The 55,580-nt window shown below is 62.8% G+C and carries 54 protein-coding genes, 2 tRNA genes and 1 pseudogene (2 of these 57 running past the window's edge); 27 read left to right on the top strand and 30 right to left on the bottom strand.

Translation table 11 applies throughout. From position 1 onward, the window contains the following. The 4 genes in view from AC5P57_RS00845 to AC5P57_RS00830 are tightly spaced (at most 2 nt apart) and all read left to right on the top strand, a layout consistent with a single transcriptional unit that may run on beyond the window. Positions 1 to 2,158 carry the 3' portion of a phage tail tape measure protein gene (locus AC5P57_RS00845; RefSeq protein ID WP_430542882.1) on the top strand. Its footprint begins 290 nt before the window's first position, so 2,158 of the gene's 2,448 nt are visible here — the last part of the coding sequence; its start codon lies off the left edge, out of view; the stop codon is at positions 2,156 to 2,158. A gap of 2 nt (positions 2,159 to 2,160) precedes the next feature. Next, entirely contained in the window at positions 2,161 to 2,628 is a 468-nt protein-coding gene (locus AC5P57_RS00840; protein ID WP_049430173.1) for a phage tail protein, read from the top strand. Further along, positions 2,612 to 2,827, top strand: a complete 216-nt coding sequence (locus AC5P57_RS00835) for a tail protein X (protein WP_049430174.1) — start codon at positions 2,612 to 2,614, stop codon at positions 2,825 to 2,827. The genes AC5P57_RS00840 and AC5P57_RS00835 overlap by 17 nt, the downstream gene beginning before the upstream one ends. Then, entirely contained in the window at positions 2,818 to 3,891 is a 1,074-nt protein-coding gene (locus AC5P57_RS00830; RefSeq protein WP_099497689.1) for a phage late control D family protein, read from the top strand. Before AC5P57_RS00835 ends, AC5P57_RS00830 begins: the two co-directional genes overlap by 10 nt. Before the next feature lie 31 nt (positions 3,892 to 3,922). On the opposite strand, the gene AC5P57_RS00825 is transcribed toward AC5P57_RS00830, so the two are convergent. The 15 genes from AC5P57_RS00825 to AC5P57_RS00755 all read right to left on the bottom strand — a co-directional run bounded on the left by AC5P57_RS00825 (position 3,923) and on the right by AC5P57_RS00755 (position 15,948). Then, positions 3,923 to 4,303, bottom strand: a complete 381-nt coding sequence (locus AC5P57_RS00825; protein ID WP_099553860.1) for a tautomerase family protein — start codon at positions 4,301 to 4,303, stop codon at positions 3,923 to 3,925. A gap of 245 nt (positions 4,304 to 4,548) precedes the next feature. Further along, positions 4,549 to 4,623 (bottom strand) — tRNA-Val (locus tag AC5P57_RS00820). 136 nt (positions 4,624 to 4,759) lie between these two features. Then, positions 4,760 to 5,113, bottom strand: a complete 354-nt coding sequence (locus tag AC5P57_RS00815; RefSeq protein ID WP_004146965.1) for a PilZ domain-containing protein — start codon at positions 5,111 to 5,113, stop codon at positions 4,760 to 4,762. Beyond that, positions 5,110 to 6,066 (bottom strand): DNA polymerase III subunit delta', encoded by a 957-nt coding sequence (locus AC5P57_RS00810; RefSeq protein WP_262236005.1) that lies wholly within the window; start codon positions 6,064 to 6,066, stop codon positions 5,110 to 5,112. The genes AC5P57_RS00815 and AC5P57_RS00810 overlap by 4 nt, the downstream gene beginning before the upstream one ends. After that, the gene (tmk, locus tag AC5P57_RS00805; protein ID WP_043033676.1) at positions 6,063 to 6,728 is read right to left on the bottom strand and encodes a dTMP kinase; all 666 of its coding nucleotides are present in this window, start codon (positions 6,726 to 6,728) and stop codon (positions 6,063 to 6,065) included. The genes AC5P57_RS00810 and tmk overlap by 4 nt, the downstream gene beginning before the upstream one ends. After that, positions 6,725 to 7,786 carry an endolytic transglycosylase MltG gene (gene mltG, locus AC5P57_RS00800; protein ID WP_043033677.1) on the bottom strand — a complete coding sequence of 354 codons (1,062 nt, stop codon included), beginning with the start codon at positions 7,784 to 7,786 and terminating at the stop codon, positions 6,725 to 6,727. Before mltG ends, tmk begins: the two co-directional genes overlap by 4 nt. Positions 7,787 to 8,001: 215 nt before the next feature. Then, positions 8,002 to 9,366, bottom strand: a complete 1,365-nt coding sequence (locus AC5P57_RS00795) for an aminodeoxychorismate synthase component I (RefSeq protein ID WP_262236004.1) — start codon at positions 9,364 to 9,366, stop codon at positions 8,002 to 8,004. 112 nt (positions 9,367 to 9,478) lie between these two features. Next, positions 9,479 to 10,741, bottom strand: a complete 1,263-nt coding sequence (gene fabF, locus AC5P57_RS00790) for a beta-ketoacyl-ACP synthase II (protein ID WP_099553849.1) — start codon at positions 10,739 to 10,741, stop codon at positions 9,479 to 9,481. Positions 10,742 to 10,883: 142 nt separating this feature from the next. Further along, a complete protein-coding gene (gene acpP, locus AC5P57_RS00785) occupies positions 10,884 to 11,123 on the bottom strand; it encodes an acyl carrier protein (protein WP_005408313.1) in 240 nt (79 codons plus the stop codon). 152 nt (positions 11,124 to 11,275) lie between these two features. Next, entirely contained in the window at positions 11,276 to 12,019 is a 744-nt protein-coding gene (gene fabG / locus AC5P57_RS00780; protein ID WP_005408312.1) for a 3-oxoacyl-ACP reductase FabG, read from the bottom strand. Positions 12,020 to 12,101: 82 nt separating this feature from the next. After that, positions 12,102 to 13,046 (bottom strand): ACP S-malonyltransferase, encoded by a 945-nt coding sequence (gene fabD / locus AC5P57_RS00775; RefSeq protein ID WP_262236002.1) that lies wholly within the window; start codon positions 13,044 to 13,046, stop codon positions 12,102 to 12,104. Positions 13,047 to 13,206: 160 nt separating this feature from the next. After that, on the bottom strand, positions 13,207 to 13,989 hold the full coding sequence (locus AC5P57_RS00770) for a BUD32 family EKC/KEOPS complex subunit (RefSeq protein WP_099553842.1): 783 nt from the start codon (positions 13,987 to 13,989) through the stop codon (positions 13,207 to 13,209). A gap of 78 nt (positions 13,990 to 14,067) precedes the next feature. Then, positions 14,068 to 15,045 carry a beta-ketoacyl-ACP synthase III gene (locus AC5P57_RS00765; RefSeq protein WP_099553840.1) on the bottom strand — a complete coding sequence of 326 codons (978 nt, stop codon included), beginning with the start codon at positions 15,043 to 15,045 and terminating at the stop codon, positions 14,068 to 14,070. A gap of 91 nt (positions 15,046 to 15,136) precedes the next feature. Beyond that, positions 15,137 to 15,331: a 50S ribosomal protein L32 gene (gene rpmF / locus AC5P57_RS00760; RefSeq protein ID WP_004154640.1), complete on the bottom strand. Its 195-nt coding sequence runs from the start codon at positions 15,329 to 15,331 to the stop codon at positions 15,137 to 15,139. A 107-nt stretch (positions 15,332 to 15,438) separates the two neighbouring features. Beyond that, the gene (locus tag AC5P57_RS00755) at positions 15,439 to 15,948 is read right to left on the bottom strand and encodes a YceD family protein (protein WP_012479287.1); all 510 of its coding nucleotides are present in this window, start codon (positions 15,946 to 15,948) and stop codon (positions 15,439 to 15,441) included. Positions 15,949 to 16,061: 113 nt separating this feature from the next. On the opposite strand from AC5P57_RS00755, the gene AC5P57_RS00750 reads away from it, so the two are divergent. Then, positions 16,062 to 16,631 carry a Maf family protein gene (locus tag AC5P57_RS00750; RefSeq protein WP_142807360.1) on the top strand — a complete coding sequence of 190 codons (570 nt, stop codon included), beginning with the start codon at positions 16,062 to 16,064 and terminating at the stop codon, positions 16,629 to 16,631. A 97-nt stretch (positions 16,632 to 16,728) separates the two neighbouring features. Here AC5P57_RS00750 and AC5P57_RS00745 read toward each other — a convergent pair whose 3' ends face one another. Then, positions 16,729 to 18,564: a glycosyltransferase family 39 protein gene (locus AC5P57_RS00745; RefSeq protein WP_099553834.1), complete on the bottom strand. Its 1,836-nt coding sequence runs from the start codon at positions 18,562 to 18,564 to the stop codon at positions 16,729 to 16,731. A 42-nt stretch (positions 18,565 to 18,606) separates the two neighbouring features. Between AC5P57_RS00745 and AC5P57_RS00740 the strand changes: the two genes are divergently transcribed. From AC5P57_RS00740 to AC5P57_RS00725, 4 genes are read left to right on the top strand one after another with little or no spacing between them, the layout of a single operon-like run. After that, the gene (locus tag AC5P57_RS00740; RefSeq protein ID WP_099553832.1) at positions 18,607 to 19,560 is read left to right on the top strand and encodes an AAA family ATPase; all 954 of its coding nucleotides are present in this window, start codon (positions 18,607 to 18,609) and stop codon (positions 19,558 to 19,560) included. 2 nt (positions 19,561 to 19,562) lie between these two features. Continuing rightward, positions 19,563 to 20,507, top strand: a complete 945-nt coding sequence (locus AC5P57_RS00735; protein WP_262236001.1) for a DUF58 domain-containing protein — start codon at positions 19,563 to 19,565, stop codon at positions 20,505 to 20,507. Further along, on the top strand, positions 20,500 to 22,449 hold the full coding sequence (locus AC5P57_RS00730) for a transglutaminase TgpA family protein (protein ID WP_262236000.1): 1,950 nt from the start codon (positions 20,500 to 20,502) through the stop codon (positions 22,447 to 22,449). The genes AC5P57_RS00735 and AC5P57_RS00730 overlap by 8 nt, the downstream gene beginning before the upstream one ends. Further along, complete coding sequence (locus AC5P57_RS00725; RefSeq protein ID WP_008265847.1) at positions 22,446 to 22,973, top strand: Slp family lipoprotein; 528 nt, start codon at positions 22,446 to 22,448, stop codon at positions 22,971 to 22,973. The genes AC5P57_RS00730 and AC5P57_RS00725 overlap by 4 nt, the downstream gene beginning before the upstream one ends. A 99-nt stretch (positions 22,974 to 23,072) precedes the next feature. On the opposite strand, the gene AC5P57_RS00720 is transcribed toward AC5P57_RS00725, so the two are convergent. The 4 genes from AC5P57_RS00720 to dnaX form a co-directional block, all read right to left on the bottom strand. Then, complete coding sequence (locus tag AC5P57_RS00720; protein ID WP_014646179.1) at positions 23,073 to 23,432, bottom strand: histidine triad nucleotide-binding protein; 360 nt, start codon at positions 23,430 to 23,432, stop codon at positions 23,073 to 23,075. Between the two features lie 66 nt (positions 23,433 to 23,498). Further along, the gene (gene recR, locus AC5P57_RS00715) at positions 23,499 to 24,098 is read right to left on the bottom strand and encodes a recombination mediator RecR (protein ID WP_262235999.1); all 600 of its coding nucleotides are present in this window, start codon (positions 24,096 to 24,098) and stop codon (positions 23,499 to 23,501) included. A gap of 82 nt (positions 24,099 to 24,180) precedes the next feature. Next, the gene (locus AC5P57_RS00710) at positions 24,181 to 24,501 is read right to left on the bottom strand and encodes a YbaB/EbfC family nucleoid-associated protein (RefSeq protein ID WP_004154630.1); all 321 of its coding nucleotides are present in this window, start codon (positions 24,499 to 24,501) and stop codon (positions 24,181 to 24,183) included. 6 nt (positions 24,502 to 24,507) lie between these two features. Then, the gene (gene dnaX, locus AC5P57_RS00705; protein WP_262235998.1) at positions 24,508 to 26,535 is read right to left on the bottom strand and encodes a DNA polymerase III subunit gamma/tau; all 2,028 of its coding nucleotides are present in this window, start codon (positions 26,533 to 26,535) and stop codon (positions 24,508 to 24,510) included. A gap of 162 nt (positions 26,536 to 26,697) precedes the next feature. Here dnaX and AC5P57_RS00700 point away from each other — a divergent pair. From AC5P57_RS00700 to AC5P57_RS00685, 4 genes are all read left to right on the top strand, one after another. Then, a tRNA-Ser gene (locus AC5P57_RS00700) sits at positions 26,698 to 26,790 on the top strand. Positions 26,791 to 26,874: 84 nt separating this feature from the next. Then, positions 26,875 to 28,377 (top strand): site-specific integrase, encoded by a 1,503-nt coding sequence (locus AC5P57_RS00695; protein ID WP_262235996.1) that lies wholly within the window; start codon positions 26,875 to 26,877, stop codon positions 28,375 to 28,377. Between the two features lie 161 nt (positions 28,378 to 28,538). Then, positions 28,539 to 30,035 carry a restriction endonuclease gene (locus tag AC5P57_RS00690; RefSeq protein WP_220387714.1) on the top strand — a complete coding sequence of 499 codons (1,497 nt, stop codon included), beginning with the start codon at positions 28,539 to 28,541 and terminating at the stop codon, positions 30,033 to 30,035. A 10-nt stretch (positions 30,036 to 30,045) separates the two neighbouring features. Then, positions 30,046 to 30,837: an NYN domain-containing protein gene (locus AC5P57_RS00685; RefSeq protein ID WP_070490115.1), complete on the top strand. Its 792-nt coding sequence runs from the start codon at positions 30,046 to 30,048 to the stop codon at positions 30,835 to 30,837. Positions 30,838 to 31,348: 511 nt separating this feature from the next. Here AC5P57_RS00685 and mobQ read toward each other — a convergent pair. Continuing rightward, the gene (gene mobQ / locus AC5P57_RS00680; RefSeq protein WP_262235994.1) at positions 31,349 to 32,890 is read right to left on the bottom strand and encodes a MobQ family relaxase; all 1,542 of its coding nucleotides are present in this window, start codon (positions 32,888 to 32,890) and stop codon (positions 31,349 to 31,351) included. A 217-nt stretch (positions 32,891 to 33,107) separates the two neighbouring features. Between mobQ and AC5P57_RS00675 the strand changes: the two genes are divergently transcribed. Next, entirely contained in the window at positions 33,108 to 33,467 is a 360-nt protein-coding gene (locus tag AC5P57_RS00675) for a hypothetical protein (RefSeq protein ID WP_262235993.1), read from the top strand. A 59-nt stretch (positions 33,468 to 33,526) separates the two neighbouring features. On the opposite strand, the gene AC5P57_RS00670 is transcribed toward AC5P57_RS00675, so the two are convergent. Continuing rightward, positions 33,527 to 33,820, bottom strand: a complete 294-nt coding sequence (locus tag AC5P57_RS00670; RefSeq protein WP_262235992.1) for a hypothetical protein — start codon at positions 33,818 to 33,820, stop codon at positions 33,527 to 33,529. A gap of 81 nt (positions 33,821 to 33,901) precedes the next feature. On the opposite strand from AC5P57_RS00670, the gene AC5P57_RS00665 reads away from it, so the two are divergent. The 4 genes from AC5P57_RS00665 to AC5P57_RS00650 all read left to right on the top strand — a co-directional run bounded on the left by AC5P57_RS00665 (position 33,902) and on the right by AC5P57_RS00650 (position 38,612). Further along, on the top strand, positions 33,902 to 34,714 hold the full coding sequence (locus AC5P57_RS00665; protein WP_262235991.1) for an AbiJ-NTD4 domain-containing protein: 813 nt from the start codon (positions 33,902 to 33,904) through the stop codon (positions 34,712 to 34,714). A gap of 28 nt (positions 34,715 to 34,742) precedes the next feature. Beyond that, positions 34,743 to 35,273 carry a hypothetical protein gene (locus AC5P57_RS00660; RefSeq protein ID WP_262235990.1) on the top strand — a complete coding sequence of 177 codons (531 nt, stop codon included), beginning with the start codon at positions 34,743 to 34,745 and terminating at the stop codon, positions 35,271 to 35,273. Positions 35,274 to 35,460: 187 nt separating this feature from the next. Next, on the top strand, positions 35,461 to 36,960 hold the full coding sequence (locus AC5P57_RS00655) for a hypothetical protein (RefSeq protein WP_495219412.1): 1,500 nt from the start codon (positions 35,461 to 35,463) through the stop codon (positions 36,958 to 36,960). A gap of 716 nt (positions 36,961 to 37,676) precedes the next feature. After that, on the top strand, positions 37,677 to 38,612 hold the full coding sequence (locus AC5P57_RS00650) for a hypothetical protein (protein ID WP_262235988.1): 936 nt from the start codon (positions 37,677 to 37,679) through the stop codon (positions 38,610 to 38,612). On the opposite strand, the gene AC5P57_RS00645 is transcribed toward AC5P57_RS00650, so the two are convergent. Continuing rightward, positions 38,599 to 39,081 carry a hypothetical protein gene (locus tag AC5P57_RS00645; protein ID WP_495219411.1) on the bottom strand — a complete coding sequence of 161 codons (483 nt, stop codon included), beginning with the start codon at positions 39,079 to 39,081 and terminating at the stop codon, positions 38,599 to 38,601. The two genes, AC5P57_RS00650 and AC5P57_RS00645, sit on opposite strands and share 14 nt — an antisense overlap. Positions 39,082 to 39,269: 188 nt before the next feature. Further along, positions 39,270 to 39,758 carry a hypothetical protein gene (locus AC5P57_RS00640; RefSeq protein ID WP_262235986.1) on the bottom strand — a complete coding sequence of 163 codons (489 nt, stop codon included), beginning with the start codon at positions 39,756 to 39,758 and terminating at the stop codon, positions 39,270 to 39,272. A 92-nt stretch (positions 39,759 to 39,850) separates the two neighbouring features. Here AC5P57_RS00640 and AC5P57_RS00635 point away from each other — a divergent pair, with 92 nt between their 5' ends. Beyond that, positions 39,851 to 40,342: a hypothetical protein gene (locus tag AC5P57_RS00635; RefSeq protein ID WP_262235985.1), complete on the top strand. Its 492-nt coding sequence runs from the start codon at positions 39,851 to 39,853 to the stop codon at positions 40,340 to 40,342. Positions 40,343 to 40,701: 359 nt separating this feature from the next. Further along, entirely contained in the window at positions 40,702 to 42,093 is a 1,392-nt protein-coding gene (locus tag AC5P57_RS00630) for a site-specific integrase (RefSeq protein WP_495219410.1), read from the top strand. Between the two features lie 49 nt (positions 42,094 to 42,142). On the opposite strand, the gene AC5P57_RS00625 is transcribed toward AC5P57_RS00630, so the two are convergent. From AC5P57_RS00625 to AC5P57_RS00615, 3 genes are all read right to left on the bottom strand, one after another. Beyond that, on the bottom strand, positions 42,143 to 43,996 hold the full coding sequence (locus AC5P57_RS00625) for an ATP-dependent helicase (protein WP_080150774.1): 1,854 nt from the start codon (positions 43,994 to 43,996) through the stop codon (positions 42,143 to 42,145). Next, positions 43,993 to 45,846 carry an ATP-dependent nuclease gene (locus AC5P57_RS00620; RefSeq protein WP_262235983.1) on the bottom strand — a complete coding sequence of 618 codons (1,854 nt, stop codon included), beginning with the start codon at positions 45,844 to 45,846 and terminating at the stop codon, positions 43,993 to 43,995. The genes AC5P57_RS00625 and AC5P57_RS00620 overlap by 4 nt, the downstream gene beginning before the upstream one ends. Before the next feature lie 130 nt (positions 45,847 to 45,976). Continuing rightward, a complete protein-coding gene (locus tag AC5P57_RS00615) occupies positions 45,977 to 46,333 on the bottom strand; it encodes a helix-turn-helix domain-containing protein (RefSeq protein ID WP_262235982.1) in 357 nt (118 codons plus the stop codon). 112 nt (positions 46,334 to 46,445) lie between these two features. On the opposite strand from AC5P57_RS00615, the gene AC5P57_RS00610 reads away from it, so the two are divergent. From AC5P57_RS00610 to AC5P57_RS00590, 5 genes and pseudogenes are all read left to right on the top strand, one after another. After that, a complete protein-coding gene (locus tag AC5P57_RS00610) occupies positions 46,446 to 47,195 on the top strand; it encodes a hypothetical protein (RefSeq protein WP_262235981.1) in 750 nt (249 codons plus the stop codon). A 29-nt stretch (positions 47,196 to 47,224) separates the two neighbouring features. After that, a complete protein-coding gene (locus tag AC5P57_RS00605) occupies positions 47,225 to 47,545 on the top strand; it encodes a hypothetical protein (RefSeq protein WP_262235980.1) in 321 nt (106 codons plus the stop codon). A gap of 7 nt (positions 47,546 to 47,552) precedes the next feature. Next, positions 47,553 to 48,014: a hypothetical protein gene (locus AC5P57_RS00600; RefSeq protein ID WP_080150768.1), complete on the top strand. Its 462-nt coding sequence runs from the start codon at positions 47,553 to 47,555 to the stop codon at positions 48,012 to 48,014. Between the two features lie 12 nt (positions 48,015 to 48,026). After that, a pseudogene (locus AC5P57_RS00595) lies at positions 48,027 to 48,288 on the top strand (hypothetical protein). A gap of 167 nt (positions 48,289 to 48,455) precedes the next feature. Then, a complete protein-coding gene (locus AC5P57_RS00590) occupies positions 48,456 to 48,920 on the top strand; it encodes a DUF8426 domain-containing protein (RefSeq protein ID WP_080150767.1) in 465 nt (154 codons plus the stop codon). Between the two features lie 86 nt (positions 48,921 to 49,006). On the opposite strand, the gene AC5P57_RS00585 is transcribed toward AC5P57_RS00590, so the two are convergent. Then, positions 49,007 to 49,990, bottom strand: a complete 984-nt coding sequence (locus AC5P57_RS00585; RefSeq protein WP_262235979.1) for a hypothetical protein — start codon at positions 49,988 to 49,990, stop codon at positions 49,007 to 49,009. Continuing rightward, positions 49,987 to 50,196 carry a hypothetical protein gene (locus AC5P57_RS00580; RefSeq protein ID WP_080150763.1) on the bottom strand — a complete coding sequence of 70 codons (210 nt, stop codon included), beginning with the start codon at positions 50,194 to 50,196 and terminating at the stop codon, positions 49,987 to 49,989. The genes AC5P57_RS00585 and AC5P57_RS00580 overlap by 4 nt, the downstream gene beginning before the upstream one ends. Before the next feature lie 1,206 nt (positions 50,197 to 51,402). On the opposite strand from AC5P57_RS00580, the gene AC5P57_RS00575 reads away from it, so the two are divergent. Then, positions 51,403 to 52,512, top strand: a complete 1,110-nt coding sequence (locus AC5P57_RS00575) for a DUF3667 domain-containing protein (RefSeq protein WP_495219409.1) — start codon at positions 51,403 to 51,405, stop codon at positions 52,510 to 52,512. A gap of 75 nt (positions 52,513 to 52,587) precedes the next feature. Beyond that, complete coding sequence (locus tag AC5P57_RS00570) at positions 52,588 to 53,031, top strand: GNAT family N-acetyltransferase (RefSeq protein WP_262235974.1); 444 nt, start codon at positions 52,588 to 52,590, stop codon at positions 53,029 to 53,031. A gap of 57 nt (positions 53,032 to 53,088) precedes the next feature. Here AC5P57_RS00570 and AC5P57_RS00565 read toward each other — a convergent pair whose 3' ends face one another. Beyond that, a protein-coding gene (locus AC5P57_RS00565) for an autotransporter-associated beta strand repeat-containing protein (RefSeq protein ID WP_495219408.1) crosses the window boundary here: on the bottom strand, positions 53,089 to 55,580 show its end. 8,401 nt of this gene lie beyond the right edge of the window; the window shows 2,492 of its 10,893 coding nt (coding positions 8,402-10,893); the start codon falls outside the window, past its right edge — the gene reads right to left on this strand; it ends in the stop codon at positions 53,089 to 53,091.

Raw genomic sequence — 55,580 nt, 5'->3', positions numbered from 1 at the left:
TGGTGCGCTTGGCATGGCCGTTACCGCGCTGGCCAAGCCGGTGGAGAACGCCTCCGGCTTCGCCCGCCAGAACCAGCAGATCGGCGTGGCCGCCAACCTCAGCCGGGCCCAGGTGAGTGCCTTGGGGCAGGCCATCCTGGAACAGTCGCGTGCGACCAACCAGGGCGCCGACGCGCTGCAGCGCTCGATCAGGCTGATGATCGACGCCGGCATGGATGCGCAATCGGCCCAGGCCAGCCTGGGCGCGGTCGGGCGGACCACCACCGTCACCGGCGCCAGCATCGATGATGTGGCCCAGGCCGCAGCCGCCCTGCAGCAGTCGTTCGATATCGATCCGTCGCGCATGCAGAACGCGCTGGATGTTCTGGTCGTCAACAGCCGGCAGGGCGGCCTGGGCCTGAAGGACATGGCTGAAGTGCTGCCTACCCTGGGCTCGTCGTTCGAAGCGATGAAGCTGCGGGGCACCTCGGCGGCCGCGACCCTCGGCGCCGCCCTGCAGGCCACGCTGGACTCGGCCGGCGGCGCCGACAAGGCCGCCAGCAACATGAAGAACTTCATGTCGTCCGTCCTGTCGCCGGAGCTGCAGAACAAGGCAAAGAAGAGCCTCAATCTGGACCTGCGCAGGATCATCGCTGACGCACAGACCGACGGCGGCAATCCCTTCGATGCTGCAATGCAGGGAATCATCCAGGCCACCGCGGGCGACCAGAAGAAGATCGGCGCACTGTTCGGCGATGCGCAGGCGAAGAACTTCGTCCAGCCGATGGTCGAGAACTGGGACACCTACGTTCGAGTCCGCGACAAGGCGCTGAATGGATCGGCAGGCACCACCGATGCAGCCTATGCCGATGCGATGCAGACCGACCCGCAGAAGATCGAGGGCGCCAAAATCGCCGTGGACAACCTGTCCAAGGCCTTCGGTGCCGCGCTGCTGCCGGCGGTGGGCGAGGCCGCGGTCAAGCTCACCGAACTGCTGAACGGGGTCGCCTCGTTTGTGAAGGAAAACCCGAAGCTGATCGCCAACACCACGCAGATCGTGGTCGGCATGCTGGGCGTGCGCACGGCGGTGCTCGGCGCCCGCTACGCCTGGACGTTCCTGCAGGGCCCGATCCTGGCCGTGCAGAAGGCCTTCGAGCTGTTCCGTGGCGGCAGCCTGCTGGCCCAATTGGGACGCTTCGGGCCGATGGCCATGCGCCTGGCATCTGGCTTCCGCATCGTCGCTACCGCCGTCGGTGCCATCGGTGGTGGCCCCATCGCTCTTGCGGTCGCCGCCATCACCGCCGGCGCCCTGCTGGTGCGCAAGTACTGGGAGCCGATCAAGGCGTTCCTGGGCGGCGTCTGGGAAGGTCTCAGCGGTGCAGGCACCGCGGCGATGGGGGAGCTGATGCGCGCGGTCGAACCGCTGCGCCCTGCCTGGGAAGTCATGAGCGGGCTGATCGGGCAGGCCTGGGATTGGCTGTCGAAGATGCTGGAACCGGCGCAGTACACCGGCAACGAACTGTCACGCGTCGGCCAGATCGGCTCACTGGTAGGCGAGGCGCTGCTGACCAACTTCCGGCTGGTCATCCAGGTCATCGGCGGCGTGGTGGGGACAGTGGTGTGGCTGGGCGAGATGCTCGGCACCGTCGCCGGTTTCATCAGCGAGACGCTCGGCAGCATCTGGGAGTCGATCAGCGAGAAGGCAACGGCTGCGTTCGACCGCATCCTGGAGAAGCTCAAGCCGGTCATTGAAGGCGTTGGCTGGTTCATGGACAAGCTTGGTGGTGGCGTGGGCGCGGCCAAGGACAAGGCACTGGGCGTTGCCGAGGACGGGCTGCAGACCGCAGTGGGCGCCGCCAACATCTACAGCAGCATGAAGGCGCGCGGTGGTGGTGGCATTGGTGACATGGCACGGGTCGCATATGCCGTCGGCACCGACAGCAACGATGGCTTGAACCGGCGCATGGCTGAGCTGAGCGGTGCGCAGGGACGCACTGCACCGGCCATGCCCTCGCCCACCACACGTGCACCCACCACCGTGCAGCAACAACAGACCAACAACATCACCATCCACCAGCAACCAGGTGAATCCAGCGAATCCGTAGCACGTCGCACCGCCGACGAACTGCAGCGTCGCAACGCGGTTGCCGCCCGTGGTGGCCTTGCAGACAGGAATTGAGCATGAAGCGCGAGTTCGTAACCGGCACAGTGGACAAGCTGCTGTCGCAGTTCAAAGCAAACGATTCCGGCAACGCTCCGGTGCTGCTGATGCTGGGCGGCTTCAAGTTCAGCCTCAACACCGCCGTGTTCCAGGACATCCAGCAGAGCAACGAGTATGGCTGGGCAGCGCAGGAACGCATCGGCCAGATGGCTGCGCTGCAGTACACCGGGCCTGGCAAGGCCAGCATGACGCTGCCTGGCGTCATCCACTATGCGTTCCGCGGTGCCGGCAATGAGCTCTCGCAGCTGCGCAAGCTGGCCGCGCAGGGCAAGCCACAGCGGTTGCTGACCGGCAAGGGCGGGAACCTGGGGCTGTGGGTCATCGACAAGATCGACGCCACCGCCTCCGGTTTCACTGCCGATGCCGGAATCCAACGGCACGAATTCACCCTCTCCCTGCGGAAGCACAGCGATGGCACGAACGTATAACACCCGCGACGGCGACGTCGTCGACCGCATCGCGTACACGCACTATGGCGAACAATCACCGGCCATCCTGCGCGCGGTATTCGACGCCAACCCGGGTCTTGCCGCACGCGGCGCGGTACTGCCCGCGGGCATGGCGATCACCCTGCCGGATGTGCAGCGCCCGGCAAACGAGCGCAAGGGAGTGGCCCTGTGGGACTGAACATCACACCGGCATTCCGCGTGGTGGCCAACAACCAGGACATCACCGACACCATCAGGTCGCGCTTCAAGTCGCTACGGATCACCGACGAGACCGACAACAACTCGGACATGCTGGAACTGCAGCTGGCCGACCATGATCCTTCCGATCCGATCCAGCTGCCGCCGGCGGGCGCGGAGCTGGAAGCCTTCATCGGCTACGACGGTGACGTGCGGCGCATGGGCCTGTACATCTGCGACGAGGTGGAGATTTCCGGCTACCCGGGCAGCATGACCCTGCGTGCCCGCGCGGCGCCGTTCGAGGCCAGCAAGGGCGGCAAGAACGATCTGCAGACGCAGAAGACGCGCACCTGGAAGAAGGGCACGACCATCGGCGGCATGGTGCAGCGCATGGCCGGCGAACACGGAATGGAGGCTGCCGTGAGCGGGTCGCTTGCATCGATCGCGCTGCCGCTGACGGTGCAGTCGCAGGAGTCGGACATGAACCTGCTGCTGCGCCTGGCCAAGCAGCATGACGCCATCGCCAAGCCGGGCGGCGGCCGCCTGATGTTCATCAAGCGGGGTGAATCCACCAGTGCCAGCGGTGAGCGCATTGCCGACGTCACCCTGACCCCGGCCGATGGCAGTGGCTACAAGGTGAGCATCGTCTCGCGCGAGAAGACCGGCACCACCATCGCCTACTATCGCGATGTACGCGGTGCCACGCGCCAGGAAGTGAAGCTGGGCAGCGGTGAACCGATCGTGCGCCTGCGCATGGCCTACGCCGACCGCGAAACCGCCGAAGCTGCAGCCCGTGCCAAGCACCAGGAACAGGCCAGGCAGACGCGTACGCTGAGCTATACGTTGCCCGGCCGCGAGACGTTGATGGCCGAAGCCACGGTGGTGATGCAGGGCTTCCGCGATGGCGTGGACGGGCAGTGGCTGGTCAAGCGTGCCGAGCACAACATCAGCCACGACGGCTACGTGACCAGCATCGAGTGCGAACAACCCAACAGTGCCGACACAGTGAAGGCGGCCCGCAGTGCCGCGGTCACCGAAGGCGAGCAGGTCGGCAGCGAGGTGTAGATCCAGGCCATGCGTGGATGCGCTTCCCGCATCAACTCACGTACTGCGCAACCCCGTTCCCAAACGACCAGTTCTCCTTCTTCACCTCCACCAGGTTGATGAACACATCCTCGCGACGGATGCCCACTGCCGCGTGCAGGCCCTCGGCAATGCCCGCATACAACGCCTTCTTCTGCTCCAGCGTACGCCCTTCGTTCCAGGTGATCTGGATGCAGATGAAGTCGTCGGTGCGGTCCACGCCCAGGTAGCCGGGGTCGTAGATCAGCGTGCCGGGCTCGTGTTCCTGGAAGATCTGGAAGCGGTCGTTTTCCGGCACACCCACCGCGCGCATGGCCTGGTAGATGGTTTCGCCGACGCGTTGCAGGTAGTCGGCGGATTTACCTTTGCGAACATCGATGCGGGCGAGCGGCATGGTGACACTCCAGGGAATGGGGGCATGGCAGTGCCTCGAGAGTACGCCGGCCGGGAACCACGGAACAGCACATGGATGGAATCCTCTGCCCGCATCGGTGAAGTGCGTCCGCGAGCGCTTCGCGCGGCTGCGGGAGCCGGTGAGTCGCGCTGTCAACGATGCCGCTGCACGATGCCGGAAAGCCGCGCTGATGGCCAGGCAACAAAAAAGCCCCCATTGCTGGAGGCTTCTTTCGTTCTGCAACATGGTGGGCGGTACAGGGATCGAACCTGTGACCCTTGCCGTGTGAAGGCAATGCTCTACCGCTGAGCTAACCGCCCGGTGTGTTGCTGAGCCGCTCATTATAGGGGCTTTTCAGAGGCCGTCAACAGTTTTTCACATTCGTGTTCACGGGTGTATCGAGGGGTGCCGCCGGGCATGGCCCGGCGCTACCGGGGGGCGGCAATCCGCGCCCTGTTACATCGTATGGGTCGGCTTGTCAGAACTGGTCAGGCCAGCCAGCAGGGTCTCGATCTTGTGGCGTACGCCCTCGCCTTCTGCACCGTCGGCCAGCTGCACGCCGATGCCGGCGGTGCGGTTACCCTGCGCGCCGGCCGGGGTCACCCAGATCACCTTGCCGGCCACCGGCAGGCGCTCGCTGGAATCGGGCAGGGTCAGCAGCAGGAACACTTCGTCGCCCAGGAAGTAACGCTTGGGTGTGGGCACGAAGATGCCGCCGTTCTTCACGAACGGCATGTACGCGCTGTACAGCGCGGCCTTGTCCTTCACGGCCAGGGACAGGATGCCCTGGCGGGCGTTGCTGGCACTCATCGATTTCCCCTTGCGGCAGGCCGCTCGTTCACCTTGTTCCAGGCCAGCAGCAACTCAACCACCGCAAGGTCTGCACGCACCGTGGTGCGCAGCAGGTCGCGGGTGCGGTTGGCCGCATCGAACCAGGCTGCAAGCTTGTGCAATCGCTCCGGCGTGGTCAAGGCATCGGTGCTGGCCTGGGCCAGCGCCAGGTCGGCGGCAAAGCGCAGGCGCAGCGCCGCGTTGTCATCGCCGCACCACTTCTGCGCCAGCTCCACCGCGCCGGTCTTGCCGGCGGCCAGCTGCTCCAGCTCACGGCCTACTTCACGGCGCAGGCTCAGGCCGTCTTCGCGCAGCCAGTTGTCGGCCTGGCCGGGGTGGCCGCGCGCGGCGTCCAGCGCTTCGCGCGCCGATGCTTCACTGTGGCCCTGCTGCTGCAGCCACGCCATCGCTTCGTGCTGCGGCGGCAACTTGAATTCCAGGCGCTGGCAGCGGCTGCGGATGGTCTGCGGCAGGCGCGCCGGGTCGCTGCTGATCAGCCACAGGTAGCGGCCTGGCTGCGGCTCTTCCAGGGTCTTCAGCAGCGCGTTGGCGGCCGAGCGGTTGATGGCATCGGCCGGGTCGACGATCACCACCTGTGCCACGCCGTACTGCGGGGTCAGCGCCAGCTTGTCGGTGATCTCACGCACCTGCTCGATGACGATCTCGGTGCGAAGCTTGTCGCCGCTCTTGTTCGGTATGAAGCTGACCAGCTGCAGGTCCGGATGGGTACCCGCAGCGATCAGCTGGCGCGTGCGCGTGGCATGCGCGGCATCGCCGCGGGCCAGCACGTGGTCGGCCAATGCCAGCGCCACCTCACGCTTGCCCAGCCCGGCCGGCCCGCAGATCAGCAGGCCATGGCCGAGGCGACCGGCATCGAGCGCGGCCACGGTCTGGTCGAACGCGCGCTGCTGCCATGGCGAGAACGTGCTCATGCGCCCTCCCCGTCCTGCAGCCAGCGCTCGACATGCGCGACCACATCAGCGGCCACGCGCGCCTGCTCCTGGCCCGCATCAATCAACGCAAAACGCTGCGGGTCCTGCTGCGCACGGCCGCGGAATACTTCGCGCACGCGCTGGAAGAAATCGTCCTGCTCGCTTTCGATGCGGTCCGGCCACAGGTCACGGCCGTTGGCGCGCGCGCGGCCCACCGCCACGTCCACATCCAGCAGCAAGGTCAGGCCCGGCAACAGGCCCACCGCGCGGCGCTCCAGATCGGCAATCCACTGCGGATCGAGCCCGCGGCCACCGCCCTGGTAGGCGTAACTGGAATCGGTGAAGCGATCACTCAGCACGTAGGCGCCGCGCTGCAGGGCCGGCTGGATCACCTGGCGCACATGCTGCGCGCGCGCAGCGAACACCAGCAGCAGTTCGGCCTCGGCACTGAGCGGTTCGGCGGCGATCTCGGCATCAGGCTTCAGCACCAGGCCGCGGATGCGCTCGGCCAGCGGCGTACCGCCTGGCTCGCGGGTCAGTACCACCTCATGACCGTGGCTGCGCAGGCAGTCACGGATGGCGTTGATGGCGGTGGTCTTGCCCGCGCCCTCGCCGCCTTCCAGGCTGACGAAACGCGGGTGGCGAAGCAGCGCGGGACTCATTGCGCCGGGGTCTCCTTGGTACGTTGCTGGCGCAGCTGCTGCAGGTAGCGGGCGACTGCGGCGTTGTGCTGGTCCAGGCTGGGCGAGAACACGTGCGCGCCACTGCCATCGCCCACGGCGACGAAATACAGTGCGTCGCCCGGTGCCGGCTGCGCGGCGGCCATCAGCGCATCGCGGCTGGGCATGGCGATTGGCGTCGGGGTCAGGCCCGCACGGGTGTAGGTGTTGTAGGGCGTATCGGTGGTCAGGTCGCGGCGGCGGATGTTGCCGTCATACGCGGCACCGATGCCGTAAATCACGGTCGGGTCGGTCTGCAGGCGCATGCCGATCTTCAGGCGGCGCATGAATACGCCGGCAATCTGCGGGCGCTCGCTGGCCAGCGCGGTTTCCTTCTCGATGATCGAGGCCATCGTCAGCAGTTCGTAGGGCGTGTTGATCGGCAGGTCCGGCGCACGGCTTTCCCAGGCCTCGTCCAGCGCCTTTTCCATCGCGCCATGGGCCCGCTTGAGCACGTCCAGGTCGCTGTCGCCGCGCTGGTAGACGTAGGTTTCCGGCAGGAAGCGGCCTTCCGGATGCTGGCCACCGAAGCCGAGGCGCTGCATCAGCGCGGCGTCATCGAGCGTGTCGGTGGTGTGCAGCAGCGGCTCGGCGCGCTTGAGCGCGGCACGCAGCTGGCGGATGTTCCAACCCTCCACGATGGTGACGCGGTGCTGCAGCACCTTGCCGGCACGCATGCGCAGCAGCAGCTCGCGCGGGGTCAGGTCGCCACTGAGCGCGTACTCGCCCACCTTCAGCTTGCCGGCGGCATCAAGCTGGCGCGCCAGCAGCTGCCACTGGGTGTCCTGGCCCTCGTCCACGCCCGCATCGCGCAGCTTGCGCAGCACGCTGTTCATGCCATCGCCACTGGCGATGACCACGCTCTCGGCGGACGGGGTGATCGGGGCATCGGCGAACCGGGTCTGCTGGTAGAAGAACCACGCGCCCGCGCCGGCCACGACGGCGGCCAGCACCACCACCAGCGTTACCACGAACAGACACCCGCGCTTGGCTCCCGCCATGGACTACCTCTGAACTCGATTCCGTCGTGCAGGATACCGTGCCGGTGGATTGGGGTCATGACCGGGGCCGCACACCCGTGCCGACCAACGGTCGGCACCCACCACAATCCATGCCTGGCGCGGCGATCAGTAGATCCACGCCATGCGTGGATGAACGGCCATGGCGGCATCCGTGCCGACCAAGGTCGGCACCCACCGAAGCCGAACCGGCCGCGTCACCCCTGCTGGCCCAGCGCGCGCAGCAGGCCGCGCGCCTTGGCGCGGGTCTCGTCCAGTTCCTTGTCCGGGTCCGAGTCCACCACGATGCCTGCGCCGGTGCGGAAGCTGACCTCGTGGCCATCCACTTCGGCGGTGCGGATCAGGATGTTCAGGTCCAGGTCGCCATCGCGGTTCAGCCAGCCGAAGGCGCCGGTATAGGCACCGCGCGGCACCTGCTCCAGCTCGCTGATGATCTGCATGCAGCGCACCTTCGGGCAGCCGGTGATGGTGCCGCCCGGGAACGTGGCGGCGATCACCTCACCGGGCGTGACCTCCGGGCGCAGGTGGCCGCTGACATTGCTGACGATGTGGTGCACGTGGGCGTAGCTCTCCACGGTCATCAGCTCATCGACCACCACGGTGCCCGGCAGGCAGATGCGACCCAGGTCATTGCGCTCCAGGTCGATCAGCATCACGTGCTCGGCACGCTCCTTCGGGTGACCGACCAGCTCCTGGATACGCGCGGCATCGTCATCACCTTCAAACCGCGGACGCGTACCTGCGATCGGACGCGTCTGCGCATGACCGGCATGCACCGACACCAGCCGCTCCGGTGAGGAACTGACCACATGGCGGCCCTGCGCGCTGAACAGGCCGGCAAACGGCGCCGGGTTGGCACGACGCAGCTGTGCATACAGTGCCTGCGGGCTGACCGGCGCAGCGAACTGCGCGCTCCAGCGCCGCGACAGGTTCACCTGGAACACGTCGCCGGCACGCAGGTACTCGATCACCCGGCGCACGCCGTCGGTGAAGCGCTGCGGCGCGTCCTCGCCCACCGACTGCGGCGGCTGCCAGCCCTGCCCGGCCTCGGGCAACGCCGCCGAGGCCAGTGCGACCAAAGCATCCAGCAATACCTGCTCACCTGCTTCGGCGATGACGAAGCTGGCGTCGTTCTGATGGTCATGCAGCACCGCTGCGGGGCAGCGCAGCGCCAGCGCGGTCGGGCGGCCGTCCTCGCGAGCACGCGCTGGCAGCACCGGTTCGATCTGGCTGGCCATTTCATAATCCAGCATCAACGCCCAGCCGCCGCGGAACGGCAGGCTGTGGCTGCCGTCATGTGGCAGGCGTTCGCGCTGCCAGGCGCGGTCCAGCACCTGCAGGAATCCGCCAGCGTGCACCACGTCGTGCTGGTCGCGCACCTGGCCATCGGCATCCAGCCGCAGGCAATCGCCCTGCGCGGCCAGCAGCAGGCTCCAGCGGCCCTGGGCGGTGCCCGAGGCAGTGGATTCCATCAGCAGCGGGAAGCGCACCGGGTCGTGCTGCTGCAGGGCCAGCAGATCGATCGGGTGCGGCAGCGGGTGGATCAGCGGTGCGTGGGTCATGGCGGCCAGTTCAGGGGTTCAGATGCACGGAAGCCGCCTTGCGGCGGCTCCGTGGTGCACGGCATTGTTCCGTTTGTCGGATTGCCGATGGGTCGCGTCGCGACGATGCCGGTCAGACGCGCTTGAAGATCAGCGTGCCGTTGGTGCCGCCGAAGCCGAAGCCATTGGACATCACCACGTCCACCTTGGCCTGGCGTGCTTCGTTGGGCACGTAGTCCAGGTCGCAACCTTCGCCCGGCTGCTGCAGGTTGATGGTCGGCGGAATGATGTTGTCCTGAAGCGCCATCACCGAGAAGATCGCTTCCACGCCGCCCGCGGCACCCAGCAGGTGGCCGGTCATCGACTTGGTGGAGCTGACCATCATCTTGTAGGCGTGGTCGCCGAAGGCGGTCTTCATCGCCATGGTCTCGCCCAGGTCGCCCAGCGGCGTGGAGGTGCCGTGCGCGTTGAGGTAGCCCACCTGTTCCGGGGTCACGCCGGCGTCCTTCATGGCCATGACCATGCAGCGCGCGGCGCCTTCGCCGTTCTCGCTCGGGGCGGTCATGTGGTACGCGTCGGAGCTGGCACCGAAGCCGGCCAGTTCGCAGTAGATCTTCGCGCCGCGTGCCTTGGCGTGCTCGTACTCTTCCAGGATCAGGATGCCGGCGCCGTCGCCCAGCACGAAGCCATCACGGTCCTTGTCCCACGGGCGCGAGGCCTGTTCCGGGGCGTCGTTGCGGGTGCTCATGGCCTTCATCGCGCAGAAGCCGCCCAGCGCGGTCGGCGACGAGCCACGCTCGGCACCACCGACCACCATCACGTCGGCATCGCCGTACTGGATCATGCGCATCGCGGTACCGATCGAATGGTTCGAGGTCGCGCACGCCGACACCGCCGAGAACGACGGGCCCTTCAGGCCGGTGATGATGCTCAGCTGGCCCGGCAGCATGTTGATGATGGTCTTGGGCACGTAGAAGGGCGAGATCTTCTTGCCCTCGTGGAACTCGATGGTCTGCTCTTCGATGCCGAGCAGGCCGCCGATGCCGGCGCCGACGATGGCGCCGATGCGCTCGGCATTGGCGTCGGTGATCTCCAGGCCCGAATCGTGCAGGGCCATGAACGAGGCACCGAGGCCGTAATGGATGAACGGGTCCATCTTCTTGGCATCCTTGCCGCTGACCCGGAACCTGCCGAACAGTTCATTGTCGGCGGTGATGTCAAATCCCTTGACCTCACCTGCAATCTTGGTGGTGAACCGATCCACGTAGGCATCAGCAACGTTGGTCAGCGGACCGATGCCCGAACGACCGTGGGTGATGCCTTCCCAGCTGCTGGCCAGATCATTGCCCAACGGCGAGACGATACCCAGGCCGGTTACGACGACGCGACGCTTCATTGCTGTTTCTCCTGACCCGGATGGTTTCTACGGGCAACTCGGTTTGCTTCGATGTGATGCTCAAACACACGGGGCCGCAACAGCGGCCCCATGGGGTGCGGTGCGCGGCGAGGATGACCCGCACGCGCACTGCCGTCTGACATCAGGCCTTGACGTGGGCCTTGACGTAGTCGATGGCGGCCTGCACGGTGCTGATCTTCTCGGCTTCTTCGTCCGGGATCTCGCACTCGAATTCTTCTTCCAGGGCCATCACCAGCTCGACGGTGTCCAGCGAGTCAGCGCCCAGGTCATCGACGAACGATGCGCTGTTGGTGACTTCTTCTTCCTTGACGCCAAGCTGTTCGACGACGATTTTCTTGACGCGTTCTTCGATGGTGCTCATGGGATCTCGCTCCAGATGGAGTTGTGGTTCAAAAGTGGTCGCCATCAAAGGCGATGGCCGTGGGATAGTGTAGTGGAAACCGGCGCGGCCTTGCATCGCAGCAAAAACCTCAGCAGATCAACCACTTGCGGCGCAATCCCTGCGCCCCTTGCTTACGGCATGTACATGCCACCGTTCACATGGAGGGTTTCGCCGGTGATGTAACCGGCAGCCGGGCTGGCCAGGAAGGCCACCGCATGGGCGATGTCCTCCGGCGAACCCAGGCGTTCGAGGGCGATGTCGTTGATCAGCGCGGTGCGCGCTTCTTCCGGCAACGCCTTGGTCATGTCGGTGTCGATGAAGCCGGGAGCGACCACATTGACGGTGACACCGCGCGAACCGATTTCCTTGGCCAGCGACTTGCTGAAGCCGATGATGCCGGCCTTGGCGGCCGCGTAGTTGGCCTGGCCGGCATTGCCGGTCACGCCCACCACCGATGCGATGTTGATGATGCGGCCCTTGCGCGCCTTCATCATGCCGCGCATCACCGCCTTGCTGGTGCGGAACACGCTGGTCAGGTTGGTGTCGATGATCGACGCCCAGTCCTCGTCCTTCATGCGCATCAGCAGGTTGTCGCGGGTGATGCCTGCATTGTTGACCAGGATCGAGATCGGGCCGAACTCCTTGGCGATGCCGTCCAGCACGCTGTCCAGCGCGGCAGCGTCGGTCACGTTCAGTGCACGGCCGTGACCGCCGTGGGCGGCCAGGCGCTCGCCGATCGCGGCAGCACCGGATTCGGTGGTGGCGGTGCCGATGACGGTGGCGCCCTGGGCGGCCAGCAGATCGGCGATGGCGGCACCAATGCCACGGCTGGCACCGGTGACCAGTGCGATTTCACCCTGCAGGGGCTTGCTCATGATGTTTTCCTCAGGCTGGGGCGGCCGCCGCACCCGTGCCGCGTGCAGCGGCCACCGGTACGGTCGGCAGGAACAGGGGGAGTCAGACCGACCATGCCTCGCGGGCGCCTTCGAAGTCGCCCGGGGTGGCCAGCGAACGGCCGTCGATGGCCTTGTCGATGCGCTTGACCAGACCGGTCAGAACCTTGCCCGGGCCGCACTCGGCGATCTGGGTGATGCCACGGCCGGCCAGCGCCTGCACGCAACCGGTCCACTGCACCGGCTGGTACAGCTGCTGCACCAGCGCGGTACGGATCGCGTCGATACCGTCATGCACCTTGGCATCGACGTTCTGCACCACCGGCAGCTGCGGCGCCTGCCAGGACAGGCCAGCCATCACTTCGGCGAGGCGGTTGGCGGCTTCGCGCATCAGCGGGGTGTGCGAGGGCACGCTCACGGCCAGCTTGACGGCCTTGCGCACGCCCTTCTCGGCCAGCAGCGCCAGCGCACGGTCGACGGCGTCGGCGTCGCCACCGATCACGATCTGGCCCGGCGAATTGAAGTTGGCCGGCACCACCACCTGGCTGCCTGCGGCTTCGGCGCAGACGTCCAGCACCAGCTGGTCTTCGGCACCGAGCACGGCGGCCATGGCGCCGACACCGGCCGGTGCGGCTTCCTGCATCAGCTGGCCGCGCAGGCGCACCAGGTGCGCGCCGTCATGCAGGCTCAGCGCGTCAGCGGCAACCAGCGCGGTGTATTCGCCCAGGCTGTGGCCGGCCAGCACCGACGGGCGCGGACCGCCCACGGCGTTCCAGGCGCGCCACACGCCGATGCTCGCGGCCAGCAGGGCCGGCTGGGTGTATTCGGTACGGTTGAGCATTTCCTCCGGGCCACCCTGGGACAGCGCCCACAGGTCGACGCCGGCACCATCGGATGCCTCGGTGAAGGCTTCACGCACCTGCGGGTGCAGTTCGGCCAGCTCGGCCACCATGCCCACAGACTGCGAGCCCTGGCCGGGGAAGACAAAAGCGAGGGTGGATACGGTCACGCGGTCATCCGCTTGTTGCAATCGAAGCGGGCCATGATAAGGGCGAATCCGCTGTGTCGTCTGTACGTGCGCGTATGCAGGCGTATGGAGCGCGGCCGGGCAAGCGCGACGGGGTCAGATCCCTTTTCCGCAGGAAAAGGGATCTGACCCCTGCCAGCCATCAGCAGAACAGCTGCAGCACGTCCAGGTCGCCGTCGGCGAGGAAATCCACGCACAGGCCCACCAGCATCAGCACGCCCGCCGTGCTGGCGCCATGGGCGATGAAGATCGAATGGGCCAGCGCGCGCGCTGAACGGCCCAGTTTCATGCACACCCGGGCCAGGCTGCGCAGGCGGCCGCTGACCGCATGCACATGCTCGCGCACCGGCGCCTGGGCATCGCCCATCGCCTCGGCCATCATCGTCTGCAGCTGCTCGGGGCGGTCGGCGTAGTACTTGGCCACGCCGTAACCGAACATCAGCCAGTCGCGGGCCTGCGCTTCGGACAGCTCCATCACTTCCAGCGGATCTTCCTCGAAGTCGATGAAGCCCACCTTCTGCCCATCCCAGGTGAGGTTGCGCGGCAACGGCTGGCCGAAATAGGCGCCGCGCGCATGCGCCTCTGCGATGGCCTGCATCGCCGCCATCACCAGCCGGTCGCGGCCTGCCTCATCGGCCTGGCGCAGGCAGGTATTGAACGAGCTGCCGTTGTCGCCGATCACCAGTGCAGCATGGCCGCTGCCCAGCACGTCGGGCACGTTCACGCCCTGCGCCTGCAGTTCCCCAAGGCGACGGGCTTCGGTCTCGCGCGCGGCGTCACCACCACGGTGCGGCGGTGGGCGCAGGGCATCGAGATGGAAACGGCGGGCAACGAAATTGAGCAGGCCCAGGGCCAGTGCGCGGCTTCCCTTGCCGTACTGCTTCAGCCAGGCGCGCTGCCCTTCGATGACGATGGGCTCAACCATGACAGGTACTCCTATAAACGCGTTACGGCCCCAGAGGGGCCGTAACGACAAAGCTTCACATTGTCGTAACTTGCACTATCAATAGCGCAGCAGGGCCGAACCCCACGTGAAGCCGCCGCCGAAGGCTTCCAGCAGCAGCAGCTGGCCGCGCTCGACGCGGCCTGAACGCACCGCGGCATCCAGCGCCAGCGGCACCGAACCGGACGAGGTGTTGCCATGCTTGTCGACAGTCACCACCACCTGGTCCATCGACATGTCCAGGCGCTTGGCGGTGGCTTCGATGATGCGCAGGTTGGCCTGGTGCGGAATCAGCCAATCCAGGTCGGACTTGTCCAGGCCATTGGCGGCCAGGGTCTCGTCCACGACCGAGTCCAGCGCCTTGACGGCGTACTTGAACACGTCGTTGCCCTTCATGTTGATGGTGCCACCACCGTTGGCGCCGTCCTTGAAGCCGGTCGAGACGCCCACCGGGTTCCACAGCAGTTCCTTCTTGCTGCCGTCGGCATGCAGGTGGGTGCTGAGGATGCCGGTTTCTTCGTCGGCCTTGAGCACGACGGCGCCGGCGCCATCGCCGAACAGCACGCAGGTGGTGCGATCGTTCCAGTCGACCATGCGGGTCAGCGTTTCGGTGCCGATCACCAGCACATGCTTGCAGTCGCCGGAACGGATGAACTTGTCGGCCACGCCCAACGCGAACACGAAGCCCGAGCAGGCGGCGTTGACGTCAAAGGCAGGGCACCCCGCAACACCGAGCTTGGCCTGGATCAGGCAGGCGGTGGAGGGGAAAATGAGGTCAGGCGTGGTCGTACCAACCACGATCATGTCGAGCTGCGAAGCGTCGATACCGGCCGCTTCAAGTGCGCGCAACGCGGCCTGGTAGCCGAGGTCGCTGGTGGTTTCGCCTTCGGCCGCGATGTGCCGTTCACGAATTCCGGTGCGCGACTGGATCCACTCATCCGAGGTTTCGACCATTTTTTCCAGGTCGGCGTTGGTCAGGACTTTTTCCGGCAAATAGCTACCGGTGCCCGCGATCCTCGAATAGATCCGCTTGCTCATCATGTTTCCTGTTGCGCGGGCCGCCGATCACCGGCACGCCCGGGAAAGAAGGCAAAGGCCGCTGCCCGGGGGCAGCGGCCTTCCCGGCACATCAATCTTCTTCGACGGCCGAGGTCTTGGTCTGGATGACCTTCTTGCCGCGGTAGAAACCGTCGGCAGTGATGTGGTGACGCAGGTGCACTTCGCCGGTGGTCGGGTCGGTCGACAGCTGCTTGGCGCTCAGGGCGTCATGGGCACGACGCATGCCGCGGCGGGACGGGGTGACACGGGATTTCTGCACAGCCATGGGATTGCTCCAAACTCGGTTCGATTTGCTTCGTCGTATCGTCGCGCAGGACGCCAGCGCCCAGCACACTTTCGCTTTCGCCGCAGCCGCCGACGACAATCCGGCTGCTATTGTTTCTTCAATGCCGCCAACGCCGCGAACGGGTTGGCCTTCTTCGTTTCTTCTTCGCTCGGCGCCCAGTCCTTGTCGACTGCTTCGCCGTCGGGTGACAGCGGTACCACCGGCACCGCCAGCACCAACTCGTCTTCAACCAGGTCCAGCGGACGCAGCTGGCCGTCTTCCGGCACCAGCAACGCCTCGTATTCCTCCGGCAGGGACGATTCCTCGTCCTCGTCGCGGATCAGGCCAAGCCTCTGGGTCACCTTCACCGGCAACAGGAATCGCTGCATGCTGCGCTGACAGGTCAGCGGCAACGCGGTGTCGATGGTCAGTTCCACATAGGATACCCGCAGGACTTCGTCGCGACCGAATTCAAGCGAGTAGGAACACTCGCCGTCGGTATCTGCGACCAGCCCCTGCAGGCGGGTCAATTCAGCCAGGGAGACCTGGCCGTCGAAGCGCCTTCGCGCTACGACCATCCGCCAAGCATCCAGCGATTCGGGCACGTTCGCGGACATAAGCCGCTGAATACTAAGGATCGGGGGGGCTGCTGTCAAATGCCCGCCATACAGGACTTGCTGCTGGCGCTGCGCACAGGCCAGACTGCCGTGCCCTGCCCCGGAATTGTCGCATGTCACTGGTCCTGGCCTCTACCTCCCGCTACCGCCGCGAGTTGCTGCAGCGGCTGGGCCTGCCCTTCGACTGCGCCCGCCCGGACGTGGATGAAACCCCGTTGAACGCTGAGACGCCGCTGGCCCTGGCGACGCGCCTGGCCTCGGCCAAGGCGGCCGAGGTCGCCGCCCGCTACCCCGGCATCTGGGTGATCGGCTCGGACCAGGTGGCGGACCTGAACGGGCGGCCGCTGGGCAAGCCGGGCACGGCCAAGGCGGCCTGCGCGCAGTTGGCGGCGATGTCCGGGCAGACGGTACGCTTCCACACTGCCATCAGTCTCACGCAGGGCGGAGAATCATTCAGCGCCGTGGATCTGACCGAAGTCCGTTTCCGCACGCTGGGGCAGGAGGAGATCGCCCGCTACGTGGCCGCCGAACAGCCGCTGGATTGTGCCGGCAGCTTCAAGTGCGAGGGCCTGGGCATCAGCCTGTTCGAAGCGATCGACAACCGCGACCCGACCGCGCTGATCGGCCTGCCGCTGATCGCGCTGTGCGGGTTGCTGCGCCAGGCAGGGTTCGCGGTGCCCTGAACTGTAGAGTCGAGCCATGCTCGACTGCTTTTCCCGCCCCCCTGCCACCTGGTACAGAAGCAGTCGAGCATGGCTCGACTCTACAAAAGCAGAAGCCTCAACGAACCTCGAACGGCTGCTCCTGCCATTCCTCCACGCTGCCATCGCGGCCGTGCAGGCGCAGGCCCAGCCAATGCCGTCCCGGCGCCAGCGTGCTGGTGTCCAATGAAGCATCGAAGCCCACCGCCGGATGCTGCGGATCGGTGCTGTCCGGCCAGGTCTGGCGCACGTCGAATGCGCGGCCATAGCGCGCATCCCCCATCGAGCGGCCATCGACCAGCACTTCAACCCGTGACAGGCCGACGCCATCCTTGAATGCCCATCCCTTGATGGCCAGCGTGCCAGACACCTTTTCGCCGTTGGAAGGTGTATCCAGCCACGCCATTGCCGGAGTCACGCACGCCCCCGGTGCGCGCTGCGCCGGCAGCCGGAACAGCAGGAAACGCTGGAACCCATGGTCACTGCTGACCACCCGCGGCGCCGGCAACGGCCCCACCTGCTCGCAGATGGCGTGATAGCGCGCCAGCAGATCGCGGTAACGCTGATCGCTGGGTGAAAGCACCAGCAGCATCGGCGCCGAACGCTTGCCCTCATGCAGCAGTTCCCACTGCGCCAGCTGCGCGGTGCGCCCATGCTTGTCGTTGAGCGGATGCGGCAGCACCTCGATATCGCCGTTGCCGAGCTGGAAGCCCAGTTCGGCCCCCACCTTGAAGTTCCCCGCCAGCACCCGCGTGCCCGCGGGCATCTGCTGCAACTCTTCGCGCACCGCCATCGCCAACGGCTGCCAGCCAGCGAAATTGCGCGGGTAGTACTTGCTGCCCGCCAGCTGCTCGCGCAACGCAGGCGTGGAGGCCATCAGGTAATAACCGAACGCCAGCACCATGCCTGCGCCGGCCAGCCACCAGCCGGTGCGCCGCAGCCAGCGTGGCCAGCCGTTGAGCACCACCGGCACCGCCACCAGCAGGGCCAGGTAGCCCGGCAGCGGCCAATGGAAACTGATCCGCTCGACGTCGGTGAAGAAGCCCAGCAGGAAGATGCCCAGCGTGGATACGCCCCCGACCAGGCCGAAGTAGCGCCACTGCACGCGCGTGCCGCCGCCCCTGCGGGTACCGGCCAGCGCCACCTTCCACATCGCCATGCACAGGATCGGGGTGACCAGCATCGGCTGGATCACCAGGAACCACAGTCCGTTCCATTCAAACGTCCAGGGATGGCGCTCGACCACCTGGAACTTCAGGCCGGCGTCGTGGTTGTCCGCGTTCCATGCCAGCAACGGCAGCCACGCCAGCACGCCCACCGCCAGTGCGACCCATACGCGCGGATCGGCCAGCATGCGCCGCCCCTGCGGCAGCGCCAGCAGCGCGATGAAGCCAACGCCGATGACACCGATGAAACGATAGTGACTGAGCGCACCGATCGACAGACCCAGCGCAAGCTTCATCGCCGACGATGCATCAACGTTGTGCAGCAGCCGTGCACCGGCGTGCAGGCAGATCACCGCGGCCAGCGCCATGGGCACATCCGGCACCGCCAGCAGGCCCAGCGTCGCCGACAACGGCATCAACAGCGTGAGGCTGCCCGCCTGCCAACCAGCCACATTGCCGAACCAGCGCGTGGCCGTGCGCACCACCAGCAACGGCAGCAGCGCGCCGATGGCCAGGAACGGGAGGCGCAACGCGAGCACATGGTGGCCACCGATCTCCACACCCAGGCGCGCCAGCCATGCGGTCAGTCCGGGGAGATCCGAATACGCAGCGGCCAGGTGCTGGCCTTCCTGCCAGTAGAACGCCTCGTCAACGAACAGTGGCAGGCGCGCAGCCACCACCAGCTTGGCCGCTGTGACCAGCGTCCATAACCAGAGAAATATTGTCCGCGCGCGCTGTTCGCCTTGCATTGCTCTATGGATAATCGAATGGATTCCAGACCTGAGACGATCATGACAGCCTCGTCCCCCAATCCCAGCATGCTAACCGATCAACTGCGCCAGGCCCTGCGGGAGGCACAGGATCAGGTAAACGCACTGGTGCTGGGCAAGGTGCCGGAAGTCAGGCTGGCCTTTGTCGCCCTGCTTTCCGGCGGTCATCTGCTGATCGAGGATCTACCCGGCCTGGGCAAGACCACGCTGGCGCATGCGTTGGCCAGCAGCCTGGGCCTCAGCTTCCAGCGCGTGCAGTTCACCTCCGACCTGCTGCCCGCCGATGTACTGGGCGTCTCGGTATACGAAGCCGGCAGCCGCCAGTTCCAGTTCCATCCGGGACCGGTGTTCACGCACGTGCTGCTGGCCGATGAGATCAACCGTGCGCCGCCGCGCACGCAGAGCGCGCTGCTGGAAGCGATGGCCGAACAGCAGGTCACCCTGGATGGCCAGACCCACCCCCTGCCCGATCCGTTCTTCGTGATCGCCACGCAGAACCCGGTGGACCTGTCCGGTACCTTCCCGCTGCCGGATTCGCAGCTGGACCGTTTCCTGCTGCGGCTGGCGATGGGCTACCCCAGTGCGCAGGCCGAACGCGAACTGCTGCGCGGTACAGACCGCCGCGACCTGATCGCACGTGCCGTGCCGAAGCTGGATGACACCCAGGTACGCGCGCTGCGTGAAGCCGTCGGCCAGGTCCATGCCAGCGATGCACTGGTCGACTACGTGCAGGCCCTGCTGACCCGCAGCCGCCAGCACGCCGGCGTGCGCGTGGGCCTGTCACCGCGTGCAGGCCTTGCGCTGCTGCGCGCGGCCAGGGCGCATGCACTGCTGCTGGGCCGCAGCCACGTGGCGCCCGAGGACGTGCAGGCCCTGTTCGTGGCAGTGGCCGGTCATCGCCTGGTGGCCGAAGCCGAGTCCAGCTCGGGGCCGGCACTGGCACGGGCCATCCTGCAGACCGTTGCGGTGGATTGAGGGTGACCACACGCTGGGCACGATTGCAACTGCTGGCACGCCCGCGCAGGCCTGAAGTACTGCCGCAGCGCCTGGACCGCCATCGCATCTACGTGCTGCCCACCCGCTTCGGCCTGTTCGTCGCCACGCTGCTGGCGGCCATGCTGCTGGGCGCACTGAACTACAACAACAACCCGGCGTTGCTGCTGGCCCTGCTGCTGGCGGCAGCGGCGATCGCCAGCGCCATCGCCGCGCACCTTCAGCTGTCGGGCGTACAGATCGACGCGATCTCCGCCGAACCGGTTCCGGCTGGACAACCACTGCGTCTGCGCGTGGACGTGTCACTGCGCGATCCGCGCGCACGTCACGGCCTGCACCTGCAGCTGGGTGACAGCGAAGCCTGGACCTCGCTGCCTGCACACGGCCGCGGTGAAGTGGAACTGCAGGTTCGCAGCGAACGCCGCGGCTGGCTGGAACTGCCACGCATCCGCCTGTCCACCACCCAGCCACTGGGCCTGGTGCGGGCATGGTCGTGGGTGTGGCCGGAACAAGCGCTGCTGGTCTATCCGCAACCCGAGGCGCTGGCTCCTCCACTGCCGGAAAGCGGCAACGATCCGCTGCACACCCGCGCCCATGCCAGCGGCGAGGAACTGCATCAGCTGCGGCCCTATCGTGCGGGCGATGCACCACGCAGCATTTCATGGAAGCACTCGGCACGCCGCGACAGCCTGCTGGTGCGCGAGTACGAAAAGCCTGTCGGCATCGAAGTCATCCTCGACTGGCGCACGCTGGCCCCCCTGGGCCATGAAGCACGCATCGCACGATTGGCACGATGGGTCGACATGGCCGAGCGCGAAGGCCGCCGCTACACCCTGCTGCTGCCTGCACACCCGCCGTTCGGGCCAGGCCAGGGTGCCAGCCACCACCACCTGTGCCTGCGTGCACTGGCATTGATGCCGCATGACTGAGACCACGCCCTCGCTCGACCGCAATGCCCGCAACTGGACCCTGGCCAGCGCGGCGTTGGCGCTGTTGCCGCTGCTGCTGCAGTTGCCGCCCCTGCTGGCCGGCGTGATCGCGGCCGCGGCGGTCGTGACTGCGGTTCTGTCGTGGCGGAAGGTCCTGTCCATGCCGCTGCGCCTGCTGCTGGTGCTGGCCATGCTCGGTGCCATCGTCTGGCAGATGGGGATGGTTCGACCCGGGCGCGATACCGGTTGCGCCCTGCTGGCAGCGATGCTGGCGATCAAGTCCAGCGAACTGCGCAGCCGGCGCGATGCCCGCAGCCTGCTCGGCTTCGCGCTGTTTTCCCCGTTTGCGGCGTTCCTGCTCGACCAGGGACCACTGACCACCGGATTGGCCGCATTGGCGGGGATCAGCTCGTTGCTCGCCCTGCAGCGCCTGGCCGGGGATGAAGGCCACGCCGGCCACCTGCCACTGCGAGGGCAGCTGCGCGGCGTTGGCCGCCTGCTGGCGATCGGCCTGCCACTGGCATTGGCCTGCTTCTGGCTGTTCCCGCGGCTGGCAACGCCGCTGTGGGGCGTTCCCGAGCGTGCCGTCGGCACGCCTGGGCTGTCCGACAGCATGGAGCCCGGCCAGTGGCTGGACCTGATGGCTGACGATGCCCCGGCGTTGCGCGTGCAGTTCTTCGGTGCGGCACCCGAGCCGATGCAACGCTACTGGCGGGGACCGGTACTGACCGCCTTCGATGGCCGGCGCTGGACACGCGACCGCGCCAGCGATCGACGGCCGGCGGCCATGGTCGAGGCCGGCACGCAGGGCTGGGACTATCAGATCGACTACGAACCCACCGACCGGCGCCAGCTGGTGGCACTGGACCTGCCCAGCCGCGCCCCTGCGGGCAGCACGCTGGATGCGGACATGAGCCTGAGCAGCGAGCGGTCACTGGCGTCGCTGAGCCGTTGGCGACTGCATTCAGCGCCCCCACAACGCTTCGACAGCACGCTGTCGCCCTATCTGCGACGGGCCGCGCTGCAGTTGCCCAGTGGCTTCAACCCGCGCACGGCCACACTGGCGCAGCAATGGCGGCAGGATGCCGGCGGTGATGACGAAGCCATCGTTCGCCGCGCGCTGCAATGGATCACCACCGATTTCTCCTACACGCTGCAGACGCCGCCGGCGGGACGCGATCCGGTCGACGAGTTCCTGTTCGGCTACAAGGCCGGCTTCTGCGAACACTTCAGTTCCGCCTTCGTGGTACTGATGCGCAATGCCGGCATTCCGGCGCGGGTGGTGACCGGCTTTGCCGGTGGCACCTACAACCGCCTTGGCGACTACTGGATCGTGCGGCGGATGGACGCCCATGCCTGGGCCGAGGTATGGCTGCCGCAGCGCGGCTGGGTAAGGGTCGACCCTACCGCTGCGGTCGCACCGGAACGCATCCTTGATACCCTCGACGACCGCCTGCAGGCAGGCACCGACAGCCCGCTGCAGCAACGCTGGCAGCAGCTGGGGCAGATGGGCGACTGGCTGCGCCGCGGCTGGAACGACCTGGTGCTCTCCTTCGATGCACGCCGCCAGCAGCAACTGCTCAAGCCGTTGGGGCTGGATGATCTTGGCCCTGCGCAACTTGTCGCTGGCTTCGTGGTGGCAACGATGCTGGCCCTGGCGTGGATGGCCTGGCTGCTGGCCCGGGGCGAGCGCGAACGTGACCCGCTGCTGCGTGCCTGGCGCGGGCTGGGCCGGCGCTATGCCCGCCTCGGGCTGGGACGGCACCCCCACGAAACCGCGCAGGACTGGGCACAGCGGGTTCATGCCCAACGTTCCGATCCCGCCCTGCTCGCACTCAGCCAGCGTTTCGCCGACGCGCGTTACGCTGGAACTTGCACCGACCTCGCTTCATTATTGCGGGACCTGCGCAGGCATCGCCCGACTTCCGGAGCCTCCCCATGAACACCAAGTTCCTCCTCACCGCTGTGGCCACGCTGGCCCTGTCGGCCTGCGCCACGGCCCCCAAGCCGCTGCAGGGACAGTTCAGCCTGGTCTCCCCGCGCGACTCGGTCGCCACCCAGCAGGTCGGCACGCCGGTCCGTTGGGGCGGTCGCATCATCGAAACCAAGCCCGGCCAGGGCGAGACCTGCTTCCAGATGATCTCGCGCCCGCTCAACGCCAGTGGCCGCCCGAACACCACCTCGTCCGACGCCAGCGACGGCCGCTTCATCGCCTGCCGCGCCGGCTTCTACGACCCGGCCGTGTTTGAGGCGGGCCGTGACGTGACCTTCATCGGCAAGATCGATGGCTACCAGAACACCCGCATCGGGGACTACGACTACCGCCTGCCGAAGCTGTCGGCCGATGTGATCTACCTGTGGCCGGAACAGCGCCAGGTCGACGTGGTGCCCTACCCCTATGGCCCCTGGGGCCCTGGCCCGTATGGCCCGTACTGGGGTGGCTACGGCCGCTGGGGCTGGTGGTGATCGCCAACCGGCACGCGTGACGGAAAAGGCCGCCCTCGGGCGGCCTTTTTTCATCCAGCAGCTGCCACTGTAGATCCACGCCATGCGTGGATAGGGGCTTCAACGCCCCGGCGTACCGAAATGCCCCAGCGGCGCACCGGCCAGCAGGTGCATGTGGATATGGAACACGGTCTGCCCGGCATCCTCGCGGCAGTTCATCACGATGCGGTAGCCGTCCTGTGCGAAGCCCTCGCGGCGCGCGTACTCGGCGGCAGCCAGCGCCAGCTTCCCGATCAGGTGCGCCTGCGACGGCTGCAGGTCATCCAGGGTCGGAATGATCTCGTTCTTCGGAATGAACAGCACGTGCACCGGCGCCTGCGGTGCGATGTCCTTGAAGCCCAGCACCTCGTCATCCTCGTAGACGATGGTGGCCGGGATCTCGCGACGGATGATCTTGCTGAAGAGGGTTTCGTTGCTCATGGTCGGCCTCGGCGGGGATGTCTCCCGCATTGTAGGCCGCTCACGCCCGGCCATGCCGGCCGTTGCTCAATCGCGGAATTCGCTGCGCGTCCCGAACGCATGCGACAGCGTGCCACGATCGACGTACTCCAGTTCGCCGCCCAGCGGCAGGCCCTGCGCCAGGCGGCTGGGCCGCACCTTGCCTGCGCGCGCCAGCTGCGCCAGGTAATGCGCGGTGGCCTCGCCCTCGACAGTGGCGCTGGTGGCGATGATCAACTCCTGCACCTCGCCTTCGGCCAGCCGTCGCTCCAACTGCTCCAGGCCCAGCTCGCGCGGGCCGATGCCATCCAGCGGCGACAGCCGCCCCTGCAGCACGAAGTAGACACCGCGGAAACCGGTGGCGTTTTCGATGGCCAGGCGGTCGGCCGGCGATTCGACCACGCACAGCTGGCTGCGCTCGCGACTGCTGTTGACACAGGTCGGGCACAGCTCGGTTTCGCTGAAATCGCGGCACTGCGCGCAGTGGCCGATGCGCTCCACCGCCAATGCCAGTGTCTCGGCCAGACGCTGGCCACCTTCGCGCTCGCGCTCGAGCAGGTGGTAGGCCATGCGCTGCGCCGTCTTCTGGCCGACGCCAGGCAGCACCCGCAACGCGTCGATCAATTGTTCAAGCAGGGGTGCGGACACGGCGGCATGCTTTCATGGCGTCGAGCAGGCTCGACGGCTACAGGTTCTGTGGCACCCGCTTGCACGGGTGCCACGCCGAAAATCAGAACGGCAGCTTCATGCCCGGCGGCAGCTGCATGCCGGCGGTGGCCGAACCCATCTTCGACTTCGACTCGGCATCGATCTTGTTCGAGGCGTCATTGAAAGCGGCGGCGATCAGGTCTTCCAGCATCTCCGGGTCGCTGGCCAGCGACGGGTCGATGCGCACCTTGCGGCATTCCTTGGCGCCGGTCAGGGTCACGCTGACCATGCCGCCACCGGCGCTGCCGGTCACTTCGATCTTGGCGATCTCTTCCTGGGCCTTCTGCAGGTTTTCCTGCATCTTCTGGGCCTGCTGCATCAGTTGGGCGATGTTTCCGCGCATGGTGTCTTACTCGTCAAAAGAACGGATGGAATCGGAAACAACCCGGGCGCCGTGCTGTTGGATCAGCACCTGCACTTCCGGGTCATCCATGAAAACGGCCTCTGCTTCCTGCTGCCGCTCGCCACGCTGGCGGTCGGCGCGCTGGTGCAGGGTCTCGGCCGGAACGTGTTCGGTTTCCACGGTCTCGACCACGATCTTCGGCGCCTGGCCAAGGGCCTTCTCCAGCATCTCGCCCAGGGCGGCCAGCGCGCGCTCCGAGCGCAGGTATTCAAATCCGGGCGAAAGGCCCAGTTTCAAGGTCCCGTGCTGGCAACTGATGAAGGCAGCGTTGGCCGCCAGCTGCCGCGACGGGCCGCTCAGGCCGCTGTTGGCGACCAGATCCAGCCAGTCCTCGGCCGTGGCCAGCTCGCTGACACCTTCCTGCGGCGCGGTATCACGCGCCGGGACCGGCGCGGCCGGCGCGATGGCGATGCCTTCAGTGCGGAACGGGCGCTCGGGCGGCGCAGGCTCGCTGGGAGCCGCGACGGAAGCCGGCGACTCATGCCAGGGCGCCACCATGGCGGCGTCCGGCCCAGCCATCTCGGCCGCCAGTGCCTCGTCACGCGCCTCGGCTTCATCGGTCGCCCACGGCGGCAGGTCGTCGCTCGCTTCTGCTTCAGCGGCCGGCGGCGGCGTCTCTGCTTCGGCCTTTACCGGCGGCGGCGACACGGGCTCTTCCACCGGAACCGGCTCGGGTTCCGGCGTTGGGTCAGGTTCGGGCTGCGGGGCCGGCTCGGGTTCGGGGTCAGGTTCCCGCGGCGCAGCCTGGGACGGCGCGGCCACCTGCGTCGCCGGGGCCGGGCCCGCCGGAGCGGCGGCAGCGGCCGGCGTCGCTTCGTGGGTACCCGCGCCGCTGTTTCCACCGGCAACGTTGCCGCCTGCGGCGCCTTCAACCGACTTCGGCACCGGCGGTACCGCAGCAGCCGGACGGAACGCCAGCATGCGCAGCACAGCCATTTCAAAGCCCGCACGCGGGCTCGGTGCCAGTGGCAGATCGCGACGGCCATTCAAGGCCATCTGGTACCAGAGCTGCACCACTTCCGGGCGCAGGCGCTCGGCAAACGCGGTGGCATCCAGGCCTTCGGCAACGGCCGCACCCGGTACCAGCTGCTGCACCTGGATGCGGTGCAGACCTTCGGCCAGCGCCTCCAGCACACCACTCCAGTCCGGTGAGAACTCGGCCAGGGCAGCCACCACCTGCAGCAGGCGCGGGCCATCGCCCTCGGCCAGCGCATCGAGCATCGCCGCCACCTGGGTGCGGTCGACGGTGCCCAGCATCGTGCGCACCACGTCCTCGCGCAGTGCACCACCAGCGTAGGCGATCGCCTGGTCCAGCAGCGACAGGCCGTCACGCAGGCTGCCATCGGCGGCCTTGGCCAGCTGCACGATGGCGCTGCCGTCAGCCTCGATCTCTTCTGCTGCCAGGATGCGGGTCATCTGGCCCTGGATCTGATCCTCATCCAGTCGCTTGAGGTTGAACTGCAGGCAGCGGCTGAGCACGGTGACCGGCAGCTTCTGCGGGTCGGTGGTGGCCAGCAGGAACTTCACGTGCTCCGGCGGCTCTTCCAGCGTCTTCAGCAGCGCGTTGAACGCCGCCTTGGACAGCATGTGCACTTCGTCGATCAGGTAGACCTTGTACTTGCCACGCGAGGGCATGTACTGCGCGTTCTCGATCACCTCGCGCACGTCGTCCACGCCGGTGTTGGACGCGGCGTCGATTTCCAGCAGATCGATGTAGCGGCCGGCGTCGATGTCCAGGCAGGCCGCGCACTGGCCGCACGGGTCGGCGCTGATGCCCTGCTCGCAGTTGAGCGACTTGGCGAAGATGCGCGCAATGGTGGTCTTGCCCACGCCGCGGGTACCGGTGAACAGGAACGCATGGTGGACCCGGCCGCTGTCCAGCGCGTTGCTGAGCGCACGGACCACGTGTTCCTGGCCCACCAGCTCGGCAAAACGCTTCGGACGCCACTTGCGGGCAAGGACGAGATAGGACATCAGGCCACCGTTTTCCATCGGATGTTCCATTGTGCCATGCCTGTCCAGCCCCCTCGCCCCCGGCACGCCCTTCGCAGGTTCCTGGCCGGGGTGCTTGTGAAGTGTCGCGCAGCCCGCTAGAATCTGCGCCCCTGCTGAGGCGTTTGCCGATGGCAGGGATCCGGAGAGGTGTCCGAGTGGTTGAAGGAGCACGCCTGGAAAGTGTGTAAGCGTCTAAACCGCGCTTCGGGGGTTCGAATCCCCCTCTCTCCGCCAGATAATGCAAACCCCTGTTTACGCAGGGGTTTTTGCTTTTCTGGCGTGACCTTCGGCGGGACACAAATCGGGACACATCTCTCGATGCGCATCCCCCATCACCTCACCCGCTCTCCTACTGGCCTTTGGGCCTTCCGGCAACGCGTCCCTACCGACCTTCAAGGCGTGGTTGGCCGACGCGTCTTCAAGCGCACGTTGCGCACCCGCGACCTGCCCACGGCCAGGCTGCGCGCACTGGCCCTGGCTGCGGGCTATGCTCAGGCCTTCGATGTGTTGAGGGACCAACGCGTGGACAAGCTGAGCAAGCGCGAGGCCGATGAACTGATCGCCCGCCTGACCCAATCCGACAACCTGAAGGAATTGATCCTTCACCGGTCCCGCGCCGCCAATGGCACGGTCACCGAGCGCTGGCAGATCGACAACGAGGAAGACCTGCGGCTTTTCCAGAAGATGCAACGCCAGGGCGCAGACCCGTTGCTGGACGCCGTCAACGGCGCCCCCTCCCCCGCCCTGGCGCCAGTCCCGAAGTCCAAACTGCCCCCCATCACCCTCGAAGACGCCTGCGATGCTTGGCTGGCCACGCTCAAGGGCAACACGCTGCCCAAGACCTGGACGATCAAGCGCACGGCCATCGTTTCCTTGGTCGGCTTCCTCGGGAACAAGACCAAGCTCCACACGCTGACGCGCACGGACTTGGCCCGCTGGTATCAGCACATGCGCGAAGAGGGCTCGTCCACCCCCACCCTGACCAACAAGCAGTCTTACATTGGGGGCAAAGGCGGCTTCTTCGAATGGGCCATGGCCTCGGGCTACTACCCCAGGGGCGACAATGTTGCCGCTGGGCACGTCAGCTACTCCATCCGGGAGAAGCGAGCCCGGCGAAAGTTCGGCTTCAAGCCTTACGACACCCACCAAGTCCAAGCCCTCTTTGCGCCAGCCGCCTTCGAGCGACTGGCGCTTTCGGCCCGCTGGGCGGCGGTTATCGGTCTTTACACCGGCGCTCGTGCCGCCGAGGTGGGCCAACTGCTTCCCAGCGATGTCACCGAGGAGGCGGGATTGCTCTGCATCCACATGTCCGACGAAGGGGAGCATCAGAAGCTCAAATCCGATGCCAGCATCCGAACCGTCCCTGTTCACCCTGATCTGCTGACCCTCGGGTTTAAGGAATGGGTTGAGGGGTTAAGGGCGGCAGAGGCAAAGCGGCTGTTCCCGGCCGCCAAACCGGATGCCAAGAACGGCGCCGGAAATTGGATCACCAAGGCGTTCGGCCGCCACCTGGAAGCCGTAGGCAAGAACTGGACGCCCGGCAAGCGCGGCTTCCATTCGCTCCGGAAAACCGTCATTCAGTCGCTCCAAGGGGCGGGCGTACCGTCAGAGCTGCGGGCCCAGGTGGTGGGGCACGAGTTGGACGACGAGCACCACGCGACGTATAGCCGCGAGTTCACTGCCCACGAGAAGCTGCATGGGCCTGGAAAGAACACCCCGGGCCTGGCGGTGCTGGATTTTGGCTTGAACCTGCCTGCGCTGCGCGCCCTTTTGAACGACCAAACGCCCAGAAAGCGCGTTAGAAGGACGTCGACAGGTTAGTCTTTAGATATTCGACATCAGGGGGATGTATGGGACGACGGAGCGGCCTAGAAGGGTTTCTGCGGGCAGCCGGCCGGGCAGCGGCGGCAGCGCAACGCGAAAGCAAGCGCCAGCAGCGGATGCAAGCGACGCAACTGAGGCAGTTGGAGCGCCATGAACGCATGGCCGCTGCACAGCAGATGCGCGAGCTGCGCGCCCTGGAGAAGCAGGAGAAGGAAGCTGCGCGCTTGGCCAAAGCCGAATACCTCCAAGACCGCCAAGCTGAGGCAGACGACCTCAACGCCGAGCTCAAAGACCGGCTGGAGGAACTGGAGGGCCTGCTCCTTCACACCCTGTCGGTGAACGACACCATCAGCTTCGACAGCCTGCGTCACACCGATCCCTATCCCGGCTTCAAGGTGCCCAAGGACTTGGTTCCGGGGTTGGCGCCGGTCGAGGTCGAGGTTCCGGGCCCCACCGGCTTCTCACGCTTTTGGCCCGGCGCCGCAAAGCGGCACTTGGCAGCCCAGGCGGCGGCCCATCATGCCCACCAGCAGGCTCTCGAACAGTTCCATCGCGCAGAAGCGCAAAAGAAGCAACGGCTGGCCGATCTACGGGCCCAACACGAGACCGAACGCGCGCTCTATGAGGCTGACGTTGGTCGCCGAAACGCTGAAGTGGATGAGTTTCAGAGCGCCTACCTGGCTCACGAGCCTGATGCCGTCGTGGCCTACAACGACATGGTGCTCACGCGCTCCGAATACCCCTCCGAGGGCTTCCCTCAGGCGTTCAAGCTGGCCTATGCCGAGGCATCCAAGGAGTTGGTCATTGAGTATGACCTGCCCGAGGTGGGCGTCGTCCCCACCGAAGCCGATTATCGCTACGTCAAAACACGCGATGCGATCGACTCCAAGGCGCGCAAGGCCAGTGACATCAAATCGCTCTACCAGGACATCATTGCCTCAATCGCGCTGAGGACCTTGCACGAAGCCTTTGAGGCCGATCAAGCAAACGCATTGGCGCTGGTGACCTTCAATGGCGTGGTGGACACCCACGATCCCACCACCGGCCAAGAGGTTCGGGTGCCGGTGGTGTCCGTCCGCGCAACAAAGGCCGCCTTCCTTCAGCTGCGGCTTGAACGCGTGGAAAAGGTTGCATGCCTGCGCAGCCTGGGTGCTCAGGTCTCAAACAGGCCCGATGAACTGCAGGCCATCAAACCAATCGTCGAATTCAACATGGTCGACAAGCGCTTCATCGCGCAATCGGACGTGCTCTCAGGCCTTGAATCGCGCCCCAACCTTCTGGATCTGACCCCCAGCGAGTTCGAAGCACTCGTCTCCAACCTGTTCAGTCGGATGGGGCTGGACACGAAACTGACCCGGAGCTCCCGCGATGGCGGAGTCGATGCGGTGGCCTTTGACACCCGGCCCGTCTTGGGCGGGAAGGTCGTCATACAGGCCAAGCGCTATCGGGACACCGTAGGGGTCAGCGCGGTTCGCGATCTTTACGGGACCATGCTCAACGAAGGTGCCAGCAAGGGCATCTTGGTTTGCACCAGCGGCTACGGCACCGAAGCCTTCAACTTTGCCAAAGACAAGCCCATTGAGCTGATCGACGGGGGTGGTCTGCTCTATTTGCTGAGGGAACACGCCGGCTTGGATGCACGCATCGCAGCTTAAGGACAAGAACATGGCTAACGGATCAGTCCCTCACGACACCAAAGTGGCCGTTTTGGTCGATTGCGACAACGTCAGTCCCGAGATCGTAGAGCACGCCCTGCTGATGGTGGCTCAGTTCGGGCGCGTGGTGCTGCGGCGCGGGTATGGAAACCACGCCACGTTGGCGAACCGCTGGCAGGAAGTGCTCGTCCAACAGGCGTTTACCCCTTGCCTCCAATACCAATACGCCTCTGGAAAAAACACTTCCGACATCGCCCTGGCTCTCGATGCTCAAGAGGCGTTGTTCGATCATCGCGCCGACACCTTCTGCCTGGTGACCAGTGACTCCGACTTCGCTTACCTGTGCCGGAAGCTGCGGGAGCGCGGAGCGACTGTCTGTATCGTCGGCGAGCCCAAGACGCCGGCGGCCCTGCGAAACGCTTGCGATCAGTTCTTCGAATGGGAGCGCAAAGCAGTCGCCGAGCCCTGCGAAGACCGACCCAATGCATCACCGGCCAAAGCGGAGGGCAACAAAGTTGAGCCCGCGGCAGTCGACACCAAGCCGCTTCCCAAGCGCCGTCCCAAGTTCGTGGTGGAAGCGGTCACGCTGCTGGCTGGAGACACCTCAGAAGGCGAGGTAGGACTGGGGCCGTTGGGCCAATACCTCAAACGAACAGACCCGTCCTTCTCTCCCAATGCCTATGGGCATTCGGGCCTACTCAGCATGCTGAAGACCTATGACCTGCTGACCCTACGCCGGCAGGAAGGAGGCCAGTGGACCGTCAGTCTCGCGCCGGAAAGCAGCCCAGCAAGACAAGACTGAAACGCAGCAACTCTCGACGCTTAAGGCAAGGCATACAAACAGCAAATGTGTGACGCGGTGCGTCATCATCCGCTTGCGCATTTCCGTCTGGGTGCTTCGATGTGAAGAACCTTCAACAGATGAATTACAAATGCCAGCAAACGTCGAACTTCGTATCGCCAGCCAGGTTCTTCAAGCCTTGTTGCCTGAAAACAACACCCGCAACGCTGCTGAGCGTGAGTTGGATGTTCAACATGCGCTGGATGTCGCAAGATTACTGTTGCGTCGATTCGCCGAATCGCAGGGAGGCCATGGAGGTCAGCCCCTTGCCTACGCTCCTACGAGAAGCACTGTATCGCAAGCGGCGAGCGTGGACCGCAGCCAAGTGCCGATGAGCTTCCCTTCACCCGATGCTTGGCGTGCGTCTCGCGGCCTTCCGCCAGCGAAACCACTGCCGGCTCGAAAACCATCGGTGGGCACCGGCCCCCATTGAACAATAGCCCCGCATTCGCGGGGCTTGTTTTTTACAGGGTCAGTGGAACGTTGGCCCTCGGGGGACCGACGGGACGGAACCCAAGACGCTCGAGGCCACCTGCTTCGGCTCAGCGAGCGTAGGAGCGACAGCCTGTGAGGGATGGGGCAACGATGCAAGCAGTTCAGCCTTGGTAAGGATCTCAGCATCGATGGCATTCAGCTCTCCCTCCGATGCCCGCTCCTGAGCCGCCTTCAGCTCGGCTGTATGTTTCTCGAGAACCGAAAGCCGCCGCCCTCGGCGCAGGGTCCACTCCGACCTCGAGTATCTGGTCGACCCCGGCGGACAATCGGCGTTGAACCGTTCCCACTCCTGCTCGGCCATGTGACGCAGCCTGGTTGCACTCTTCACGTTAAGCAGCCTGCGAGCCCGGCTGATGATGAGGGACTTAAGGGCACGAACCTGGAGCGAAGCTCTGGTGACCCACTGCCGAAGCTCGCTGGATTCTCCTTGAGAGGAAAGCTGCCGCTGAGCCCACCTCAAGGCATCGCGAACCTTCTCCATGGCCAAGTCTGCCCTAGCCCGGGAAATCTCGTCCACGTCGCGCAGTGCATCGAGAATCTTTTCGGCAAGGCTGATGGGCGTCGGTTCCGGCGTATGCCCGTGAGACGAAAGGAGCAGGTTCTGCAGCCGGATCCCGGATACGCCTCGCATCTCCAGCCCCCCAGGTAGCCCCGCGGTTTCTGCATTGAGCACTCGCCCACTTTGCTTCGCGGCCTCTTGGCCAGGCACTGGGGCGGGCTTTCCTTCCAGCCCGGCTTTGCGCACCAAGTATTCGAAGTGCTCCTGGTTGTCCTGAGCAATTTCTTCGTTTGTGCTCACCCTGTCGGTGGCTACGCCCTTCCCGGCCAACGCGGCTGCCCGCTTGCCCAGGTGCTGGGTCGGTTCGCGAGAAAGCGCCGCAGCTGCCAGATCATCCCCCCGCTCTATCGCCGACCGAGCTTGTTCGGCCAGGCTGCGATGGTCGATCGTGTCGGTAAGCCCAGCCGCCTCCAAGTGCGCGTTGGTTGCCGCTGCGACCATTTCCCGAATCCATTGCACTTGCACCTTACCTGAGGGCCCCACGTCCAGCTCCCTGGTCTTCTCACCGAATCCCTCAGGTCCGAGGCGGCGCGTGGTGGCCAGGATATGGACATGGTGATTGAGCCCATCAGGCGTCCCAGGAGAATGGATGCTGGCCTGGACAGCGAACCCATAACGATCGACCAGCGCGTCGGCGATGACAAACGCCAAGTGCGCCCGCTGCTCTTCGGATAGTTCATGGGGTAAGGAGACTTCAAACTCCCTCGCTACAGTCGAGTCTTTCCGCCGCTCCGCAGCCTCTGCGACTGCCCATAGCTCCCGGGGGTCCAAGGCCCATTGGGGAGCGTCTGGCGGAGCAAGACAGAAGCTCTCAACGACACCACTACGGCGGCGGTAGTCGTGCTGCTGACCAGTGACAAAATCGGACAACAGCAGACCGCCACGATAAGCGGCTGCGGCGACGGCGGATTGTCCTTTGCCTCGGCTGAAGGTTTTGATTGAGGTGTGGAAGATGGCCATAAAGACTCCTGTGAAGACAGGTTCTTTATGAACCAGCTTTTGCCGTTGGCAAGCCTCGCAGAGGCTTGGGGTCCCAGGGGCGGAGCCCTTGGCGCACGCATCCGTCAGGATGCCTAAGTGCGCTCTTGCTCCGAAAAAAAGATGTACCAAAATATTGAATCGACTTGAAAATTCAGTAAATTCCTAGGCTTCTACAACAAGAGCAAGGACAGATAACGTGGCCAGCAACAAAAGTGCCGATGAAAGGACACGCCAGGATCACATTGAAACGCTTGACCGAGCGGTTGAGGCAGCCGCGGAAAAGGATCTCAGGAAGCTCCCTCCCCTCGACGACATTCACGAAGCATGCGAATCGCTCAGGGAGCCGGGCACCCCCAATCCTGTTGACAAGGTCAAGAGCTCAGGGAATGTCAAAGAGATGACCGATCCTGTCCTCAAGGAACTGGGGAAAGATTGCGAAGTAATCCGCGATGCTGCCAAACAGCAAGACGCGAACAACGCACAAAACAAGACGATTGGCGCTGAAGTTTCCGAGGAGAGTGCACACTCTAAAGAGGGAACGCCCCGCGTAATCTGAAGTCTACCCTCCGAGGAAAGGCGGCGGCATTGGCCGCCGCTTCACGTATCTGCCATTGTTTAAGCAACAGATCTCAGCCAGAGCTTTGGATCGACGAGGAGCCCGATCTCGATGTTGTAGATCTCGTGACCAGGCCGAATGACGTAGTTCTGGTGCACAGCCTCGCCAGCTTGATAGTGACGCGCCCGGTCTAGAAACCCATTGCGATCAATCCCACCCAACAGCCACATCTTTCTTGCGGCAATCTCATAGCTCATGAAGAAGAACTGGTCGACAGGTTCGTCAGCGTGCTTGGCGCTGATCTGCGCGGTGTAGCTGAGCCCAGGAGGTCCTTTCCTCTTGACAGTCTTCACGCTGATGCTGGTGCCACCTTTCACAAAGCCGCTACAAATCGTAGACTCCGACCTTGAAGCAAGAGCTCAGCAGGGATTGCTATGAAGCCTTTTTCTGAACGTTTTGGCTACACAGCGCCAGAGCCGGACGTCACGATCCGGGAGGATGCACCCGATGTGCTCAGGGGCTCGGTAAGCGTGGCTGCTGGCAGGGCCGGACTCCAGCCTAAAGAAATGCGCCAGATTGTCTGCGAGGCGCTTTCAGAGCCAACTGACCCAAACAACTGGAGCGATCCCAACGTCATCGATGAAGCAAACCAGCTGCTAGAGAACTGTCACTGGTTTGAGGTCTATGAGGTGATCGAGCATCTTGCCCAGGCACTCCAGCGGCGACCCGGACGATTCGGAGATCGGTCTCCGCTCGACGTGTTCGCCGACTCTGTGAACAAGGTCTTCCGAAAGGCAGGTATTGGCTGGCAGCTGATTGGCGTTGAAATCACTATGCGCGGCTCTGAGGTGTTCGAGCAGGCGGTCCGAGAAGGCAGGGACAAACTCTGGAGCGCCGGCAAGCAGACCACCGCCAAACAGCTCCATGAAGCCTTGCAAGACCTTTCCAGACGCCAAAATCCAGACATCACCGGTGCGATTCAGCACGCACTAGCTGCCTTGGAGTGCACCTCCAGAGACTGTGCGGTGACGGAGGACACCCTGGGCGATGTTGTCAAAAGAAACCGAGACCTATTCCCCAGCCCACTGGACGCCGTTGTCGCCAAGATGTGGGGATACTCGTCCAACACGGGTCGACATCTTCTTGAAGGAAAGGAGCCCACTTTCGAAGAGGCCGAGCTGATGGTTGGCCTTTCTGGTGTCCTGTGCCGGTATCTTGCCCGGAAGCATGGGGCTCTCCGGCCATAATCTCCCTGTATCACCAATCGGATAAGCAATGAACTTTGACGTCGCGGGGCCGTTCGAAATCACTCGGCACGGAAGCAACAACATCATCACCAAAGAGTCAGCAAAGATCCTGAAGGAAGAAATCGAGGAATGGGAGGAAGGCCTTTCAGGAGCCTGCGGCTGCTACGTATTCGGCAAGCGAGCCGGCGGAGGAATCACACCTTGGTATGTGGGGCAAGCTTGTAAGACATCACTCCTTGGCGAAGCGCTAAATCCGAGCAACATCACCAACTACAACCATGTGCTAGGGCAAAAGGGTGCAGGAGTTCCTGTCCTTTTCCTCATCCCCGCGCGGACGCCAGGCGGGAGGTTCCGGAAGCGACCATCAGGAAAACTCAAGTCCTTATCCTTTCTGGAGCGCTGGTTGATCGCGGCGGCGATTGAGAAAAACCCCAACCTCATCAACACCAAGGAGACGCGCTTCCTAAGGGACTTGCACGTCAAAGGTGTTTTCAACTCTCAGCAGGGCGAATCCACCAAGTCTTCATCCTCGCTCAACAAGGCTTTAGGACTCCGCTGATGCGCGGCAAACCTCCAAGGAAATTAAATGAACAGTGATCTCTACTGCGAGTGCGCCTAAGCCCCCGCGCAAATTGGCAACCCAGCCCCCGTTCCGGGAGAGCCTTCAAGCGACACAAGCCTGGCGGGCCAAAATACTCGCCGAGCTCGCATTGGAATCATATATCAACGCTTATCAAGCACGACGCATGGAACAACGCGATATGGACACAGCACATCGATGGATTGGGGGCCAGCCACTTCAGGAAATTATTGAAGAGAATCTAGGCCTTATCACGCAATACACGACTGACAAGATAGCGCACCTACATGGCCCTACAACACTAGCTTCCCTCCAAAATATCACCCGGAGCGTTGAGGAATTTATCAATATTGAAATGGCCGCTCGATTCAATCCAACGCTCAGAGCAGCGCTGGAACAGGACATCGGTCAAGATCACGCCCTACTGATGTCAACATTAGAGAAGCACTTTGACGCAGGTGTTTCCATACGCGCGCGCAAATTGCTGACGCATGTCACCTTCCTGCGCAACCTTCTCGAAACCCATCATACCGATGCTGCTGGTCAGTTTTCTAAGTTGCGCACCTACGTGGATCTCGCGAAATTCCTCCAAGCCAGGCGCGGCCACCTTAATACTCTAATGTATGCCTTTACGGACCTCGCTCATGGCAACAACAGGCCGAGTATCGGCGAGCTCTACGGCCTAGTATTCGATACGATCGAACTCTCGTTCGTTGGGGGCTTGACAGGATTGCACCACAAACTAACGATGCTCGCAGTGTTTCCTGACTTTCGCTGCCAGACCGATGGGACGGGCTTATTAGATGTAGATCCGCGTTCCGAAACGCTACTGGATGACGACTTCCTAGATGCAGAGCGCATGTCCATCACAGAGATCGATGCCGAGGCCCCACCCGATGACGCCTTTGATCGACGAAAAATTACGTCCGCGCCTGAGCTTCGCCATCAGCAGCAGATGATTGCAAAAAGCTACGAACCCTATGGCTTGGCCGACCAAGGCTTTGCAGACCTGCGTCGTTTTACCGAAGAGGTAATGACTTACATCAAGGACGACTACTATCTGCGCATACCCGCCGATGCGTTCAAATCGATTCTCACTCGCTACGATCGCGCGCCATGGCGGGCCAAGCTGGTCTATCGCCCGGATGTTAAACACCCCTTCATTGGCTCCTATGCTGCATTTGCCGAGCATCAGGGCGTTTTCTACTCTGACCTGATGATGCTGCTGCGCTTTACTTATCGGGTGCGGGACTACCTCCTAGAACGCAATCGACGCTACCAGATCAAGTCAGGCTTTATCTTCGAAGACACACTAGAGAAGCAGCTCCCTACACTTGGGTTCGAGGTTCTGGACATCAAGCGGATAGACCATAAGGAGTTCGATGTTGTGGCAAGGCGCGAAGGGGAGCTCTACAACTTCCAATGCAAGAACGTACGTCTTGACAGGGAACTTATGGAGACAAACCTGCGCCAGTTCGTCCGCAACAATCGTCGAATTATTCGCTACTTCAAACGCGCACTGATTAAGGAAGAACGACGCGAGGACCTGCTTCGTAAGGCCACTGGCACTCAGACCATTAAGCATTTTGTGGTCTCGCGATTCCCCGTATTCAATGAAGACGCGCGCATCATCTCAATGCGAAATCTCGCCCACTTCTTTAGCTGACACTCCATTAGGAACTGCTCCCGGCTTTGCTAGACTCAGTCTCCCAAGGCCAGGACCATACATTCCATAAGAAGGCGCGACCAACTCAAGGATGAACATACGCACCACCACCACACCAACCCTCGCGGCCCTACTCATGGCATTGGCCATGACGGCTTGCGACAGTAACCGCAGCTTTCGCAAAGAAGTGGAAAGGCTTGGCGAACAAGTTGCGCAGAGCCGCGAGCAATGCGACCAAGCCCGAAACCTGGAAACCCGTGACTCCAACGAGGTTCGACAGCGTCTGATACGCATTGGCAATGCTGAGGGCCGACGAGGAGTGGGACAAGTTGGTCAAAAGGGGTGGAAGCCGGCACGGCTTAGATGCTCAGTCAGGCAAAGATGTGCGTGCCGGACCCAGATTACCAAGCCAAGCGTGATCGAGAGCTAGCAAACCTTGATCGAGAGATAGCGCTGCGTAAAGAGGACGAGCTTCGCCGACGCGAAGATCGGCAGAACGCGTGTGCCGCGCTACTGTTGAGCAATGACGCATATCGATCCGCAAAAGCGGAGCTGACCGCGGCGGCCAAGTTTTCGCATTAGTGCCTACCCCCCATATACCGCCTCGCCGCCGACACGCCTCCGCAATCTCCGGCCCTTAGACCTCTTAGACACCGTGACACGTAGACCACACGTAGACTGAACAGAGACCTTCATCCCCAAAGGACATTACTGACATGCAGAACCACTGGGAAGTGGGCGTGGTTTTAGCACTGCGCGACGCGCAGTGGCTTCAAGCTAATCCCGGGGCGCAGATTCCTGCGATAAATATTTCCTTGGATGGAAATGCGGAATCCAAGATGGGCGATGGCGTTCATCAAGTTGGCGAGAAATTCGCCCTACTGGAGATCAAACCGGATCAATCTCTCTGCCAAAGCGAGTGGGCTGGAAGCAAAGGCCCGAAGCGGGCCTACAAGAAACTTATGGACTTGGCAGCAATCGACGAGAGGAATAACGGGCCAGACGACACAAGGGAAAAGCTGGGGCAAAGCGTCAGGGGGCACTTCTTTGCCTACTGGGGGGAGACACAAGGTGCTCAGAGTCACTTAGATCAGCTTTTTCTGCAGCCTTATCTTCTAACAGCATTGAAAGCCCTGCCAGCCGGAGCAACCCTTAAACGTCCTGGCTCTTGCTACTCAGGTCGCCCGAGTTCACGGCACGCCTCAATCCTTTTAAAGTCGCTAACAGTCGGGGTAACAAATGGATCCATTTTTATCCCTCGCTGGCCGCTATCCCTCGCGGATTTGTTTTCCGAATCCGGCACAGCTCGTTTCTGCCACAAGCAGCCAGCCGCTACATCTGTGCCATTTAACGGTTTGCTGGAGTTAGGCCTTGAAGTGGACGAACTTCAAACCTACGTCAACTTCCTATGCACTGAAAAGGCGTCAGACGGCTGCAACAAAGACGTTCTTGAAGAAGATCTGAAGATGATGTTAATCGGAAGCCAAGGCTTCATCAGGCATATAACCAACACCGCTGAGCTAATGAATGTAATAGCCGCTTACCGAGAGCATCGCTTGACGCCCACCCCAGGCCTCAAGCCTGACGTAACCCGGCATCCTCAGCTCACTGTGACCCCGCCCAAGTCTAGGTTTGGCGTCAATGGTCCATGAGGTCCCATGCAGAGCGCCATTCCGCTTTGCTGGCAGCATTACCGTCAGCACATAGAATCGAAACCATAACCCCTGTCTTCTTCGCATAGCCATCCAAGGCACTGTCAGCCTGCGTCGCTGCAGACACGAGCGATGAACTTTCAGCCCATTCCCTAGCGAAGGCAGCGGACCATACATCCCTAGCTGACATCCTGCGAAACAGGAGAGCATCGGTGTTTTCAGCTCCAAATCCGCAAGTGTTCCAGTGCTCTTCATGACCAGCCTTCGATGCAGCAAAGGAGACATGCATCCCCTCTTTGTCCTTAATCCACATAAACCTGTGCAGCTGAAGTGCCGCCTCTGCTTTCCTAAGCGCAGTGGTGACATCGAACTTCACGAGCCCGATCTTGAACGCCTCCGTCCAAAAGCGCTCTTCGTTGTAGATAGCTGATTCGACCATCACCGTTTGCATCCCCAACAAAAACGGCATGCTAGGCAAGCTTCCAGCTCCGTCAAGCCCCCAGAGACACCCTGAATGCTCCCCCCCCCCAAAAAAAAAGCGACGCATATCCGAGTTAGAAAAGGTGATGGGCCCATCTCCAAGGGAACACTTGGCACGGCAAACTCGACACGAATCAATGTGGACCAGTAAGCTGGCACAGGAGGTTGCTGACTGACCTATGGATTGTCCTTCAACACAAGCAGAGCCTTCACCATCTCTTCCTCAATGGGATCGTTTGGACTTGCGACGAGGCTCAAATACCTTTCCCGATCCTCCCCTTCGCTACCTGAAAGAAACATGGCTGCGTCTAGAAGCTTGGAGTAAGCACTTTGAATCGCCTTTATGGCCACCACGATCTCCCGCCCGGCCGTTGACCACTGAAAAGCCCCATTGCCTGTAGCGCTCGCCCAGGGAACGTTGCTCCGCAACTGGTTTTCACAGGCGTATAGCATCATGTAGGCACTTCTGACGCTCCGCATTTCATCGAACGCCGCCTCCGCCACTTGGCCTTCAAACACCTCGGAAACAACATTTGAAGGCGTATTCTGAAGTTTCAGATGAGCCTCACCCCTTACCTTGTGTGCAGCCTGATAGAGATCATCGGCAGCACAACGATAAACGTGCTCCACCGAAACTTCGCGAAAGTCAACTTTGCTGTAGTCCATCAACTCGTTCCCTGATTTTCAGCGCGGCCCCGCCCGCGCGGAAGAACCTTAACAAGATCCTCAGAGCCTGCCAACAATGGATGCATACAATAATGGTCGATATGAACTTGGAGAGTGCTGACCTGGCGATCAAGCTGCTCACAGGGTTGGGCCAACTGGCCGTGGCGTGCGCGGTTGGCTACATTGCATACCGCCAATGGCGCACCGCACAGCAACAGGCGGAAACGGCGAGGAACAAGCTCAAGCACGAACTCTTTGATCGTAGACTGAAGGCATACGAAGCTCTGCGCGAGAGTGCTCAATACGCCTTCAATGCTCGTCCGAAGGAGAACGCTGAACAATGGGTTGCCAACAGTCTCAAGGAGCTAAGGTGGCTATTTGGCAAACCCGTCCACGATTTCGTGTGGGATCATATCTACGTGCCGCTGGTGGATTTATGGGAAGCTAACAATGTCATTCATGACTTGCCGCACCCCACTACGGACATCGAACGGGAGGAGCGCCGTAAAGCAGGTGCCGATGCCTCCCGCATCCGCAAGGAGCTACATCGCGACATCGCGACATCGCAAAACTTGAAGAGATGATGGCCGACTTCCTCACGCTTAATCACTAGATTCTTTCGGATTGAGCAGCCCTCTCATCACTCAAGCTAACAAGAAAAAGCATCCATTTATCTGCCGTTCATCTTTACAGCAAGACTTTGTTAGCTTAATCTCATTAAACAGTACCAAAATGACTCTTGAGTTTTTGGATGGACCAATCGCCAACTCATTGTTTTTACTAATTATGGTAGCGCAAACCAGCCCGGTACAAATGTGACACTTCCTTGAGCTGGTCGTGGCGTTGCGAAACACTTACGGCGTTCAGATTTATCCCGATTTTGTATTGACCATTTTTGGACCTGTTCTATTGGTACTTCCATCGTTCCGATGGAAGCCAAGCAATGCCCTCCCCCGCTTTAGGACACCTCCACCAATACCTGCTCCACCCCATGGGCACTCTCCAGCTCAGGGGCATCCAGGTAGGCAATCTTCGCATCGAGGAATTGAACATCACCGGCCGAGAGGCTGCCATCCACGCTCAAGAAATGCTTGACCGGGCCGACGACCGCCAACGTCGCAGCCGCCGGGCCAATGGCTGCACCCAATACCCTGTCCCGCTGCCTGTCGCATCCGCCCCTCGTCTTCTTTCAGTGGAGATAGCGGATTACGTTAGGTCCCGCGATGACCGAGGCTTGGCGAAGGACACGACAGGCTCCACCTTCCGCACGCTCACCTTGCTTAAGATGGCGTGTGGCGACATCCCCGTCTCCCGCATCGACCATGCCCATATCTATCGCCTCTGGGAATTGCTGCGGTGGGCTCCGCCGCTGCTTCTCTCTGACCCCAAGTATCGCGGCTACACGTATGACCAGGCAGTCGCGCTGGGCAAGGAACTGGCCGTTCCTCCGCTGGCGCCCAAGACGCTTGAGAAGCATCGCCGCTTCCTTTCCACCTTTTTCAAAGGCCTAGTCGAAGCCAACGCGATTCCCGCCTCCCCCATGGCGCCCTTCAAGAAGTTCAAGGACGACTTGGCCGAAGACGCAGACAAGGCAGAGCGCCTGTTCGACGAATCAGACCTGCAGAAAATCTTCGCACCGGAGACCTTTGTTCCATGGGCAAAGAGCCATCCCCATCGCTGGTGGATGCCCATGATCGGACTCTACACGGGAGCACGCATCAACGAAGTCGCGCAATTGAAGGTTGCGGACATCGTTCAGGAGGCGGGCATGTGGTGGCTCCGCATTCGAGTCACGATCGATCCAGACCTAGCGCATAAGAACCGAGGGAGAAGCCGACAACGCTTGAAAGGCAAGTCCGCCATTCGAGATGTGCCCATCGCACAGCAGCTCATCGACGCTGGCTTCTTGGACTTCGTGGAGGACATTCGGGAGTGCGGCCATCCCAGGCTTTTCCCTCACCTCTCGGCGGGCGTCAACCGCAAAACGGGCGACTCAAACGCTCGCTACAGCCAAGCGGCACTCAACCAGTTCAGCACCTACATGAAGCGTCTGGGCTTCAGAAAGGGTGTTGGGTTTCATGCATTCCGCCACACCATCGCCACAGAACTTCATCACCAGGACATCCCGGAAGAGGTCATCGCACTGATCACCGGGCACTCACCCAACAAGCGTGTCGCTGTCTTGCACGAGGCCTACTTCCACAAAAAACCGGCGTTGGCTCAAAAGAAGAAGGTTCGCACCATCAAGCGTTACCAGCCTAGCGTTGAACTGCCTAAGTATGAGCGAGGTCAGTTCGCAGCTCAGCTCTCCGACCCCAGCAAGTTCTACCCATAATGCCACAACTCCACATGGTGCACGGCCGTGGGCGCGCACCATGCTTCATTTACTGAAGGCTTGCCAGGAACCGGGAGCGAGCTTGTCGCTTCTTGTCACCCCACGGCATCACTCTCGTTGCCGGGTAGCTCAAATACAAAAGCCGCTTAGAGCGAGTGACTGCGACAAAAGCATTTCGAAGCTCCTCAGCGGCTTCCCTCGGCTGTGATGCCCTCCAGTCGGGGAATGTTCCCTCAGCCATGCCCGCCAGAAAGACGACGTCGAACTCCAAGCCCTTCGCCGAGTGAACTGTCAGCAACGCAACGCCGTCCCGCACCGATTTCTGCGTGACACCAAGCGCCTTACTACTCAGAAAACTACTTAGCGCCTTTGGTCCGCTACTTGTCCGCAAATACTGATCCCACTCCTGCCTAAAGACCGCCACATCCTCGTAAATAGCCTGTCTCCCACCTTCATCAAGTCCGTCAGCATATTGCTCGAGCCGCTTCAGCGCAGGCATGAGATCCAAGCGCACCGGATTTGCCGCGATGAGGGCAAGCGCCTCGACAACTGCGCGTGCGCCAGAATTAGGGGATGCGTTAGCCATCGATCTAATTGTCTCCACGGCATCTCCCGGAGGCGAAGGAACACCCAAAGAACCCCATCTCTTTGCGAGTGCGGCCGCATGCAGACGGTCTTTGGGGTTGGCTAGCACGCGCAACCCAAGCTGGAAATCTTCCACCAAATCCGACTCATTCTCATGGTTGGCGGACAATCGCTTGTAGTGCGCTATCCCCCGCTCCTTAAGCTCTGTTTCGATCGCCAACAGAGCAAATCGGGTGCGACCCAAGATCGCGCATTTGGAGGGGTCGACGCCACCTTCAACATCGCGATCACCTTGCTGAAACAGCCTCTCGAGCTCATCCGCAATGAGACGCGCCTCTGCTTGCTCGTCGTCACCGACAAGGACTGTAGCCCTACCCTCGATGGGAAGCTGCATGGCGACCATATAGTTTGGGTCGAGCTGTTGCGCGAGCCTCACCACTGCCCTCGAAGAGCGATAGTTGGCAGTCAGCTGCACTCTCTTCGCCTCGAAGTCGCGGCCAAAACGCTCCATGTATTCGGGACCAGACGTATTGAACCCGTAGATCGATTGACGCGGATCTCCCACCATCATCAAGTTCCGGAACCCATCCGAACACAAGGCGCAAATCACGGCATACTGCGCCTCATTCATGTCTTGAGCCTCGTCGATGCATACGAACCTATAGAGCTTCCTGTAAAGCTCAGCCAGCTTCGTGTTCTCTACCAGCAGCCTGTAAACCAGCAGAAGCAGATCGTCGAAATCATATGCATTGCTGGCCCGCATGCCAGCCTCGTAGGCATCAAAAACTCTTTTGGCAAACTCATCCTCAATCACAGCACAAGTGATTGGATGGGACTTCACATAAGAAATCCAGCCTAGCCACTGATCAACCTTCTTGCCACGCTCTTTAGAGTCAGCAAGAGTATCGATCTCCGCCTGAAGAACAGGATCTTCATCAATGGCGCGGAGCAGGACGTCCCTTCTATCCTTTGCCTGCTCGAAGATGTTAGGCGAGTCCTCTACCCCAACAAGCTTCCCGCGCTCCGTTAGCACTTCCAAGCAGAAGCCGTGGAGAGTGCCGATGAAGGCGCGATCTCGCTCTGACCCAAGGTCCTGCAAACGCTCCTTCATCTCGTCAGCGGCTTTATTCGTGAACGTTAGCGCCAGAATCCTGAAATGACCGGGGACGTTGACTAACAGATTCCTGATTCGCTCCGTCAGCACACGGGTCTTGCCAGAGCCAGGACCAGCCACTACTAGAAGAGCGCCGTCCACATGCTCAACAATTTCGAGCTGCTCGGCCGAGAGCCGTGTTTTGAAGTGACTATTGCTATTCATTTCGATGGCTCCGCCTTCTTCAGTCCGTGTGCAGCACTGACAACTTCAAAGATCTTCTTGATGGTCAATGGGAAACGGCGTCCAGGATCCTTATGTGCCGTAATGACGTGACCTAAGTGCTTTGAAACGCTGGTTTTGGCGCCGGACAAAGCATCGAATGCGGCACGGTCACGCCCGCCGGGCGAGATGTAGTCACGGAGCACCCCACCTCTTGCCTTTTGGCCGTGCTTATCCTTGATGTATTCATCCAGATAGCCCTTGACGCCACTCATCGCATCGAGAGCCAGCTCAATCTCACCGAGATAGCCCTCCTCCACTAGCTGGGACTCAAAGTTCTTCCCCGGAGGATGCACTACAACGTTCGGATGCTTGGACGAGTCGACCTCACCAGCCTTCTTTAGAGCGGCTTCCAACTCTTTGACTGGCTGAGGCTCTCCATCAGCAAACACATACCAAGGGATGCCTAGCGCCTTGGCAAGCCAGATGAAGGGGAAGTAGTCGGTGCCATTTGTGCGAACGAAACAGAATCCGAGTTCATGAATTGAAGTCCCCCAGTATTCTTGCGCCCAAATGGGTAGCGCCTGCTCTTCGGTTTGCCCTTCAAAAAGGACCACCGCCCGAGAGAACAAGATATCTCCGCGCGTATCAATCACGGTCTCCTGCAACTTCCGGACGTCATTCGCATCCTTCAACGCAGCAACATCAATTTTAGTGACGACCGTGTCGCCACCCTTCTTGATGAATAGCCGGAGCTCTCCGAGCTGAGCCTGGCCTGCAAGATACGGAGAGTGCGTGCTTACGATCCGTTGTCCGGGGATCTGCTTGATGTGACCAAACAGAGATCTTTGCGCTTGTGGGTGGAGGTGCGACTCTGGCTCCTCCAGCCCCAGAATTGAGTGAACGCGATCTCCGCCGCTAGTGGCTTTTTTGTGCCGCCAGGATGCATACGCTCGGAAGACAAGTAGAGAGGCAAGACTCCGCGTGCCCATGCCGTGTCGCGACAAGGGGAACGACTGGGCGCCATTGGTCCCAAATGAAACATCCACACCCTTCGAAAGGTCACGGAGCTTCCGGGCGACGGGCGCAATCTCAACGCTGCCGCTGTCCGCTGAGACAACACTCTGAAGGCCAGAGAGATTGGCTTTGAGATGCTTCAGAATCTCGCTTTTGTTGACAATTTCCTGATTGATCCCAGAAAGAGTAGCCTCCATCGCTGCGATATCGGGCGCGCTCAGACCAAGGTCTTCGGTCAACCGCCGCCAGAAGGAACCTTGCCTTCTTAGATCGTCGTCCAGGTCACGCTTAGCATCCACGTAATGAAGTGCCAGAGGCTCCATCTGTGCCGCAGTGACCGGCCTTTCATGCACGGGGGTGGGAAGCCAGTCTGAGAACGCGCGCCACTCCTTTAGGAATCGCCGCTCGATGACATATTCGCCCCTCACATCGCTCCACTTTAGCGTCGTGCGGATTGGAGTGAACTCGTTGAATTCTTCATCGGTAGCAATTCCGCCAGTGCCCCAAAGTGCAGTCCAGAAGCTTCCTGCCGGATACTGGTCAAGCAGCTTGCCCTCATCGTCCACTGGTTTGAGTAGGACATCGATGACGATCCCCCTGTCCTTAGGAGCGGTGGCCTCGTGTGGCTCGAGTCGCACATCATCAACGCTTAGTGTTTTGCGGCCCGCACCAACAGCGGCGAACATTGCGTCTAGAAAACTGGTCTTTCCGGCGTTGTTCGCGCCAATGAGGACTGTCAGGTCCTCGAGCTCAACTTCAATATTCGCCAGTGAACGAAAGTTGTTCACTCTTACAACGGTGGCTGCTATTCCGCTATCTTTGCCGTAGATGGTCATCGGGTTCTTGAACCTGAGTTAGAAGGGACCAACTGCCGCGCAGCAGAACATGCGCGCTTGGCAGCCATGGCTATGGTTGTTTAACTGGCGACGAGATAAACAAGGTCGACAAAGGATGTTCTTGGGGAGATCAGTCCCATTGAGTCATTCCTTCCTTCTTTTTGGGGCTGAGCTCCCGTATTCGCTGTAGCGCCGCCCTCTGCTTTGACGCCGGCAGCTGGGAAACCACAAGGATGATCTCAGCCAACACGTCTGACGTGGCATGGAAATAAGCCACGGGCAGACCTAGGGCTTCCGCTAGCGCCTCCGCGGTAGCCGGATCCGGATCATGTGTTCCGGTCTCGTAGCGACTCACCCTCGTCGCTCCCGAAACGGAGTCGACCATCCCAATGCGCTCGGCGAGCTGGGCTTGTGTCCAGCCCTTTGCCACCCGCGCACTGCGCAGGCGCTTGCCATAGACCGTAGCGGGCGTCTTGGGTTGGGGCATCCGGAATCTTGCACCACAGCTGAACTCCCTCCAAGTCTGACGGTTGGAACCGGAATGCACATCTGCGATTATCGTAAATGCCACCACACCGGTGGTCTACAGGGGCTTACCCATGCAGCACGCACGACAGGGAGCCGTCGCGCTCCTCGCACTGGCCATCGCCAGCTTCCCCGCCCTGGCCCAACAACCCGCTGAACCGAAGCCCGGCTTTTTCCGGCAGTTGGGGAAGAGCCTGAAAGACGCTGGCCAGCAAGCACTTGGGGCCAAGCCGGCAACCGGCTCCGCGTCGGCCACTGGCCCGCTCTACACGCCGATCAGTGGTGCTGGCCGCATCAACGGTCTATTCAAGAATGAGAACCACCAGAGTGCCAAGCAGGGCCGTCTGGATTGGCCGCGGGTCGCGCTGACCTACAAAGAATGGGGCGCTTCCCTGCCTTGCTGGACCGTGGAAGCCCGGATCTGGACCGGCGCCACCGCCTCCACCGCCGAGACCTTCCAAGCGTGCGCGGATGCCCCGTTGACCATTACCGACGACCTCGGGGAGCAAGCGGAGCTCAACAGCAACGCCCGAGCCAAGGCCACCACCGACCTGATGGTGGGCCTGAGAGTTCGCGCTGGAAAGCCGAACACGGGCGACGATCGGACCACTGGCCCTACCCCGCCCCGCGAGCCTTTCAACGTGCGCACGACCCGCGACGGTGTGGCGTGGCAAGCCCGAAAAGTGGCCTTGAGCGCCGCTTGGGTGTCCGGCTTCTTGCGAGCTGATGACCTGTATCCCGGCCCCTCGGGAATGCTCACGCCCTTCCGCGATACCCGCATGTGGATTGCCGGCTTTGATCCGACCGGCAACCGCGACAAGTAAGACACCACCTCAACCAGGAAGAGAACTCGATGAATTCGATCAAGACCATCGCTTTCAGCTTGACCGCCGTTCTGGCGCTGACGGCCTGTGGCCGCAAACCGTCCGACGGCCAGGCTCAAAAGGCCCTCACCGCCGAGTTTGAAAGGGTGCTGGGAAGCCAAGTTTGGGTAAAGGAGTATCGGGACTTCAGCCTGAGCGGCTGCAGGAAATCGGAAACGGCCGACGGGGTGATCTGCGACGTGGGCGGCTCGGTCGTCCTCGACATTGGCGGCGTCGCCCAGGCTCGGCCGTTCGTTCAGCCGGTGCGGTTCTCAAAGGCCTCCGGCGAATGGGCCGCCCACAAGCTCTGAAGCCGCCATGACCACGCGTTCTTACGCCCATGTCGGTTGCGCGACGGTCTTGCTGGGAGGCGCCGGCCTGCTCTTTGTCGCCGGCGGCGTTGAGGCCCTGCAGCAGGGCGCCCCGTTGGGCTGGCTCGCCATCGCGGGCGGCTTGGCCACCTGGGCCGTGTTGGGGTTTCTCTACTGGATCAACGCCCGGGCCTACCGACGCCAGGAAGAAACCGAGCGGCAACCGTACGCCCCTCCCTCGCCCAAGCGGGGTGGGTTCTGGAAAGGCTTCTTCGTGACCTGGACGATCGTGGTGGCTGCCCACATCACAGTTTTCCTGGGGATGGGTTTTGCCGACCTGCTGCCACATCCTGAGCAAAGCCGAGCGATCTTCAGCCTGCTCGTCCTGGCGCTTGTGCCAGCACACGTGGTGGTGCCTGTCTTGGGCGGGGCCGTCTATGGCCTGGTCCGGTCAACGGCATTGAGGTAGACCCTCGTCAACCTGCGCCAGCCCTTCCCAGGACCTTTCGGATTCGTCGTCGGGCCGCTCATGGCCCGACGCGCAAGCCGGAAGGCGGCACCGCGGCACTGCGGCATCCGGCCGAGGCCCGTGTGGCGCAGGCGCGAGACAAGGGATTTGCGTGGTAGCAGTGATGGCTCTGACGGTGCTCAGCCTGATGGGCGCACTGGGGGCATTTGCCATGCTGAGCGGGTTGCCGATGCTCCTCGTTCGACATTCAAAGCCGATGATTTACCAACCTTGATTTGATTCGCCTTACCAGGCACACAAGGCCGTCCGAGAATCTTCGTTGGACCAAGCAACCATCTAGCCCAAAATTTGCCTCGCACGGGGCTGGATCCCCCAGTAGGATTAGGCGAAGGCCGACTAAGCCGTCTTTCTCACCACACATCCTAGAAAAGGGATTTTTGTATGACGTTCTGGCGCATGCAGTTGCACCCTTCGGACAGCACCCGAGCAGTCGCCCATACCACCCGGTCACTCGGCTTGGGATACGTGGGATTGGACTTTGCGGATCCACCAGGCGATCTGACGGATGTGAAGCAACAAGACATCGACCAGAGCCAGCGAGACTACTGGGATTTCGCGCACTGCATGGAGGTAGGCGACATCATCTTAGTCGTCGCCCACCATTATCCGTGCGCATTGGCCCGGGTCACCGGGCCATATAACTACATCAGAGCTCCGGAAGCAGAATTGGGTGTGTGGTTCCGCCACTTCCGAAAGGTGGAAGTGCTGGGCTACTACGCGGATATCGTCACCCATCCCGCAAAGTGGGAGAAGACCACCATGACCGATACCATCTCCATTCTGAGGGATACGGACAGTGCTTCTCACCAACTCATTTCCAAATGGCTCGCTAAGTTAGGCGAATAAAACCGTGTAGGCGTCGCCGGGCAGCATTGGAGCCGCGGCTCTGCGCTTGCCATCCATTGCTTCGTGGAATCGCGCTCTGGAGCTGGCTATACGAAATGCACTTCATCCGTTTCCAGGGGAGTGGAATTCACGTCCGCTCCAGGCTTCACCTGCCGTCGTCGTAGCTTCTCAGCTGCTAGGCAGGACAGACCTGCCGCAATGACCATGCTCAGTCCACCAATGGTGGACTTCAATCCGACGTAAGGCGATAAAAGCAGGAGGATGGGCAGTCCCAGATAGAAGGCGTGCCGGGTATTGTCCACAACCAGGGAAGATCGCTGAGGAGCAAGCTCTTTCCTGTCCGCCACGGCTTGAGTATGCGCCTCAGGCTGCTGGAACTGTTTGTAGAGCTCCAGATCGAAGGCCTGCGCGGAGATGATTTGCTTCATCGAGACTATGACCTGAAATATCTCCATGGTCGCGTCATCCGGCAGCTTGATGTCGTAGTAGGTAGTGAAGACCAGCTTACCTTTGTCATCCCTGTAGCCTGACGCAACAGGAGTCATGCCCACCCACTCCTTACCCACTCTCGGGCCCGTGAACTCGTCCAACAGGCCGACGTAAACCTTGCCGTTGTCTAGGGTCAACGCAACCAGCGTGCCATCCTCTTCGCACTTGATAGCAAGGCTCTCGATGGCGTCAATCGCGCCGTGACGTGAGGCGATCAACTGGGCGAGTGATCGGGTTCGGACCAACGGAACATTCAGCAGGATTGGAAGCGCGGCCCCAAGGAGTAGACACCACAGAGTGATCGCGAGATGCAGAGTCAGCCCTTCAGCCGACTGCTTATCACTTATCTGAAGGGGCAACATCCCCTGGAGCTTGCCTAGATACAAGCTGTAGGTGGAATGCCGCAACGCCAACGCATGCAGCCCGGCGCTGATGCCGAACAAGTAAACCGAGCAGAGAGCAGCGCCGAAATACTGAGGGTGCCCCGGATGGTGGAGTGCCTCAAATCGCGTGTATCGCCACTGCCGATAAAAATACCAGCCCGCCGCCAAGAGGACGGCCAGCAGGGCCAAGCTCGTCATTTGGAGGACGAACCCTTTTCCTTGGCAACCTTGAGGTCGCGAAGATCACGTGCGGCGTCCAGCTGACGCTTCATGCGGCCAGACTTAAGAAGCCCATCACGGTTAAGCACAAGGGCACCGTCACGGTTGACCTCGTAGAAGGTGTCCTTCTGCCCTCGCTTGGCGATGGTGAACTGGCTAAAGAATTGCTTCATGTCGCTGATCATATGACCTCCAACGCCCAATGCAAGAGGGCCCCATTCAGCTTCTCAGTCTCTTCACGGTCTGAACATCGCAACCAAAGTCCTTACGGCAGCGCCTCCGCTGTCTTGGTAGACGGCTATCACCCTTGCACAATGCCGGCCAGTGGACGGCTATGATGGGCAGGACACAACACAGGACACATGTCCGGTTTGCGATCTGTTGCAGGGTCAAGGGGTTAGGTTCGAGTCGATCCAATCCCCCTCTCTCCGCCAGATAACTGAAAAAGGCTGCCCCTTGGGGCGGCCTTTTTCAGTTATCTGGCTGGGGACGCGAAGTGCGCTGCGCGCGCTTCGCCCCAAACGTTGCTGCGCAACCCTTGGGCCCCTCCCTTTGCCTGCCTCTCCCCGCCCCTGTCTGGGCAGCCCCTCAACAGAGGGACTTGCTCCCCCAGATGCGCGACATTCGCGGATGCACGACCACCCGATGCGCCGGGATCGGGTGCATCGATACCCCCCTCGCCGGCGGTGGGTCAGGCTACGTCCCCAGGTATTCCGCCCACGACATTGTTCCCAGAAGGCCCTTTGCGCGGATGACCTCCTGGTCTTGGCGCTGGACGTAGACGCTCGTTCCTCCGGGGCCATAGTTGTGCCCCGAAACCGCATGGTCGCTCATCACGAAAGGCGTCTTCAGCGGCCAACAATCCCTGCAGTCGAGAATCACGGGCCAGTGCCTTCCAAAGATCTTGTCGGTCTCGTTGTTCCTATCCAACCGAACGCGCACCAGCTCCATACTGAAAGAAACCTCGCGACGTCCAACAAGCGAAAGCAGGATGCAATCACCAGGGGAGAGCTTGGCCGGCCTGCCCGTAAGCGCATATGTCTGGTGCGTCACAACTTGAAGGATGGTGTCTTCACTCGTTCTGAGAATGATCATCTCGCCCCCCCTTTGCCCTCTCGCCAGTGTAAGCGCTGCAATCCCAAATCCTGATCCCAATGCCCGGCGACTCAAGGGGTCAGGCTCGACTCAGCAGCCTCCTTCCCTCTCCGGCCCTGTCAGCGCAGCTGTGCAACAGGCGGGCTTGCTGCCCCAGGTACGTCCATTTGATCCAGGCCATGCGTGGATGCGCTCGGTGACTTCCCACAACCGATGTGGAACCCCCGGACAAAACTGAACGAAACCTGAAAATTCGCTATCGTAGGCGCCTTCATCCGACGCCTGGCCCATTGCCCATGAGCTCGACCGACAGCGCGCACGCCGCCTGCGAGAACTGCGACACCGTCCTGCATGGCCACTACTGCCATCGCTGCAGGCAATCGGCGCACAACCCGCTCAAGCATGTGGGCCACGCCATCGAGGAAGTGTTCGAATCCTTCTGGCACCTGGACGGGCGCATCTTCCGCACGCTGCGCGATCTCTGGGTTCCCGGCCGCATCGCACTGAACTACCTCAAGGGGCGTCGCGTGGGATACGTACAGCCCCTGCGGCTGTTCGTCATCCTCACCCTGTTTACGTTCTTCATCGGCAAGCTGTTCGTGCATGTCGACGACATCCACATGGGCGGCAGCAGCGGTTCGGCGTACACCAGGGCCACAACCGTCGAGCAGGTCGAAGCCGCGCGCGTGGAACAGCTCGCGACGATCGATCGCCAGCAGGCCAACTCACCCGCCACCGGCAACGCCGGCTTCGCCATGGCCAGGGCTGCAGTGAATGCCGCAGCCGCGCAGCGCAAAGCCGAGCTCACCGGTGCCGGCAAGGAGGCCGCCACGACGGAGCACGGCACCTTCTTCAACCACACCGTCAACGGCAAGCCCTGGGATGCGGACACCAATCCCATCGTGGTTGCCGGCTGGCCGACGTTCGCCAACAACTGGCTCAACAAGCGCCTGCACAACGGCAACACCAACATCCAGCGCATGGGCGGCAAGACCGATCTGTACATGCAGGCGATCCTGACTGCATTGCCCGGTGCCCTGTTCTTCCTGATGCCGGTGTTCGCGCTGGTGCTGCGTATCGCCTACATCCCGCGGCCGATGGGCTATCTGGAACACCTGGTGGTGGCGCTGTACAGCCACTGCTGGCTGATGATGGTGCTGTTGGCAACCTTCCTCCTCGCAGGCGTCAGCAGCGCGCTCGCATCCCCCGCATTCGGCGCCGTCAGCCAATGGCTGTATGCACTGCTGTGGCTGGCGGTCCCGGTCTACCTGCTGTGGATGCAGCAGCGCGTCTACGGCGGCAACAAGGTGCTGACCGTGCTGCGCTACCTGGCCATCGGCGGCGTCTACCTGTTTCTGGTCAGCTTCGTGGTGATGTATGCGGTGCTGGCGGGAATCTCGGCCTGAGCGAAGCACGCACGGCATCCGGCCCATGAATCCACGCATGGCGTGGATCTACTGACGATCGTCTATCGTGGACCCATGACACTCCGCCTCTACCGCCACACGGATGCCAGCGCCTGCCTGTCGATCTTCGACAGCAACGTACCCACCTACTTCGCACCCGAAGAGCGCAGCGATTTCGAACGCTTCCTGCATGAGCAGGCCACGGACTGCGCGTTCCAGGTCATCGAGCGCGATGGCAACATCGTGGCCTGTGGCGGCCTGTCGCGACGCGGCGACGGCAGTGCCGGCTTCTGCTGGGGCATGGTCGAGCGCGCGCTGCACCGGCAGGGAATCGGCCGTGAACTGGCGGTGGCACGACTGCAGCAGGCCGAACGTGATGCCTCGATTGCACGCATCACGCTCAGCACCAGCCAGCACACCCGGGGCTTCTACGCTGGCCTGGGCTTCCAGGTGACACGGGTGGTGCCGGATGGCCACGGCCCCGGCATCGACGCCGTGGAGATGGAGCGGAGGATGTAACCCTCCGCCCCGACCCGGATCCACGCAGCGCGCGGATCCATTGCGGCCCTGCTCCGCTCAGAAGCCCACGCGCAGGTTGATCTGCCCGCCGACATCGCGGCGACCATCGCCGTGCTGGCCCTGCACGAACATCGACAGCTGGCTGTTGCGGCCAAGCCCAACCGCCACGCCGACCTGGCTGACCAGCGCGTTACGCGCCATCACCGCGCTGTAGACATCGAACGCGTTGCCACCCACGGCGAAGCGGTTGCGGCTGGCCACATCGGTGTCACCCGACGCGTGCTGCCAGCCCAGGCCAACCGTCAGCTGCGCCGGGAAGCGCTCGCCGCTGCCCACGTCCCAGCGTCCACGCACGCCCACGGTGCTGACATTGAGCGTGTCCTTGCCGCCTTCCAGCTCCAGTGCAGCAGTGCCGCCCTGCTCCACTGCGCGATCGCTGTCGACCCAGTGCTTGGTGAACTGCACATACGGCTGCAGTTGGGTCTTGCCATGGGTCCAGGTCCAGCTGCCCTCCACCTGCGCGATGGTCACATCCGAGTCCTGGCGGCTGTACAGGGTCTGGCCCAGCAGCGGCACCTCACGCGTGGTACGCGTGCGGTAATCACCGCGCGATACGCTGCCACCGACCGCGAAGCCGTTGTTCCACTGGCCCTGCGCATACAGGCCGAACGTATTGCCGCGCAGGCGGGCCCGCGAGCTGCGATCGTACAGGCGCGTATCCAGCCGCTCGTTGCCTGCGGCCGCACCCAGCACCACGTGCTCGCCCAGCTGCCAGTCCACGCCCGCCATCAGCGCATTGCGGTTGGAGCGGATGTCATCGCCGTTGCCGTCACCGTCCTGGCGGAACACCTTGCCACTACCGGCCAGCCAGGCCGAGGCACGCTCACCACGCACGGTCGGCAACTCACTGCCCAGTCGCTGGCGGATGCCCTCCTCCAGATAGTTGTCGTACAGCAGCACCGCACGGCTGGCCGCATGTACTTCACCGGACAGCTGGTCGAACGCCGCGCGCGCGGTACCCGCGTCATACATCAGCAGCGTGTTGTACAGGCCCAGTGCCGAACCACTCTGCGGCAGGCTGTCCAGCGCTGCAGCGGTGTTGTACTGGTTGCGCGTCTTCGCCGCCGTGGTGAATGCCGCGGTCTGCGCCACATCGATCTGCAGGTTGGCCGTGTTCGCGGTATAGACTGGGGTGATGGTCAGGAAGGCCGACGGCGTGGTTGCCGAGGCGAACTGCCCGCTGACGCCACCACCCGCGTTGATCACGGTGTACTGCTGGCCCTGCTGGTAGCTGGTGCTCGGCGAAATGGTGTTCACCTGCACGATGCTGCCACCTACGCTGGCACTTCCCCCCACCTGCACCGTGTCGCTGCCTGTAGCACCCAGATCGATGCCCAGCGTGCTGCCCGGCGACAGGGTCAGGTTGCCCCCCACCGTGATCGTGCCGGTGCCATTGCCCGCACCGCTGCCGTTGCCCGGGCCATTGCCCGGCGACAGCACGCCCCCGGTGGATACCGTCACGCCACCGCCAGTGCCACCGATGGTGCCGGTGCCGGACAGCGTGGTGCCGCTACCGATGGTCCACTGGCCGCCGATGTTGCCGGTGACATTCAGGCCGCCGCCGGTGACCTGGCCGGTACCGCTGAAGCCACCGCTGTTGCCGCCCAGGTTCAGGCCTCCCGGACCGGCCTGCACGATGCTGCCGCCACCGCTGATGGTGCCGCCCAGCGTGGTGGTGCCGCCGGTGTTGATGACCAGGCCACCGTTGTTGGTGATGTTGCCGGTGACCGAACCGCTGGCCCCGCCGTTGCCGACCTGCACCGTGCCACCCGCATTGATGGTGGTGCCGCCGGTGTAGGTGTTGTTGCCGGTCAGGGTGACCGTTCCGGTGCCGGCCTGGGTCAGGCCACCGCTGCCGCTGACGGTGCCACCGACGGTGGTGTTGCCACCTACGTTGAACACCAGGCTGCCATTGTTGCTGACGTTACCGGCAATCGATCCGCTCGCGCCGCCGTTGCCAACCTGCAGCGTGCCGCCGGTGTTGATGGTGGTGCCGCCGGTATAGGTGTTGTTGCCGCCCAGGATCAACGTGCCGCTGCCGGCCTGGGTCAGGCCACCGCTGCCGCTGATGGCGCTGCCGACGGTGGTGTTGCCACCCACGTTGAACACCAGGCTGCCGTTGTTGGTGACGTTGCCGCCGATCGCGCCGGTCGCACCGCCGTTGCCCACCTGCAGCGTGCCGCCTGCGTTGATCGTGGTCGGCCCGGTGTAGGTGTTGTTGGCGGTCACGGTCAGTGTGCCGCTGCCGGCCTGGGTCAGGCCGCCGCTGCCGCTGATGGTGCCCCCCAGCGTGGTGTTGCCCGCCACGTTCGACACCAGCGTGCCGTTGTTGGTGATGTCGCCGACGATCGAGCCGGTCGCACCGCCATTGCCCAGCTGCAGCGTACCGCCGGCGTTGATGGTGGTACCGCCGGTGTAGGTGTTGGTGCCGGTCAGCACCAGCGACCCACTGCCCGCCTGGGTCAGGCCACCCGTACCGCTGATGGTGC

The sequence above is a fragment of the Stenotrophomonas sp. YJH_SMC_79 genome, from assembly GCF_059367995.1.
The sequence above is the reverse complement of the archived record's forward strand: the minus strand, read 5'-3'. Positions and strand labels throughout refer to the sequence as shown.

What these genes read in the sequence shown, in the direction of transcription:
- AC5P57_RS00840 (WP_049430173.1), top strand. Translation starts at nt 2,161, where the DNA reads ATGAAGCGCGAGTTCGTAACCGGCACAGTGGACAAGCTGCTGTCGCAG.
- AC5P57_RS00835 (WP_049430174.1), top strand. Translation starts at nt 2,612, where the DNA reads ATGGCACGAACGTATAACACCCGCGACGGCGACGTCGTCGACCGCATC.
- AC5P57_RS00825 (WP_099553860.1), bottom strand. Translation starts at nt 4,303, where the DNA reads ATGCCGCTCGCCCGCATCGATGTTCGCAAAGGTAAATCCGCCGACTAC.
- AC5P57_RS00815 (WP_004146965.1), bottom strand. Translation starts at nt 5,113, where the DNA reads ATGAGTGCCAGCAACGCCCGCCAGGGCATCCTGTCCCTGGCCGTGAAG.
- AC5P57_RS00810 (WP_262236005.1), bottom strand. Translation starts at nt 6,066, where the DNA reads ATGAGCACGTTCTCGCCATGGCAGCAGCGCGCGTTCGACCAGACCGTG.
- tmk (WP_043033676.1), bottom strand. Translation starts at nt 6,728, where the DNA reads ATGAGTCCCGCGCTGCTTCGCCACCCGCGTTTCGTCAGCCTGGAAGGC.
- mltG (WP_043033677.1), bottom strand. Translation starts at nt 7,786, where the DNA reads ATGGCGGGAGCCAAGCGCGGGTGTCTGTTCGTGGTAACGCTGGTGGTG.
- AC5P57_RS00795 (WP_262236004.1), bottom strand. Translation starts at nt 9,366, where the DNA reads ATGACCCACGCACCGCTGATCCACCCGCTGCCGCACCCGATCGATCTG.
- fabF (WP_099553849.1), bottom strand. Translation starts at nt 10,741, where the DNA reads ATGAAGCGTCGCGTCGTCGTAACCGGCCTGGGTATCGTCTCGCCGTTG.
- acpP (WP_005408313.1), bottom strand. Translation starts at nt 11,123, where the DNA reads ATGAGCACCATCGAAGAACGCGTCAAGAAAATCGTCGTCGAACAGCTT.
- fabG (WP_005408312.1), bottom strand. Translation starts at nt 12,019, where the DNA reads ATGAGCAAGCCCCTGCAGGGTGAAATCGCACTGGTCACCGGTGCCAGC.
- AC5P57_RS00770 (WP_099553842.1), bottom strand. Translation starts at nt 13,989, where the DNA reads ATGGTTGAGCCCATCGTCATCGAAGGGCAGCGCGCCTGGCTGAAGCAG.
- AC5P57_RS00765 (WP_099553840.1), bottom strand. Translation starts at nt 15,045, where the DNA reads ATGAGCAAGCGGATCTATTCGAGGATCGCGGGCACCGGTAGCTATTTG.
- rpmF (WP_004154640.1), bottom strand. Translation starts at nt 15,331, where the DNA reads ATGGCTGTGCAGAAATCCCGTGTCACCCCGTCCCGCCGCGGCATGCGT.
- AC5P57_RS00755 (WP_012479287.1), bottom strand. Translation starts at nt 15,948, where the DNA reads ATGTCCGCGAACGTGCCCGAATCGCTGGATGCTTGGCGGATGGTCGTA.
- AC5P57_RS00750 (WP_142807360.1), top strand. Translation starts at nt 16,062, where the DNA reads ATGTCACTGGTCCTGGCCTCTACCTCCCGCTACCGCCGCGAGTTGCTG.
- AC5P57_RS00745 (WP_099553834.1), bottom strand. Translation starts at nt 18,564, where the DNA reads ATGCAAGGCGAACAGCGCGCGCGGACAATATTTCTCTGGTTATGGACG.
- AC5P57_RS00740 (WP_099553832.1), top strand. Translation starts at nt 18,607, where the DNA reads ATGACAGCCTCGTCCCCCAATCCCAGCATGCTAACCGATCAACTGCGC.
- AC5P57_RS00730 (WP_262236000.1), top strand. Translation starts at nt 20,500, where the DNA reads ATGACTGAGACCACGCCCTCGCTCGACCGCAATGCCCGCAACTGGACC.
- AC5P57_RS00725 (WP_008265847.1), top strand. Translation starts at nt 22,446, where the DNA reads ATGAACACCAAGTTCCTCCTCACCGCTGTGGCCACGCTGGCCCTGTCG.
- AC5P57_RS00720 (WP_014646179.1), bottom strand. Translation starts at nt 23,432, where the DNA reads ATGAGCAACGAAACCCTCTTCAGCAAGATCATCCGTCGCGAGATCCCG.
- AC5P57_RS00710 (WP_004154630.1), bottom strand. Translation starts at nt 24,501, where the DNA reads ATGCGCGGAAACATCGCCCAACTGATGCAGCAGGCCCAGAAGATGCAG.
- dnaX (WP_262235998.1), bottom strand. Translation starts at nt 26,535, where the DNA reads ATGTCCTATCTCGTCCTTGCCCGCAAGTGGCGTCCGAAGCGTTTTGCC.
- AC5P57_RS00695 (WP_262235996.1), top strand. Translation starts at nt 26,875, where the DNA reads ATGCGCATCCCCCATCACCTCACCCGCTCTCCTACTGGCCTTTGGGCC.
- AC5P57_RS00690 (WP_220387714.1), top strand. Translation starts at nt 28,539, where the DNA reads ATGGCCGCTGCACAGCAGATGCGCGAGCTGCGCGCCCTGGAGAAGCAG.
- AC5P57_RS00685 (WP_070490115.1), top strand. Translation starts at nt 30,046, where the DNA reads ATGGCTAACGGATCAGTCCCTCACGACACCAAAGTGGCCGTTTTGGTC.
- mobQ (WP_262235994.1), bottom strand. Translation starts at nt 32,890, where the DNA reads ATGGCCATCTTCCACACCTCAATCAAAACCTTCAGCCGAGGCAAAGGA.
- AC5P57_RS00665 (WP_262235991.1), top strand. Translation starts at nt 33,902, where the DNA reads ATGAAGCCTTTTTCTGAACGTTTTGGCTACACAGCGCCAGAGCCGGAC.
- AC5P57_RS00660 (WP_262235990.1), top strand. Translation starts at nt 34,743, where the DNA reads ATGAACTTTGACGTCGCGGGGCCGTTCGAAATCACTCGGCACGGAAGC.
- AC5P57_RS00655 (WP_495219412.1), top strand. Translation starts at nt 35,461, where the DNA reads ATGGAACAACGCGATATGGACACAGCACATCGATGGATTGGGGGCCAG.
- AC5P57_RS00650 (WP_262235988.1), top strand. Translation starts at nt 37,677, where the DNA reads ATGCAGAACCACTGGGAAGTGGGCGTGGTTTTAGCACTGCGCGACGCG.
- AC5P57_RS00645 (WP_495219411.1), bottom strand. Translation starts at nt 39,081, where the DNA reads ATGCCGTTTTTGTTGGGGATGCAAACGGTGATGGTCGAATCAGCTATC.
- AC5P57_RS00640 (WP_262235986.1), bottom strand. Translation starts at nt 39,758, where the DNA reads ATGGACTACAGCAAAGTTGACTTTCGCGAAGTTTCGGTGGAGCACGTT.
- AC5P57_RS00635 (WP_262235985.1), top strand. Translation starts at nt 39,851, where the DNA reads ATGGTCGATATGAACTTGGAGAGTGCTGACCTGGCGATCAAGCTGCTC.
- AC5P57_RS00630 (WP_495219410.1), top strand. Translation starts at nt 40,702, where the DNA reads ATGCCCTCCCCCGCTTTAGGACACCTCCACCAATACCTGCTCCACCCC.
- AC5P57_RS00625 (WP_080150774.1), bottom strand. Translation starts at nt 43,996, where the DNA reads ATGAATAGCAATAGTCACTTCAAAACACGGCTCTCGGCCGAGCAGCTC.
- AC5P57_RS00620 (WP_262235983.1), bottom strand. Translation starts at nt 45,846, where the DNA reads ATGACCATCTACGGCAAAGATAGCGGAATAGCAGCCACCGTTGTAAGA.
- AC5P57_RS00615 (WP_262235982.1), bottom strand. Translation starts at nt 46,333, where the DNA reads ATGCCCCAACCCAAGACGCCCGCTACGGTCTATGGCAAGCGCCTGCGC.
- AC5P57_RS00610 (WP_262235981.1), top strand. Translation starts at nt 46,446, where the DNA reads ATGCAGCACGCACGACAGGGAGCCGTCGCGCTCCTCGCACTGGCCATC.
- AC5P57_RS00605 (WP_262235980.1), top strand. Translation starts at nt 47,225, where the DNA reads ATGAATTCGATCAAGACCATCGCTTTCAGCTTGACCGCCGTTCTGGCG.
- AC5P57_RS00600 (WP_080150768.1), top strand. Translation starts at nt 47,553, where the DNA reads ATGACCACGCGTTCTTACGCCCATGTCGGTTGCGCGACGGTCTTGCTG.
- AC5P57_RS00590 (WP_080150767.1), top strand. Translation starts at nt 48,456, where the DNA reads ATGACGTTCTGGCGCATGCAGTTGCACCCTTCGGACAGCACCCGAGCA.
- AC5P57_RS00585 (WP_262235979.1), bottom strand. Translation starts at nt 49,990, where the DNA reads ATGACGAGCTTGGCCCTGCTGGCCGTCCTCTTGGCGGCGGGCTGGTAT.
- AC5P57_RS00580 (WP_080150763.1), bottom strand. Translation starts at nt 50,196, where the DNA reads ATGATCAGCGACATGAAGCAATTCTTTAGCCAGTTCACCATCGCCAAG.
- AC5P57_RS00575 (WP_495219409.1), top strand. Translation starts at nt 51,403, where the DNA reads ATGAGCTCGACCGACAGCGCGCACGCCGCCTGCGAGAACTGCGACACC.
- AC5P57_RS00570 (WP_262235974.1), top strand. Translation starts at nt 52,588, where the DNA reads ATGACACTCCGCCTCTACCGCCACACGGATGCCAGCGCCTGCCTGTCG.